45 protein-coding genes are annotated in these 40,409 nt (G+C 70.9%); 18 read left to right on the top strand and 27 right to left on the bottom strand.

The window, feature by feature from the left end; translation table 11 throughout:
* Positions 1–296: 296 nt before the first annotated feature.
* Positions 297–1,109 carry an MBL fold metallo-hydrolase gene (locus tag ABZU43_RS32470; RefSeq protein WP_355010185.1) on the bottom strand — a complete coding sequence of 271 codons (813 nt, stop codon included), beginning with the start codon at positions 1,107–1,109 and terminating at the stop codon, positions 297–299.
* Between the two features lie 137 nt (positions 1,110–1,246).
* Between ABZU43_RS32470 and ABZU43_RS32465 the strand changes: the two genes are divergently transcribed.
* Positions 1,247–2,464, top strand: a complete 1,218-nt coding sequence (locus ABZU43_RS32465) for an NADP-dependent isocitrate dehydrogenase (protein ID WP_355010184.1) — start codon at positions 1,247–1,249, stop codon at positions 2,462–2,464.
* Positions 2,465–2,817: 353 nt separating this feature from the next.
* Here ABZU43_RS32465 and galT read toward each other — a convergent pair whose 3' ends face one another.
* From galT to ABZU43_RS32445, 4 genes are all read right to left on the bottom strand, one after another.
* Positions 2,818–3,894, bottom strand: a complete 1,077-nt coding sequence (gene galT, locus ABZU43_RS32460; protein WP_355010183.1) for a galactose-1-phosphate uridylyltransferase — start codon at positions 3,892–3,894, stop codon at positions 2,818–2,820.
* Positions 3,891–4,715: a DeoR/GlpR family DNA-binding transcription regulator gene (locus ABZU43_RS32455; protein WP_355010182.1), complete on the bottom strand. Its 825-nt coding sequence runs from the start codon at positions 4,713–4,715 to the stop codon at positions 3,891–3,893. The genes galT and ABZU43_RS32455 overlap by 4 nt, the downstream gene beginning before the upstream one ends.
* Positions 4,716–4,827: 112 nt before the next feature.
* Entirely contained in the window at positions 4,828–6,357 is a 1,530-nt protein-coding gene (gene cysC / locus ABZU43_RS32450; RefSeq protein ID WP_355010181.1) for an adenylyl-sulfate kinase, read from the bottom strand.
* Between the two features lie 88 nt (positions 6,358–6,445).
* Entirely contained in the window at positions 6,446–7,960 is a 1,515-nt protein-coding gene (locus ABZU43_RS32445) for a glycosyltransferase (RefSeq protein ID WP_355010180.1), read from the bottom strand.
* 239 nt (positions 7,961–8,199) lie between these two features.
* On the opposite strand from ABZU43_RS32445, the gene ABZU43_RS32440 reads away from it, so the two are divergent.
* The 5 genes from ABZU43_RS32440 (at position 8,200) to ABZU43_RS32420 (ending at position 12,373) form a co-directional block, all read left to right on the top strand.
* Positions 8,200–9,114 carry an ABC transporter ATP-binding protein gene (locus tag ABZU43_RS32440; protein ID WP_238681676.1) on the top strand — a complete coding sequence of 305 codons (915 nt, stop codon included), beginning with the start codon at positions 8,200–8,202 and terminating at the stop codon, positions 9,112–9,114.
* Positions 9,107–10,012, top strand: coding sequence for an ABC transporter permease (locus ABZU43_RS32435; protein ID WP_355010179.1), 906 nt, complete (start codon positions 9,107–9,109; stop codon positions 10,010–10,012). The genes ABZU43_RS32440 and ABZU43_RS32435 overlap by 8 nt, the downstream gene beginning before the upstream one ends.
* Positions 10,012–10,923, top strand: a complete 912-nt coding sequence (locus ABZU43_RS32430; RefSeq protein WP_355010178.1) for an ABC transporter ATP-binding protein — start codon at positions 10,012–10,014, stop codon at positions 10,921–10,923. The genes ABZU43_RS32435 and ABZU43_RS32430 overlap by 1 nt, the downstream gene beginning before the upstream one ends.
* A gap of 1 nt (position 10,924) precedes the next feature.
* Complete coding sequence (locus ABZU43_RS32425) at positions 10,925–11,635, top strand: ABC transporter permease (RefSeq protein WP_355010177.1); 711 nt, start codon at positions 10,925–10,927, stop codon at positions 11,633–11,635.
* A 93-nt stretch (positions 11,636–11,728) separates the two neighbouring features.
* A complete protein-coding gene (locus ABZU43_RS32420; protein WP_355010176.1) occupies positions 11,729–12,373 on the top strand; it encodes a hypothetical protein in 645 nt (214 codons plus the stop codon).
* Positions 12,374–12,419: 46 nt separating this feature from the next.
* On the opposite strand, the gene valS is transcribed toward ABZU43_RS32420, so the two are convergent.
* The 8 genes from valS to ABZU43_RS32380 form a co-directional block, all read right to left on the bottom strand.
* Complete coding sequence (gene valS / locus ABZU43_RS32415) at positions 12,420–14,984, bottom strand: valine--tRNA ligase (protein WP_355010175.1); 2,565 nt, start codon at positions 14,982–14,984, stop codon at positions 12,420–12,422.
* Positions 14,985–15,075: 91 nt separating this feature from the next.
* A complete protein-coding gene (locus tag ABZU43_RS32410; protein ID WP_355010174.1) occupies positions 15,076–16,956 on the bottom strand; it encodes an ABC transporter ATP-binding protein in 1,881 nt (626 codons plus the stop codon).
* The gene (locus ABZU43_RS32405) at positions 16,953–18,809 is read right to left on the bottom strand and encodes an ABC transporter ATP-binding protein (protein WP_355010173.1); all 1,857 of its coding nucleotides are present in this window, start codon (positions 18,807–18,809) and stop codon (positions 16,953–16,955) included. Before ABZU43_RS32405 ends, ABZU43_RS32410 begins: the two co-directional genes overlap by 4 nt.
* 37 nt (positions 18,810–18,846) lie before the next feature.
* Positions 18,847–19,356 (bottom strand): methylated-DNA--[protein]-cysteine S-methyltransferase, encoded by a 510-nt coding sequence (locus tag ABZU43_RS32400; protein ID WP_355010172.1) that lies wholly within the window; start codon positions 19,354–19,356, stop codon positions 18,847–18,849.
* Positions 19,353–20,837: an AlkA N-terminal domain-containing protein gene (locus ABZU43_RS32395; protein WP_355010171.1), complete on the bottom strand. Its 1,485-nt coding sequence runs from the start codon at positions 20,835–20,837 to the stop codon at positions 19,353–19,355. The genes ABZU43_RS32400 and ABZU43_RS32395 overlap by 4 nt, the downstream gene beginning before the upstream one ends.
* Before the next feature lie 78 nt (positions 20,838–20,915).
* Positions 20,916–22,358 (bottom strand): FAD-binding oxidoreductase, encoded by a 1,443-nt coding sequence (locus ABZU43_RS32390; protein WP_355010170.1) that lies wholly within the window; start codon positions 22,356–22,358, stop codon positions 20,916–20,918.
* Between the two features lie 288 nt (positions 22,359–22,646).
* Complete coding sequence (locus tag ABZU43_RS32385; protein WP_355010169.1) at positions 22,647–23,165, bottom strand: hypothetical protein; 519 nt, start codon at positions 23,163–23,165, stop codon at positions 22,647–22,649.
* The gene (locus tag ABZU43_RS32380) at positions 23,162–23,671 is read right to left on the bottom strand and encodes a SigE family RNA polymerase sigma factor (RefSeq protein WP_112583752.1); all 510 of its coding nucleotides are present in this window, start codon (positions 23,669–23,671) and stop codon (positions 23,162–23,164) included. Before ABZU43_RS32380 ends, ABZU43_RS32385 begins: the two co-directional genes overlap by 4 nt.
* 139 nt (positions 23,672–23,810) lie before the next feature.
* Here ABZU43_RS32380 and ABZU43_RS32375 point away from each other — a divergent pair, with 139 nt between their 5' ends.
* Both ABZU43_RS32375 and ABZU43_RS32370 read left to right on the top strand, forming a co-directional pair.
* Complete coding sequence (locus ABZU43_RS32375; protein WP_355010168.1) at positions 23,811–24,314, top strand: hypothetical protein; 504 nt, start codon at positions 23,811–23,813, stop codon at positions 24,312–24,314.
* Positions 24,315–24,428: 114 nt separating this feature from the next.
* On the top strand, positions 24,429–25,163 hold the full coding sequence (locus tag ABZU43_RS32370; RefSeq protein ID WP_355010167.1) for a peptidase E: 735 nt from the start codon (positions 24,429–24,431) through the stop codon (positions 25,161–25,163).
* A 3-nt stretch (positions 25,164–25,166) separates the two neighbouring features.
* Here the strand turns inward: ABZU43_RS32370 and ABZU43_RS32365 are convergent, their stop codons facing one another.
* Positions 25,167–25,736 (bottom strand): exonuclease, encoded by a 570-nt coding sequence (locus ABZU43_RS32365; RefSeq protein WP_355010166.1) that lies wholly within the window; start codon positions 25,734–25,736, stop codon positions 25,167–25,169.
* 143 nt (positions 25,737–25,879) lie between these two features.
* Here ABZU43_RS32365 and ychF point away from each other — a divergent pair, with 143 nt between their 5' ends.
* Complete coding sequence (gene ychF / locus ABZU43_RS32360) at positions 25,880–26,965, top strand: redox-regulated ATPase YchF (RefSeq protein WP_355010165.1); 1,086 nt, start codon at positions 25,880–25,882, stop codon at positions 26,963–26,965.
* A gap of 18 nt (positions 26,966–26,983) precedes the next feature.
* Here the strand turns inward: ychF and ABZU43_RS32355 are convergent, their stop codons facing one another.
* From ABZU43_RS32355 to ABZU43_RS32345, 3 genes are read right to left on the bottom strand one after another with little or no spacing between them, the layout of a single operon-like run.
* Positions 26,984–27,385 carry an arsenate reductase ArsC gene (locus tag ABZU43_RS32355; protein WP_355010164.1) on the bottom strand — a complete coding sequence of 134 codons (402 nt, stop codon included), beginning with the start codon at positions 27,383–27,385 and terminating at the stop codon, positions 26,984–26,986.
* Positions 27,382–28,119 carry an MIP/aquaporin family protein gene (locus ABZU43_RS32350; RefSeq protein ID WP_355010163.1) on the bottom strand — a complete coding sequence of 246 codons (738 nt, stop codon included), beginning with the start codon at positions 28,117–28,119 and terminating at the stop codon, positions 27,382–27,384. The genes ABZU43_RS32355 and ABZU43_RS32350 overlap by 4 nt, the downstream gene beginning before the upstream one ends.
* The gene (locus ABZU43_RS32345) at positions 28,116–28,490 is read right to left on the bottom strand and encodes a metalloregulator ArsR/SmtB family transcription factor (RefSeq protein WP_355010162.1); all 375 of its coding nucleotides are present in this window, start codon (positions 28,488–28,490) and stop codon (positions 28,116–28,118) included. Before ABZU43_RS32345 ends, ABZU43_RS32350 begins: the two co-directional genes overlap by 4 nt.
* Before the next feature lie 77 nt (positions 28,491–28,567).
* Between ABZU43_RS32345 and ABZU43_RS32340 the strand changes: the two genes are divergently transcribed.
* The gene (locus tag ABZU43_RS32340) at positions 28,568–29,026 is read left to right on the top strand and encodes an ArsI/CadI family heavy metal resistance metalloenzyme (RefSeq protein WP_355010161.1); all 459 of its coding nucleotides are present in this window, start codon (positions 28,568–28,570) and stop codon (positions 29,024–29,026) included.
* Between the two features lie 247 nt (positions 29,027–29,273).
* Positions 29,274–29,951 carry a hypothetical protein gene (locus ABZU43_RS32335; RefSeq protein ID WP_355010160.1) on the top strand — a complete coding sequence of 226 codons (678 nt, stop codon included), beginning with the start codon at positions 29,274–29,276 and terminating at the stop codon, positions 29,949–29,951.
* Here the strand turns inward: ABZU43_RS32335 and ABZU43_RS32330 are convergent.
* Positions 29,944–30,510, bottom strand: coding sequence for a DUF3592 domain-containing protein (locus tag ABZU43_RS32330; RefSeq protein WP_355010159.1), 567 nt, complete (start codon positions 30,508–30,510; stop codon positions 29,944–29,946). The two genes, ABZU43_RS32335 and ABZU43_RS32330, sit on opposite strands and share 8 nt — an antisense overlap.
* Before the next feature lie 40 nt (positions 30,511–30,550).
* Here ABZU43_RS32330 and ABZU43_RS32325 point away from each other — a divergent pair, with 40 nt between their 5' ends.
* The gene (locus tag ABZU43_RS32325) at positions 30,551–31,321 is read left to right on the top strand and encodes a class I SAM-dependent methyltransferase (protein ID WP_355010158.1); all 771 of its coding nucleotides are present in this window, start codon (positions 30,551–30,553) and stop codon (positions 31,319–31,321) included.
* A 105-nt stretch (positions 31,322–31,426) separates the two neighbouring features.
* Here the strand turns inward: ABZU43_RS32325 and ABZU43_RS32320 are convergent, their stop codons facing one another.
* The gene (locus ABZU43_RS32320) at positions 31,427–31,792 is read right to left on the bottom strand and encodes a DoxX family protein (protein ID WP_355010157.1); all 366 of its coding nucleotides are present in this window, start codon (positions 31,790–31,792) and stop codon (positions 31,427–31,429) included.
* 100 nt (positions 31,793–31,892) lie between these two features.
* Here ABZU43_RS32320 and ABZU43_RS32315 point away from each other — a divergent pair, with 100 nt between their 5' ends.
* The gene (locus tag ABZU43_RS32315; protein ID WP_355010156.1) at positions 31,893–32,270 is read left to right on the top strand and encodes a helix-turn-helix domain-containing protein; all 378 of its coding nucleotides are present in this window, start codon (positions 31,893–31,895) and stop codon (positions 32,268–32,270) included.
* Positions 32,271–32,444: 174 nt separating this feature from the next.
* On the opposite strand, the gene ABZU43_RS32310 is transcribed toward ABZU43_RS32315, so the two are convergent.
* Positions 32,445–32,819 (bottom strand): VOC family protein, encoded by a 375-nt coding sequence (locus tag ABZU43_RS32310; RefSeq protein WP_355010155.1) that lies wholly within the window; start codon positions 32,817–32,819, stop codon positions 32,445–32,447.
* A gap of 114 nt (positions 32,820–32,933) precedes the next feature.
* On the opposite strand from ABZU43_RS32310, the gene ABZU43_RS32305 reads away from it, so the two are divergent.
* The 3 genes from ABZU43_RS32305 to ABZU43_RS32295 are packed head-to-tail and all read left to right on the top strand — an operon-like array spanning position 32,934 to position 34,185.
* Positions 32,934–33,392, top strand: a complete 459-nt coding sequence (locus tag ABZU43_RS32305) for an SRPBCC domain-containing protein (RefSeq protein WP_355010154.1) — start codon at positions 32,934–32,936, stop codon at positions 33,390–33,392.
* A complete protein-coding gene (locus ABZU43_RS32300) occupies positions 33,389–33,739 on the top strand; it encodes a metalloregulator ArsR/SmtB family transcription factor (protein ID WP_355010153.1) in 351 nt (116 codons plus the stop codon). The genes ABZU43_RS32305 and ABZU43_RS32300 overlap by 4 nt, the downstream gene beginning before the upstream one ends.
* Before the next feature lie 2 nt (positions 33,740–33,741).
* A complete protein-coding gene (locus ABZU43_RS32295; protein ID WP_355010152.1) occupies positions 33,742–34,185 on the top strand; it encodes an SRPBCC domain-containing protein in 444 nt (147 codons plus the stop codon).
* Here ABZU43_RS32295 and ABZU43_RS32290 read toward each other — a convergent pair.
* The 6 genes from ABZU43_RS32290 to ABZU43_RS32265 form a co-directional block, all read right to left on the bottom strand.
* Complete coding sequence (locus ABZU43_RS32290; protein WP_355010151.1) at positions 34,169–35,446, bottom strand: MFS transporter; 1,278 nt, start codon at positions 35,444–35,446, stop codon at positions 34,169–34,171. The genes ABZU43_RS32295 and ABZU43_RS32290 overlap by 17 nt on opposite strands.
* Before the next feature lie 81 nt (positions 35,447–35,527).
* The gene (locus ABZU43_RS32285; protein WP_355010150.1) at positions 35,528–35,728 is read right to left on the bottom strand and encodes a hypothetical protein; all 201 of its coding nucleotides are present in this window, start codon (positions 35,726–35,728) and stop codon (positions 35,528–35,530) included.
* A gap of 98 nt (positions 35,729–35,826) precedes the next feature.
* Entirely contained in the window at positions 35,827–36,558 is a 732-nt protein-coding gene (locus ABZU43_RS32280) for a class I SAM-dependent methyltransferase (RefSeq protein WP_355010149.1), read from the bottom strand.
* A gap of 223 nt (positions 36,559–36,781) precedes the next feature.
* Positions 36,782–37,144, bottom strand: coding sequence for a PH domain-containing protein (locus ABZU43_RS32275; RefSeq protein ID WP_030337500.1), 363 nt, complete (start codon positions 37,142–37,144; stop codon positions 36,782–36,784).
* A 10-nt stretch (positions 37,145–37,154) separates the two neighbouring features.
* Positions 37,155–37,910: a methyltransferase domain-containing protein gene (locus ABZU43_RS32270; RefSeq protein WP_355010148.1), complete on the bottom strand. Its 756-nt coding sequence runs from the start codon at positions 37,908–37,910 to the stop codon at positions 37,155–37,157.
* A complete protein-coding gene (locus ABZU43_RS32265) occupies positions 37,907–38,791 on the bottom strand; it encodes a LysR family transcriptional regulator (protein ID WP_355010147.1) in 885 nt (294 codons plus the stop codon). Before ABZU43_RS32265 ends, ABZU43_RS32270 begins: the two co-directional genes overlap by 4 nt.
* A 114-nt stretch (positions 38,792–38,905) precedes the next feature.
* On the opposite strand from ABZU43_RS32265, the gene ABZU43_RS32260 reads away from it, so the two are divergent.
* On the top strand, positions 38,906–39,355 hold the full coding sequence (locus tag ABZU43_RS32260) for a VOC family protein (protein WP_355010146.1): 450 nt from the start codon (positions 38,906–38,908) through the stop codon (positions 39,353–39,355).
* On the opposite strand, the gene ABZU43_RS32255 is transcribed toward ABZU43_RS32260, so the two are convergent.
* A complete protein-coding gene (locus ABZU43_RS32255) occupies positions 39,342–39,650 on the bottom strand; it encodes a 4a-hydroxytetrahydrobiopterin dehydratase (protein ID WP_112604995.1) in 309 nt (102 codons plus the stop codon). The two genes, ABZU43_RS32260 and ABZU43_RS32255, sit on opposite strands and share 14 nt — an antisense overlap.
* Before the next feature lie 183 nt (positions 39,651–39,833).
* Here ABZU43_RS32255 and ABZU43_RS32250 point away from each other — a divergent pair, with 183 nt between their 5' ends.
* Entirely contained in the window at positions 39,834–40,280 is a 447-nt protein-coding gene (locus tag ABZU43_RS32250) for a (deoxy)nucleoside triphosphate pyrophosphohydrolase (protein WP_355010145.1), read from the top strand.
* Positions 40,281–40,409: the final 129 nt, after the last annotated feature.

Raw genomic sequence — 40,409 nt, 5'->3', positions numbered from 1 at the left:
TCGCCGGAAGCTGCGAGAGCAGGGCCCGGCAGACAGTGGCCGGGCGGGCGGCCAGCGCCCGCCCCCACCCCCGGCCCTGGCCCCCAGTTGATCAAGAAGTTTCGGTGATGTTGCGCGGATCTTCCATCGAGATCGTGCTCGATCCTGGTTGTAGTGGTCTCCCGAGCTCGCGTTACCCCTCTATCCAGGATCGAGGGGCTCGCTCGACCGCTCCGATGGGTGATCCCGCCCCCACACCCCTTCGATCATGAAGTTATTGCCATCCGGATCGGCGTGTCGTGGCAATAACTTCATGATCAACGGGGTGTGGGGAGAGGGCTGGTGAAGGGGGTTCCGAGGTGGGGGGTGGCGAGGACGGTGGGGGAGTGGGTGCGCAGGGCGGTCAGCCGGGAGGTGCGGGCGAGTTCCGGGTCTTCCTCGTGGGCGTACGCCAGCTTGGGGTCGACGAGTTGCACCATGTGCACCAGCAGGTCCCCGGTGAGCAGCATCCGTTCGTCCGCCGAGGTCAGGAGCACCGACTGGTGACCGGGCGTGTGACCGGGGGTGGGCAGCAGACGTACCGCTGGGGTGAGGGCGGTCTCGCCGTCGACCACCCGGAGCTGGCCGGCGGCGCGCAGGGGCGCGATGAGCCCGGCCGGCAGCCCCGGGTTGAGCGTCTCCGCCGCGTCGATCTCGGCGCGCTGGAGCAGGTAGCTCGCGTTCGGGAAGTACGGCCGCCCCGGCGTGCCGGTGACCGCCCAGCCGATGTGGTCGCTGTGTAGGTGGGTCAGGACGACAGTGTCGACATCGGCGGGGTCGATGCCTGCCGCAGCCAACTCGGCGGGCATCCGCCCCGGCACTGGCGCCCAGCTCGCGGCGGGTGCGTCGGCTGGGCCGATCCCGGCGTCGACAAGCGTGACCGGCCCGTCTCCGGTGCGGATCGCGAAGCTGCGGAACGGCAGCCACCATTGCCCGTCGGCGGTCACCGAGCCGGGGTCGCGCCGGTCGGCCTCCGCCCAGTGCGCCGCCGTGGCCTGCGGAAATGCCTCCGCGCGGGGCTGGAAGAAGTCACCCTCACCGTCGGTGAGTGCGGTGACCGTGATAGACCCGAGGGTGCGGCTCAGTGGCATCGGACGATGATTCCAGGGCATTCCTGTTCCGCGCAGCCCGGTTTCGCCGGCCGGTCGAGGCCGGCTGGGGGCTGCCCGCCCAATTGCAGTACGCTCGTACTGCTTGAGCACGTGTCCCCCGAGAGGAGCGCCGGCCGATGGCGAAGATCAAGGTAAACAACCCGGTCGTAGAACTCGACGGCGACGAGATGACCCGGATCATCTGGAAGCAGATCCGGGAGCAGCTGATCCTGCCCTACCTCGACGTCGACCTGCACTACTACGACCTGTCGATCCAGCACCGCGACGAGACCGACGACCAGGTCACGATCGACGCCGCCAACGCCATCAAGGAGCACGGCGTCGGCGTCAAGTGCGCGACCATCACCCCGGACGAGGCCCGGGTCGAGGAGTTCGGCCTGAAGAAGATGTGGCGGTCGCCCAACGGCACCATCCGCAACATCCTCGGCGGCGTCGTCTTCCGTGAGCCGATCATCATGTCCAACGTGCCGCGGCTGGTCCCCGGCTGGACCAAGCCGATCATCATCGGCCGGCACGCCCACGGTGACCAGTACAAGGCCACCGACTTCGTCGTCCCCGGCCCGGGCACGGTGACCATCACCTACACCCCGGCCGACGGCGGCGCGCCGATGGAGATGGAGGTCGCCAACTTCCCCGGCGGCGGCATCGCCATGGGCATGTACAACTACGACGAGTCGATCCGGGACTTCGCCCGGGCGTCGTTCCGGTACGGACTGGACCGCAACTACCCGGTCTACCTGTCCACCAAGAACACCATTCTCAAGGCGTACGACGGTCGGTTCAAGGACCTCTTCGCCGAGGTGTTCGAGGCCGAGTTCAAGGACGAGTTCGCCGCCGCCGGCATCACCTACGAGCACCGGCTGATCGACGACATGGTCGCCGCCGCGCTCAAGTGGGAGGGCGGCTACGTCTGGGCCTGCAAGAACTACGACGGTGACGTGCAGTCCGACACCGTCGCGCAGGGCTTCGGCTCGCTGGGTCTGATGACCTCCGTCCTGCTCTCCCCGGACGGTCGTACCGTCGAGGCCGAGGCCGCCCACGGCACTGTCACCCGGCACTACCGGCAGTACCAGAAGGGTGAGAAGACGTCGACCAACCCGATCGCGTCGATCTACGCCTGGACCCGGGGCCTGGCCCACCGGGGCAAGCTGGACGGCACCCCGGCGGTCACCGAGTTCGCCAACACCCTGGAGCAGGTCATCGTCGACACCGTCGAAGGCGGCCAGATGACCAAGGACCTCTCGCTGCTCATCTCGCGGGACGCCCCGTGGCTGACCACCGACGAGTTCATGAACGCGCTCGACGAGAACCTGGCTCGCAAGATCGCTGCCTGATCCAGGCGTACCGCGTCATCGGAGCCCGCCGGCGTCTCAGCCGGCGGGCTTCGGCGTGTTCGGCGCCGCCGCGCCGGTCGGCGTCACTGCCCCCGGCGCGCCTCGTTGACCAGGATGGACGAGATGCCAGTCGCGTCCAGGAAGGTTGACCACGGTCGACCCGCGGCACCCGTGCGCCGATCAGCCAGCCTTCCCGGCTGTGCCGTGCACAGCCAGCCGTCCCTTCCCTGCGGGGGGCCCTGTCCCGGGCCCCCCGCGCCCTGTTTCCCGCCAAGCCAATGCCGCACAGCGCCGTGCCGTGCCGTGCCGTACCGAGCCGTGCCGTGCTCAGGCGCCGCGCACAGCAGGGCTGCTCAGGCGGCGCGTAGCAGGTCGGCGGCGCGTTCCGGAGCGATGTCGTTGATGAAGACGCCCATCCCGGATTCGGAGCCCGCCAGGTATTTCAGCTTGTCAGTGGCCCGCCGGATGCTGAACAGCTGCAGGTGCAGGTGGCCCAGCTCGCGGTCGACCCGTACGGGAGCCTGGTGCCAGGCCGAGATGTACGGCATTGGCATGTCGAACAGGCCGTCGAAGCGGCGCAGTAGATCCAGGTAGAGCGGCCCGAAGGCTTCCCGCTCGCTGTCGCTGAGCGCCGGGATGTCCGGCACCACGCGGTGCGGCGCGACGTGCACCTCGAACGGCCAGCGGGCGGCCGCCGGGACGAACGCCGTCCAGTGTTCGTTCTCGGTGACCACCCGGTCACCGGTGGCTCGCTCGGCGGCCAGCACGTCCGCGTACAGGTTGCCCCCGCCGGTTCGCTCGGCGTGCCGGCGTGCCGCGGCCAGCAGCGCGCGGGTGCGTGGCGTCACGAAGGGGTACGCGTAGATCTGGCCGTGCGGATGGTGCAGCGTGACACCGATTTCAACGCCCCGGTTCTCGAAGCAGAAGATCTGCTCGACGCCGGGCAGCGCGCCGAGCACCTCGGTGCGGTCGGCGAGGGCGTCCAGCACGGTGCGGACCCGGCGCGGGGGCAGGCTGGCGAAGGAGGCGTTGTGGTCCGACGTGAAGCAGACCACCTCGCACCTGCCGAGGCCCGGCCGGACCGGTGTGAACGGGGTGATCTCGCCGGGCTCCTCGGCCACCCGACCGCTCAGCGACGGGAACCGGTTCTCGAAGACCACCACGTCGTAGTCGGGTGCGGGGATCTCGGTCAGCCGGTCGCCCACCGACGGGTCGAGAGGGCACTCGTTCGCCGGCGGGAGGAAGGTGCGGGTCTGCCGGTGCACGGCGACCGCCACCCACTCGTCGGTCAACGGGTCGTAGCGCAGCTGCGACGCGGGGGGAGGCGGCGGCAGGTCCCGGCGGTCCGGCTGGTCGCGGACCGCGTCGTCGCGCTCGTCGAAGTAGATCAGCTCCCGGCCGTCGGCCAGGTCGATCGCGGTGCGCTTCACGGCGCCGTCCCCTCAGTTGTCGGCGTGCGCGTCACGCGACCCGCCCCTCTCGCCTTGACCATGATCAGTTCGCCCACCTGTTCGCCGAGTACCCGTCGTGCGGGTGGAGGCAACCGGTCGTCGCTGACCAGTACGTGGGCCGCCGTCAACCCGACGATCGAGGAGATGCCGACGGTGCCCCACTTGGTGTGGTCGGCGAGCACCACCAGCTGGTCCGCCGCCGCCACGAGCGCCCGATCGGTCTCCGCCTCCATCAGGTTCGGCGTGGTGAAGCCGGCCCGCTCGGTGATGCCGTGGACGCCCAGGAAGAGCAGATCCAGGTGCAGTGAGCGGACGGCCCCGACCGCGAGCGGACCGACCAGCGCGTCCGACGGTGTGCGTACGCCGCCGGTGAGCACCACCGTCTGGTCCGGGCGGCCACCGGCGTGCATGATCTCGGCCACCGGCAGCGAGTTGGTCACCACTGTCAGCTCGGGCACGTCCAGCAGCCGGCGGGCCAGTTCGGCGGTGGTGGTGCCGGCGGAGAGCGCGACCGCTGCTCCCGGCCGGACCAGTTGAGCCGCCCGGTCGGCGATGGCGGCCTTCTCCGGCAGTTGGCGGACCGACTTGGCGCGGAAGCCCGGCTCGTCGGTCGAGCTTGGCCCGGTCGTGGTGGCGCCGCCGTGCACCTTGGCCAGCAGGCCGCGCTCGTGCAGCGCATCGAGGTCACGCCGGATGGTCATGTCGGAGACGCCGAACTCGCCTGCCAACTCGCTGACCCGGACGCCGCCGATCGTGCGGACCCGCTCCAGGATGGCCGCCTGCCGCTGCTGAGCGAGCATCAGCCGTGCCTCCCCGAGCGTCCACGTACCCTCACGCGGTCAAACGTGTTCCAACAAAGATGAACACTAGCGCGTGCCGCTCAGCGGTGAAAGAAACGGGTACGGCGACGCCTCAGGCGGTGGCGATCTTCAGCTCCACCCAGCCGGTCTCGGTCAGATGGTGCAGCACGGCCTGCACCGCGTCCGCCACGCTCAGGTCGGTGGTGTCGAGCACCAGATCGGCGTCGGTCGGCTCCTCGTACGGGTCGTCGATGCCCGTCATCCCGGTGAGCAGGCCAGCTCGCGCCCGCGCGTACAGGCCCTTGCGGTCCCGCCGCTCGCACACCTCCAGCGGAGTGGCCACGTGCACCAGCACGAAACCCGATCCGGCGGCGAGAGCCATCTCCCGGGCGGTGGCCCGGGCCGCCGCGTACGGGGCGATCGGACAGCAGATGCCCACCCCACGGTGCCGGGCGATCTCGGCGGCCACCCAGCCGATCCGCCGGACGTTGAGATCCCGGTCGGTCTTGCTGAAGCCCAGCCCGGCGGAGAGTTCCCGACGCACCACGTCCCCGTCGAGCAGGGTCACCGTGCGGTCGCCGCTCTCCCGTAACGCGTCCGCCAGCCCTCGGGCGATCGTCGACTTGCCGGAGCCGGAGAGACCGGTCAGGAAGACCACCAGCCCTCGCTGCCGACGCGGCGGCCGGGCCCGGGCCAACTCCCGTGCCACGGCGGGCGGCGTGTGCCACTCCGGTAGCGGGAAACCCCGGTCGAGCAGGTCGTCGATCTCCGGCTGGGTCAGCGCGAGCCGGCGGTTGCGCGGCGGGATGTCCTCCCGCCAACGCCACTGCCCGTCGCGGTTGTCGTAGGCGAGTTCGCGCGGCACCAGCACCCGCAGCCCGGCGCCGGAGAGCATCTCCCCGGTGGAGAGCAGGTGGGTGACCCCGTACGCGGCCGAGACCCGGGCGCGCAGCAACGCGTCGCTGATCTCCTCGCGTCGGTGCGACAGCGGCACCGCGATCAGGGTGGCGGGCGGCATCCGGTCCCGCGCGGCGAAGATCGAACGGACCAGCGCCTCCGGTGGGAGCCCGTCTGCGCCGCCCTCGCCGACCGGGATCATCACGAGCAGATGAGCGGCCAGGGTGCGGGCGGCGTGAGCGATCTGGGCGAGCTGTGGACGATGCAGCGGCCGATCGGCGATCACACCGAGCACCCGGCCCGGGGGCAGCAGCGCACGGACCTCCTCGGGGTTGCGCCGCAGTCGCTGGAACGGGCCGTGCCCGCCGTCGCCCAGCCGCCGGACCTGGCCGCCCACTCCCGCCACGCCGTCGCGGACCGGCCAGACGTCGGCCACGTCCAGGGCGGCCGCCGGGGCGCCCTCCCCGTCGGTCAGCACGAGCGCCCGGCGGGCCGGGTCGCGCGGATCGAAGCTCTGCGCCAGGGCGGCCGGCACCTGGAGAACGACCGCGACCTGCCACGGTGTGCCGTCCGCCAGCCGGGAGCGTCGGCTGACCGAGACCAGGTCGGCGCGGGTCATGAAGCCGGTCAGCGGGGCGTACGCGCCGGTCAGCAGCAGCTCCAGATCCGCGAGCTCACCGGGACGTGGCGTGTACGCCGGTGCGTCACGCAGCACCTCGTCGGGCAGCACCCAGCCGTTGCTCATCCACACCCCCCACTCGCTGACCGGCACACAGTTTCGCAGCCGACCGCCCATCGGTCGAGGGCGCCACTCCAAGACCCACGCGGGCGGATCAGCGCTTGATCCGCCGGCCTACCGCCGACCGCAGCCGGTTCCACATCTTCCGCTGGTCGCGGATCCGGGGTCGCGAGCCGTCGGCCCGGCAGATGAACACCAGCGGCAGTCGTGCGTCCTCGGTCCAGCCCACGTTCGTGATCCGGGCCTTGAGCTGCCAGCTGCCTCTGGTCCGGCCCCCGTTGAGGGCGGCGAAGTCGATCGTGGCGGTGGCCCGGTGCACCAGGTGGACGGTGTCCGCTCCGGTCGTACCGGTGATCCGCTCGGTCTGGAAGGTGTTCGGAAGAAAGATCTCGGCGCCGGTCTCCCGGTGACGGGCCACCAGGTCCAGTCGGGCCTTGCGCACCTGCGCGGTGGCGTCGAGCACCTCGGGGGCGATCTCGTCCATCGGGAGCACCAGCACGTCGCGGCCATCGTCGGTGCGGAAGCCGACCGGCTGGTTCTCCGAGCGCAGCTCGGCGGCGAGGGTCACCGTGACGGCGTGGTCCGCGCGCTGGAGTTCGTCGATCGTGCCGTGCGCGGCGATGCCCGCCTCCCAGCGGGCCAGCTTGCGCAGGTCCGCGACGCGGCCCCGCTCCGCCAGGTATGCCACGGCCCGCAGCAGGGGTGGCAACCCGGCGGCGACACCAGGGGCGAAGCGGTCCTGGATGATCTTCTGGGTCTCCAGCGCGACCTGCTCCAGCCACGCCTCGTCGGCCTCCAGCAGCCGCTTGCCGCGCAGTCGGCTGATCATCTCGTTGCGCAGCCAGCGCCGGTGCAACCGGTCCCGTAGCGGACCGGGCTCGGTGTGCGCGTCGACGATGTCCAGCGCCTCCCGCACGGCCCGGTAGTAGCTCGACGGCTCCAGCCGGCCCGCGGTGACGTTGCGCGCGTCGGTCCGGTGGACGTGGTGGTAGCAGACGTAGTCGGACAGCACCGAGGTGTGCCGGCTCAGGAAGTAGGCCCGCACGACCATCGCGTGGTCCTCCAGCCGACGCTTTCCACCCTCCGGAAACCGCAGGTCGTGCTCGTTGAGGAAGGCGCGCCGGAACAGCTTGTGACAGGTCAGGCTGTCGATCAGGGGCGCGTTCGCCAGGGTGGCGTCGAAGCGGTTCTTGCGGAACAGCTCCCGCGGCACCGGGCGTCCGTACCCGGCCATCTTCCCCACCACGATGTCGGCGTCGTTGGCCTTCGCGCAGGCGTAGAGCCGCTCCAGTGCCTCGTCGGCGAACCAGTCGTCGTCGTCGGCGAAGAAGACGTACTCGCCGCGGGCGTGTTCGACCCCGAGGTTGCGCGGACGCGACGGCCAACCGGAGTTCTCGATGTGCAAAACCCTGACGTGTGGGTGCTCGGCGGCCAGCTGGTCCAGGCGCTCCGCGGTGTCGTCGGTCGAGCCGTCGTCGACGAAGACGGCTTCGAACTCGTCGGCGGGCAGTGACTGGCGCAGCAGCGAGGCAGCGAGCTTCTCGATGTGTCGGCCGCTGTTGTACGCCGGCACCACGACGCTCACCTTGGGGACGCCCACCTCGGCCATCAGGATTCCTCCCGCGTCGTCGGTCGATCACCGGGCGGGTCGATGCCTGGTGAACGGGAGGTGAATGGTGTCACCCGGGACGGGTCTTTCCCAAGGCGGGGTCGCGTCGAACGCGGGACCGGCGCAAACGTCGCGGGAGCCGCGGCGGGGGACCTTAGGGGTCCGGCGGGAAAAGGATCAGGGGAGTGCCGGGGGCGTGCCGGTGTCCCAGCTGGGCATCGACTCCCTACGCTGGGCCCGTGACACTGATCGCGACCCAGTCGCTCACCAAGACGTACGGAGGTCGGGTCACCGCGTTGGCCGACCTCACCGTCGCCGTCGAGCCCGGGATCATCGGCCTGGTGGGCGCGAACGGCGCCGGCAAATCCACGTTGATCAAGATTCTGCTCGGCCTGATCGCACCAACCAGCGGTCAGGTCTCGGTGCTCGGCATCGACCCGACCGCAGATCCGGCGGCTGTCCGCAGCCGCGTCGGCTACATGCCGGAACACGACTGCCTCCCACCGGACCTGTCCGCCGCCGAGCTGGTCACCCACCTCGGTCGGATGAGCGGCCTTCCCCGCACCGCGGCTCGCGAGCGGGCCTCGGAGGCGCTGCGGCACGTCGGGCTCTACGAGGAGCGCTACCGCCCGGTCGGTGGCTACTCGACCGGCATGAAGCAGCGCGTCAAGCTGGCCCAGGCGCTGGTTCACGACCCCGACCTGCTGTTGCTGGACGAACCGACCAACGGCCTGGACCCGGCCGGCCGCGACGCCATGCTGGCCCTGGTGCATCGGATCGGCACCGAGTTCGGCATCTCCGTGCTGGTCTGTTCGCACCTGCTCGGGGAGGTGGAGCGGATCTGCGACACGCTGATCGCCATCGACGGCGGCCGGCTGCTGCGCGCCGACAACATTTCCGCGATGACCACGGCCACCGACGTGCTCGCCGTGGAGGTCAGCGAGGGCACCGAGGAACTCGCCGCCCGACTCGCCGAGCTGAAACTGCCGGTCGCCCGGGACGGGCGACTGCTCCTCGTGCCGCTCGCCGACGACGGCACCTACGACCTGATCCTCGGTGCGGTCGCCGAACTGGACCTGCCACTGCACCGACTGGACCAACGCCGGCACCGGGTGGCCGAACTCTTCGCCACGAGGGAGCTCACACATGCCTGAGCCGTCCACCGCCGCCGTGCGCTCCACGCCGACCGGCGTCATCCACGACATCGGTTACCAACGCTACGAGGGCCCGAGGCTCGGCCGCCGGCAGGTCTTCGGCGCGCTCTACGGGCACGGTCTGCGCACCGCGTTCGGTCTCGGCCGCAGCGCCAAGGCCAAGATCTTCCCCTGGCTGGTGGTCGGCATCGTCTCCCTGGTGGCGGTGGCCCTGGCCGCAATACGCAGCCAGATCGGCGAGCCGGTGGCCACGTACGCCCAGTTCGCCGACGCGATGAGCTGGCTGGTCATCTTCTTCGTCGCTGTCGTCGCTCCGGAGCTGGTCTCCCGGGATCTGCGCAGCGGCGTGCTGCCGCTGTACTTCTCCCGGCCGCTGCCGCGCACCGACTACGCGTTGGCCAAGTTGCTGGCGCTGGTCACCGCCCTCTGGCTGCTGCTCGGCGGGCCGCAGCTGCTGATGTTCCTGGGTGCCGCGTTCACCACCAAGCAGGGCATGCGCGGGGTGTGGAACGAGCTGCTCGACCTGCTCCCCGGGCTGCTCTACGCCGGGCTGTGGGCGGTGGTCTTCGCCTCGGTCGGCCTGCTGGTCGCGTCGCTGACCGGTAAGCGCGCCTTCGCCGCCGGCGGTGTGGTCGCGGTCTTCCTGATGACCACCCCGATCGTGGGCGTGCTGAGCATCCTGCCGTCGCGTGCCGCCAACGAGCTGGCTGGGCTCGCCTCCCCCTCGACCCTGGTCCAGGGGGTGGGCATCTGGTCCCTGGGTGACCTGCTGGTCGAGGGCGATCCGGGCGAGATGATGATCGGCGGGTTCGGCCCGGTCTACGCCCTGGCCGCGGTGCTGCTGGTCGCCGGCGCGACCGCCCTCCTGCTGGCCCGCTACCGGAAGGTCGCCTCCTGATGAGCACGCTGAGCCTGACCGGGGTGTCCCGGTGGTACGGCAACGTGGTCGCTGTCAACGACATCAGCATGGCCCTCGGCCCGGGCGTGACCGGGCTGCTCGGCCCGAACGGCGCTGGCAAGACCACGCTGCTGCACATGATGGCCGGGTTCCTCTCCCCGTCGCGCGGCACCGTCACCCTCGACGACGAGCCGACCTGGCGCAACCCCGACGTCTACCGGCGGCTGGGGTTGGTCAGCGAGCGGGAGGCGGTGCAGGGTTTTCTCACCGCCTACGAGTTCGTGCTGGCCAGCGCGAAGCTGCACCGGCTGCCCGATCCGGCGGCCGCGGCCCGACGGGCGATCGATCTGGTGGAGCTGGAGTCGGCGCAGGACCGCCGGATCGGCACGTACTCCAAGGGCATGCGCCAGCGCGCCCGGGTGGCCGCCGCGTTGGTGCACGACCCGCAGGTGCTGCTGCTCGACGAGCCGTTCAACGGCATGGACCCGCGCCAGCGGCTGCACATGATGCAGCTGCTGCACACCCTTGGTGACGCTGGCCGGACGATCCTGTTCAGCTCGCACATCCTGGAGGAGGTCGAACAGGTCTCCGGGACGGTGCAGGTGATGGTGGCCGGCCGGTTGGCCGCCTCCGGCGACTTCCGGACCATCCGCCGGTTGATGACCAACCGCCCGCACGTCTTCGCGGTGCGCTCCACCGACGACCGGGCGCTGGCCGTCGCGCTGATCGCCGAGGCGTCGGTGAGTGGGGTCGAGTTGGACCCGACCGGGTTGACCGTGCGGGCCGGTGACTACGGCGCGTTCACCCGGGCGCTGCCCCGGATCGCGCTGAACAAGGGCATCCGGGTACGTCAGCTGGTGCCGTCCGACGAGTCCCTGGAGAGCGTCTTCTCCTACCTGGTGGAGGCCTGACATGTCGACAGTTACCTGGATCACCGCGCGCGGGTTGTTCGGCCGACGGCGGTTCCTGCTGCTGCTGCCGCTGCCGTTGGTGCTGCTCGGGCTGGCCGTGCTCTGCCGGTCGCTGGGGGTGGACCCGGGCCAGTGGGGGCCGCCGGTGCTGGTCGGCCTCGGGCTGGCCGTGGTGCTGCCGGTGGTTGCGCTGATCATCGGCACGGGCGTGCTGGGCGCCGAGATCGACGACGGCACTGTGGTGCACATCCTGACCAAGCCGCTGCCGCGCTGGCAGATCGTGCTGCCGAAGCTCGCGGTGGCCGCCGGGGTCACCGCGGTCACCGTGGCGGTGCCGCTCTACGTCGCAGGCGTGCTCGCCGACTCGGTACGCCTCGGACTGGCGCTGGCGGTCTCGGCGGCGCTCGGCGCGCTGGCGTACTCGGCGTTGTTCCTCGCGCTCAGCCTGGTCACCAGGCGGCCGGTGCTGCTCGGGCTGGTCTACGTGCTGATCTGGGAGGGGCTGCTGGGCAACTTCGTCAGCGGCACCAAGGTGCTCTCCATCCAGCAGTACGTGATCGCCCTCGCTGATCGCATCGCTCCCACCGGGCTGCTGGAGACCAGCGTGTCGGTGCCGGTGGCGTCGGTGATGACCGCGCTGGTCAGCGTCGGCTTCACAGTGCTCGCCATCGACCGCCTGCGCTCGTTCAGCGTGGCCGGCGAGACGAGCTGACAACGGTGGGAGCCGCTGTTCCGGCCAGCCCCCGCGCGGCGGTAGGGCTGGCCGGATGGACCGGTCGGGCCACCTCGGGCCAGGCTGGTGGGCGTGAGCGTCGAAGCGGAGCGGACGTCGTTGGCTGAGCCGTACTCCCGGAGCAGCCGCCCGTGGCTGACCAGCCTGGCCGTCGCCGGGCTGGCCTGTGCCACAGTCGCCACGGCGGCTCAGGGCAGCGGCCAGTTCCACTGGTGGGCGGTCTTCATCCTGATCCCGGCCGCGTTGATCGCGGCCAGCGGTGGGCCGTTGCTGGTTCGCGGCGGCGGCCGGGCCTTCGCCGGGTACATGCTCGCCTGCGTCGGCACGATCGTCTTCGCGGTCGGCGCGCTGCTGATGTTCGGCGTGATGGGGCGAGGCTGGCCGCTCCTGGTGGTGCTGCCCTGCCTGGCGGTGGCCGGCACCTACTGGTGGCGGGCGGCCCACCCGCTCGCCCGCGGCCTGCACCGGGCGGTGGCCCTGCTCGCGCTGACCGGCGCGCTGCTCGGCCTGACCCTGCAACTGATCCGGGTGGATCTGATCCACCTGAAGACCGGTTGGTGGGGCGCTTTCCTGATGTTGGCCGGGGCCATCGTGCTGGGCAACGCGGGGGAGCTGACCCGGCACCGGATGCCGTACCGCCTCCAGGCGATCACCCTGCTGGTGGGGCCCGCCGTGATCGCGTTCCTGCTCGGGCTGCGCTTCCTGCGCGGCTGGTGACGCACCGGTCCGCCGCTGCCCGAGCGGGCGGCGGCGGACCGGCAGGTCAGAAGGCGCAGGCGATGACCAACTCCGGGGTACGGTCCGGGAGCAGGTCGAGTTTGCCGATCCGGCCCGCCGCCCGTAGGTCGTCGGCGACCAGCGTGAGCTGCTCCAGCAGCGCCGCCGGGCCGAGCGCCTCCGCCAACGGCACCTCCGCCTTCATCGACAGCTTCCGCTCGGATTTGGCCCGTCGCACCTGGCTCAACGCGTCACCGGCGAGCCGCAGCAGCGCCGGGTCACCCGAGCCCTCGATCGTCCGGGCCACCTCGTAGGTGGTGGGCCACGGCGCCTGGTGCACCGAGCCGTACCGCCACCACGACCAGACCTCCTCGGTCACGTACGGCAGCACCGGGGCGAACAACCGCAACTGCACCGACAGCGCCGAGGCCAGCGCCGCCCGTGCGGAGTCCGCCGCCGGGCCGGTGCCGTAGGCCCGCTCCTTGACCAGCTCGATGTAGTCGTCGCAGAACCGCCAGAAGAACGCCTCGGTGACCTGCAGGGCCGCCGTGTGGTCGTACGAGTCGAAGGCGGTGCCGGCAGCGGTGACCACGGTGGCCAGTTCGGCGAGCATGGCCCGGTCCAGTGGTGCGGTCGTCGGGGCGCGCAACGCGTCAGCGGCGCCCAGCCCGAGCGCGAACTTGGACGCGTTGAGCAGTTTGGTAGCCAGTCGCCGGCCGACCTTGATCTGCGCCGGGTCGAAGGCCAGGTCCATGCCGGGCTTGCCGCTGGCCGCCCAGTAACGCACCGCGTCGGAGCCGTGCTGCTCCAGCAGCGCCAGCGGGGTGACCACGTTGCCCTTGGACTTGGCCATCTTCTTGTGGTCCGGGTCGAGGATCCAGCCCGAGAGCACGGTGTCCCGCCAGGGCAGCACCCCGTGCTCGAAGTGCGAGCGGACCACCGTGTCGAAGAGCCAGGTCCGGATGATCTCCTGTCCCTGCGGGCGGAGGTCCATCGGGAAGACCCGGGCGAACAGGTCCGGGTCGGTCTCCCAGCCACCGATGATCTGTGGCGTCACCGAGGACGTGGCCCAGGTGTCCAGAACGTCCGGGTCGCCGATGAAGCCGCCCGGTCGGCCGCGTTGCGACTCGTCGTAACCGGGCGCCGGATCGCTCGACGGGTCGACTGGCAGCGCGGACTCGTCCGGCGTGAGAGGGTGGGTCCAGTCCGGCTCGCCAGTGTCGTCGAGCCGGTACCACACCGGCACCGGCACGCCGAAGAAGCGTTGACGGCTGACCAGCCAGTCCCCGTTGAGGCCGCCCACCCAGTTGTCGTAGCGGTGTTTCATGTGCGTCGGCACCCAGTGCAGCTGCTCGCCCCTGCCCAGCAGCGTGGCTCGCAGCGCCGCGTCCCGGCCGCCGTTGCGCAGATACCACTGTCGAGTCGACACGATCTCCAGTGGCCGGTCGCCGCGTTCGTAGAACTTGACCGGGTGGGTGATCGGACGCGGCTCGCCGATCAGGTCACCGGCGTCGGCAAGCATCCCGACGATCTCCCGACGGGCGGCGTTGACGGTCTGCCCGGCCAGCGCCGCGTACGGCTGGGCCGGCACCCCGTGCGGCGGCTCGGGGAGCAACCGACCGTCCCGGCCGATGACCACCCGGGTGTCCAGCCCCAGCTCACGCCACCAGGTCACGTCGGTCAGGTCACCGAACGTGCAGACCATCGCGACACCGGTGCCCTTGCCGGGTTCGGCGAGGGGATGGGCGTACACCGGCACGTCGACGTCGAACAGCGGACTGCGCACGGTGGTGCCCACCAGGTCGGCGTACCGCTCGTCGTCGGGGTGGCAGACCAGCGCCACGCAGGCCGGTAGCAGCTCCGGCCGGGTGGTGTCGATGAGCACCTCCCGCCCGTCGGCCGCGGTGAACCGCAGCCGGTGGTAGGCGCCGGGGCGCTCCCGGTCCTCCAACTCCGCCTGGGCGACAGCGGTGGCGAAGCCGACATCCCACAGGGTCGGCGCCTCCGACTGGTACGCCTCGCCGCGGCGCAGGTTGCGAACGAACGCCCGTTGGCTGGTGGTCCGGGCGATCCGGCCGATGGTCGTGTACGTCAGGGACCAGTCCACCGACAGCCCGAGCCGTCGCCACAGCGCCTCGAAGGCCTGCTCGTCGGTGACCGTCAACCGTTCGCACAGCTCGATGAAGTTGCGCCGGGAGATCGGGGTGGGGTCGCGGCGGGCCGCGTCGTCGACCGGAGCCGCCGGTGGCCGCCACACCGGGTCGTACGGCAGCGCCGGATCGCAGCGCACCCCGTAGACGTTCTGCGCCCGACGCTCGGTGGGCAGGCCGTTGTCGTCCCAGCCCATCGGGTAGAAGACGGCCTTGCCGCGCATCCGCTGGTACCGCGCCGTGGTGTCGGTGTGCGTGTACGAGAAGACGTGCCCCATGTGCAACTCGCCCGATACGGTCGGCGGTGGGGTGTCGATCGAGAACACGTCGCTCCGCTGCTTCGAGCGGTCGAACGCGTACGTGCCTTCCTCCTGCCAGCGGCGTGCCCAGCTCTCCTCGAGCCCGTCCAGGGTCGGACGCTCGGGAACGCCGGCGCGGGCCGTCCTCGCCGTATCGGTCATCCTGCGATCGTAGGCACCTACCGGCTGCGGAGCGACGGAGTTGCGACCGAACACACCGGCCGGCGGTCGTGGCCTCGCTGGGGCGGCCCGGTCAGATCAGCGAGTCACGCCACTGGCGGTGCAGGGCGGCGTACCGGCCGTCGGCCTCGGCGAGCACTGCCGGCGGGCCGTCCTCGACGACAGTTCCGCCGTCGAGGACGAGCACCCGGTCGGCGGTTTCCACAGTGGACAGACGATGTGCGATCACCAGCGCGGTGCGGTCGCGCAGGATGGTGCCGAGTGCCCGCTGCACCAGACGTTCCGTCGGCACGTCCAGCGACGACGTCGCCTCGTCCAGGATCAGCACTGTCGGGTCGGCCAGGAATGCGCGGGCGAACGCGACCAGCTGCCGCTGGCCGGCGGAGAGCCGGCCGCCGCGCCGGTGCACCTGAGTGGCGTACCCCTCGGGTAGTGCGGCGATGAAGTCGTGCGCGCCGATCGCCCGCGCGGCGGCCTGGACGGCGGCGTCGTCGGCCCCCGGGCGACCGAACCTGATGTTCTCCGCGACGGTCCCGCTGAACAGGTGGTTCTCCTGCGTCACCAGCACCACCGCGCGGCGCAGGTCGGCGTCGTGTACGTCACGCAGGTCGACCCCGTCCAGCCGGACCGTGCCGGTGTCGGGGTCGTGGAACCGGGCGACCAGCTTGGCGATCGTCGACTTGCCCGCCCCGGTGGGGCCGATCAGCGCCACGGTCTGCCCGGCCGGCACTGTCAGCTCCAGCCGGCAGAGAATCGGGGTGTCGGCCCGGTAGCCGAAGCCGACCGAGCAGAAGATCAACTCACCGCGGCCGGGACCGGTCGGCAGCGGTGTGGGCCGGGCCGGTTCGGCGACGGCCGGTCGTTCGTCGAGCACCCCGGCCAGCTTCTCCAGTGCGGCGGTGGCCGACTGCAACGAGTTGTAGAACTGGCTCAGCTCCTGCATCGGCTCGAAGAAGCGGCGTAGGTAGAGCAGGAACGCGGCGAGCACTCCGATCTCGGTCTGCCCGCCGAGCACCCGCCAACCGCCGTAGCAGAGCACCGCCGCCACTGTGACGTTGCCGATCAGCTTGATCGCTGGCGAGTATGTGGCGATCAGCCGGAACGCGTGCAGGCTGCTCCGCCGGTAGTCGTCGCCGAGCGCCACGAAGATCCGTTGGTTGCGAGGCTCTCGGCGGAACGCCTGCACCGCCCGGATGCCCCGCATCGACTCGACGAAGTGCACGATGACCAGCGCGACCGCGTCCCGGGTCCGTCGGTACGCGCTGGCCGACGACCGGGCGAACCAGCGGGAGAGCCAGAACAGGAAAGGGAAGGCGAGCAGCGTCACGGCCGCCAGCGGCAGGTCCAGCCAGAGCAGGATGGCGGCCACCGACAGGATGGAGAGCCCGGCCAGCACCAGGCTGTCGATCCCACCGTCGACCAGCTCGGCGATCGAGTCCAGATCACTGGTGAGCCGGGAGACCATCCGGCCGGACGTGTACCGCTCGTGGAAGCCCACCGACAGCCGCAGGAAGTGCCCGAACACCCGCTGCCGCAGGTCGAGCAGAACGGCCTGGCCGATCCGGGCGGAGAGGGTGAGGAAGCCGCGGCGGGCCGCGTACTCGGTCACCGCGGCCACCGCGAACGCCCCGGCGACGGTGACCAGCGGGCTGGCGTCGCCGGCGCGCAACGGCGGGATGGCCCGGTCGATGCCGATCATGACCAGGTACGGGCCGGCCATCGCGGCGGCGTTCTGGGCCAGCAGCAGGGCGACCGCCGTGGCGAGACGCCGCCGATGCGGGCGGAGCAGGTCGCCCAGCAGGGTTCGGCTGAGCCGGCGTAGCCGGGCCACCGCCTCGGGGCTGGTGTCCTCAGCTCGACTGCGGTCGGCCTCCGGGTCGGTGGCGGTTCCGCGCCAGCGGTTGAGCTCGGGCTCCTCCTCGGGAGGGGGGTCGGCCTGCTCCGGCACCCTCACGAGCGCACCAGCCCCCACCCGTCCGAAGGCGACGAACTCGGGCCGCTGGCCCCGGCCGGAGGTGGCTGCCCGGCGGGCGGCTCGGCGGCGAGCAGCGCCCGGTACGCCGGGACGGTGGCCAGCAGGTCGGAGTGCCGGCCGGTCGCCGTGATCCGTCCGTCCTCCAGCAGGGCGACCCGGTCGGCCAGCGCGATCGTCGACGGCCGGTGCACCACCAGCAGCGCGGTGCTGTCGCGCAGGACCCGCCGCAGCGCCGCTTCGACCAGGGCCTCGGTGTGCACGTCGAGAGCGGAGAGCGGATCGTCCAGCACCAGCACCGCCGGTCGTCCGAGCACGGCCCGTGCCAACGCGAGCCGTTGCCGTTGCCCGCCGGAGAGGGACAACCCCTGCTCGCCAACCCGGGTCGCCAACCCCCAGGGCAGGTCGTACGCGAAGTCGGCCTGGGCCAGCGCGAGGGCCGCCCGGATCTCGTCGTCGCCGGCGTCCGGACGACCCAGGGTGAGGTTCTCCCGCACCGACATGGAGAAGAGCGTCGGCTCCTCGAACGCCACCCCGACCAGCCGACGCAGCGAGGCCAGCCGCAGCTCGCGCAGGTCGTGCCCGTCCAGGGTGATCCGGCCGGTGGTCACGTCGTGCAGCCGGGGCACCAGGGAGAGCAGCGTGCTCTTGCCGGAGCCGGTGGCGCCGACCAGCGCCAGCGTCTCGCCCGGCTCGATGGTCAGGTCGATCTCGCGGAGCACCCCGGTGGTGGCACCCGGATAGCTGAACGCGACCCGCTCGAAGCGCAGCCGACCGTGCACCGCGCTGCGCGGCAACGCGACAGCGCCGGCGGAATCCACTATCTCCGGTGGAGTGTCCAGCACCTCCTGGATGCGGTCGGCGGCGGTGGCCGCCTCCTGGCCGTTGGCGATGATCCAACCCAGTGACTGCACCGGCCAGATGAGCATCAGTTGGAGGCTGACGAACGCGACCAGCTCGCCGATGGTGAGCGCGCCGTGCGCGGCGGCGGCCGCCCCGGCCGCCAGCACCACCCCCAGGGTCACGTTGGGTACCAGGTCGAGCAGCGCCGAGGTGTTCGCCAGCAGCCGCCCCTTGCCGACGCCCGTGTCGTGCAGCCGCCGGGCAACACCGGCGAAGCGAGCGGCCAGCTCGGGCCCCCGCCCGTACGCCTTCATGGTGCGCAGGCCCTGCGCGGTCTCCTCGACCAGCGTCGCCACGTCGCCCTGCTGATCCTGCATCCGGCGGGACGCGGCGTGGTAGTGCCGGCCGAATCGGCGGCTGATCAGCAGCAGCGGCACCGCGCTGGCCGCGACCAGCACCCCGAGCGCCGCGTGCAGGTTGATCAGCAGCACCACCACGACCACGTACGTGGTCAGGTTGAGCACCAGGAAGAAGACGCCGAAGGAGAGGAACCGGCGGATCACCGACAGGTCGCTGGTGATCCGGGAGAGCAACTGGCCGGACTGCCAGCGGTCGTGGAAGCTGGTCGGCAGCCGTTGCAGGTGGGCGTAGACGTCGGCGCGCAGCGCCGCCTCCATGCCCACCGCCGAGGACGACTGGACCCACCGGCGGATGAAGGTGAGCACCGCCTCGACCACGCCGAGCAGCAGCGCCAAGCCGCCGAGCTGGAGCAGCCCGGCCGGTTCGTGTCGGGCCACCGGCCCGTCCACGACCCGCTGCACGACCAGCGGTACGGCGATCCCGGCCGCGGTGCCGGCGAGGCCCGCGACGAGCAGCCAGGCGAACTCGGCGGCGTACGGGCGCAGGTAGGGGCGAAGCCGCCAGAGGTTGTGCACGGGGTGGGTGCCCGCGGCAGCCCGGGCGGCCGGGTCGCCGTCGCTCTCCACAGGCACTACCAGACGGTAGCGTCAATGAGTGTCGGTGCTCCTGTCAGCTTGTTGTCAAGCGTCGCTCATGACCGAGAAGCCACTTCTTCACGTCCAGCCCCCAGCGGTAGCCGCCGAGCGTGCCGTCGGTGCGAAGAACCCGGTGGCAGGGCACGAAGAGGGCTGCCGCGTTCCGGGCGCAGGCAGCCGCAGCGGCTCGGACCGCCGGTGGTCGACCGGCCAGCGCGGCGTACCCGGTGTAGGTGACCGGGGTGCCCGGCGGGACCTCGCGCAGCACCTGCCAGGCGTGCGCCATGAACTCGCCACCGGTGCGTTGACGCACCGGCACCGTGTCGATGGCGGCGAGGTCACCGTCCAGGTAGGAGTGGACCGCCGCACTGACCGGGCCGAGGTCGGCCCGCTCCCGTAGCGGTGCCCGCAGGGCCGGATGGACCAGGGGCAGCAGCACCGCCGGATCCGGGGTGAAGCCGGCCGCACGTACGTCACCGTCGGGGCCGGCGAGGATGCTCAGTGGGCCGGCCGGTGTGCTCAGAACGGTGCTGTCGATGTTCATGCCGCTCTCCAGAGTCTGATCGTGGCGTAGGACCGCCAGGGACGCCAACGCTCGGCGTACCTGTCGAGGGTTTGTGGGGTGTCGGGCAGGCCGAGCGCCGCGGCGCCGCGCCGGACCGCGAGGTCGGAGCTGAGCAGGACGTCCGGGTCGCCGAAGGCGCGCATGGCCAGGTAGTTGGCGGTCCACGGGCCGATGCCGGGCAGCGCGAGCAGCCGCCGAACGGCCTCCTCCCGATCCACCCCCGCGGCGAGGTCGACGGATCCGTCCAGCACGGCCCGAGCCAACCCCCGCAGAGCCTCCCGCCGCCCGACCGGCATCCCGAACCCCGGGTCCGGCAGGGCCAACAGCTCCTCCGCGCCCAAGAACCCCCGCAGCTCACCTCGTTGATCATGAGGTTGACCTGGGGTTCGATCTTCTTCGACCTCGTCAACCTCATGATCAACGCGAGCGTGGGCGGCGAGGAGGCGGGTGAGGGTTGTTCTTGCCGACGTCACCGAGACCTGCTGGCCGATGATGGCGCGGACGGCCTGCTCGAAGCCGTCGACGGCACGGGGGACGCGGATGCCGGGTTCGGCGGTGATCGCCGGGGCCAGCGCCGGGTCGGCGGCCAGCGTGCCGTCGATGGCCGCCGGGTCCGCGTCCAGGTCGAGCAACCGGCGGCAGCGGGCCACCGCCGGCGCCAGGTCGCGCAGGTCGGCCAGCCGCAACGTCGCCGCCACGTGCCCGTCCGTCGGGGTCAGCGCCACCTGGCCGGTGCCGTGCGGCAACCGCAGACCCCGGTGGTACGTCCCGTCGCGGACCGCCTCCACGCCGGGCAACGCCCGCACCGCGAGGAAGTCCAGCAGCGCCCGGGCGTGCAGCGGCGGGCGGTACGCCAGCCGGAGCGAGATGGTCCCCGCCCCGGCCGGCGCCTGTTGGCGACCACGGGCAGTGCGCAGGTCCGACGGTGCGCTCGCGTACACCTCGCGAAGCGTGTCGTTGAACTGCCGCACGCTGCCGAAGCCGGCGGCGAACGCGATCTCGGCCATCGCCAGGTCGGTCGTCTCGATCAGGATCCGGGCGGTCTGGGCGCGTTGGGCCCGGGCCAGCGCGAGCGGCCCGGCACCCATCTCGGCGCGCAGCATCCGGTGCAGGTGCCGCTCGGTGTAGCCCAGCCGGGAGGCCAACCCCGGTACGCCGTCGCGGTCGACAACCCCGTCGGCGATCAGCCGCATCGCCCGACCGACCACGTCCGCGCGGACGTCCCAGAGCGGTGAGCCGGGCGCGGCGTCCGGCCGGCAGCGGCGGCAGGCGCGCAGCCCGGCGCCCTGCGCGGCGGCGGCGGACGGGAAGAACCGGACGTTCTGCCGCTTGGGCGTGATCGCCGGGCAGGACGGCCGGCAGTAGATCCCGGTGGACGTCACACCGGTGTAGAACCAGCCGTCGAACCGCTGGTCACGGCTGTCGACGGCCCGGTAACACCGCTCGAAGTCCATCTCCATGTCACCGATGATGCCCCGCTCGGCCGGTCGTCGGCTGGCGGGAATCGGACCTGGGCGTGCCGGTGCGCGGAGAGCCGGTCAACGGGGGCGTCGACGCCGCCGGTGCGGCTGGCCGGCTCGGCTCGCCTGGCCGGATGGGCTCGGCTGTGCGGCTCGGCTGGGCTGGCTCGGCTGTGCGGCTCGGCTCGGCTGGGTGGCGCGGTGCGGCTGGCCGGTCAGCAGGGCCGATCGGAACACGCCGTCCGGGTCGTACCGCTTCCACAGCCGTCGGACCCGGGCCCCGGTCTCGCCCGGGTAGATCCGGGCGAACGCGGCCGGGTCCGGCCGGCTCTCGAAGTTGACGTACGCGCCGTCGGCGCGGGCCCCGGCGGCCCGCCAGGCGGCGTTCAACGCGGCGTCGGCCTGCGGCGGAAACACCGAGGCCACGATCAGCGTGTCCTGGTGGCGATGCGGGTACGCGGTCGCGTCGGAGGCGACGTCGTTGACCGCGCCGCCCAACGAGCGGAGCTGGATCACCGCCCGCCCCGGCCCGGTCACCGCCCGAGTCACGGCCCGCGCCCCGGCGTCGTCCAGCGAGGTGAACAGACCGTTCGTGGTCGTGCCACGCTGCTGCCCGACGTTGGGGTTGAGGTGCGCGGTCGGTACCAGCGTCGGGTAGGGCAGCAGGTCGGTCCGGTGTTCGAGCACCTTGCCGATGGCCAGCAGCGGTTCCACCGCCGGCCGGGCCCGGCGCAGGCTCTCGGCGGCGACCACCGCGGTGATGGACATGAGGACCGATCGACCCTCGGCGAACACCACGGCGGCCGCCGACAGCTCCCGTGGCGCCTGGGCGAGGTAGCTCGTCCACTCGCGGACGGTGCGGCCGTCCGGATGCGCCTCGACGACCAGCTGCGCGACGCCGACGTTGCGCTGCTCGACCGCCTCGATCTCGAAGGCCACCACGATGCCCGCGCCGGCCCCGGCGCCGCGGACCAACCAGAACAGCTCCGGCTCGTGGTCGGCGTCCGCGCGTACCAGCGTCCCGTCCGCCAGCACCACCTCCACGGCGCGGACCCGGTCGATGGTGAGACCGTGGGCGCGGACCAGCCAGCCGACACCACCGCCGGTGGCCAGGCCGCCGACGCCGACGCCGCCGTAGTCACCCGAGCTGATCACCAGTCCGTACGGGGCCAGCGCCTTCGCCACGTTCGCCCAGCGGGCACCGGCCTCGACCCGGACCAGCCCAGCCCGCTCGTCGATCACCTGAACCCGGTTGAGCATGGACAGGTCGATGACGACCCCACCGTTGTTGGACGAGGCTCCGGAGAGGCCGTGCCCGCCGCTGCGGACTGCGATGGGCAGCCGTTGCTCCCGGGCGTAGCGCAGCGCGTCGACGACCTGCGCTGTGGTCTTCGGCAGCAGGACCGCAGCCGGTGACGCCGACCGGGTGTACGTCGAGCGCAGTTGCGCGTACCGACGGTCGCCGGGCGTGACGATCTGCCCCCGGAGGGAGTCGGGCACCCGGGCCATGGCGGTGCTCATCGTCGCCGCCGCAGTTGGCGCCTCGGGTGTCCGGGATCGGTCATGGCCCAAGGATGAGCGGGCCTGCCGGCCTCGACAAATTCGGTGGACCGGTGCCCGCTGGTCACCGCGGGGCGTGACGCTCGCCGGGACCGGGGAGTGGCGCGAGAGGGTGACCGGAATCTCGGACCGGTTCCCCGCCCCCGGCTCGGGAGGCCAGTGGCGTGCCCGGCACCACCGTGACCGGCGATGACAGTGGGACTGCCGGTCCGGCCGGCGCGAGGAAACCACCGGCCGGACCGGTCCTGGTCAGCGCAACGGGGTCGGCGACACCGTCGGTCGGCCCGGCACACCGGGCGGGCCCGGCGGATTCGACGGGCTTGGTGAGGCGGTCGGTCCGGCCGGCGCACCCGGTGCCCCCGGCTTGCCTGGCACGCCCGGCGGAGCCGACGGGGTCGGCGAGACCGTCGGCTGTTCCGGTACGCCGGGCGGGCCAGACGGATTCGCGACCGCCCCACCGGGGCTCGGCTCGACCGTCGGCACAGCGGTGGGCGCGGACGGGGTTGGCACGGGTGGGCTGGGCACGGCTGCCGGACCGGCCGGACTGGGCACGGCCGGGGGAGGCCCGTCCGAGCCGGTCGCGGCGAGGGCGAGCGGAGTCGCGATCAGGATCGCCGCCAGGGTGCTCACCGCCCCCACTGCCACAGTGGCGCGACGTCTGTGGCGCACCCGCCGTTCCGCTCGGCTCAACTGGTCATGCACGATCGGTGCCTCCTCGGCCAGGTCGGTGAGGGTGGAGCGGATGAGGTGCTCGAAGGGTTCGGTCATCGCCGTACCTCCAGCATGTCGACGTCCGGCAGCAGGTCGCGCAGTCGTTTCACCGCTCGATGGGTACGGCTGCGCACGGTGCCCACCGAGCAGCCCAGCAACTCGGCCACCCGGGCTTCGGGGAGGTCCTCGTAGTAGCGCAGGACCACCACCGCCCGCTGCGTCGGTGGCAGGTGGCGCAGCGCGGCCCGCATCGCCAACCGCACGTCGGAGCCGCCGCTCGGGTCGCCGCCGACCGGTTCGTCCGCCGGGTTGAGCGGTGTCTCCCGCCACCGGCGAAGTCGCCGCCACCAGCTGATCTGCTCGCGGTACATCACCACGCGCAGGTAGCCCTCGGGGTCGGCGTGCCGAATGGTTCCCCACTTCGGGATGGTCCGCGCCAACGCCGACTGGAACAGGTCCTCGGCGGCGTTGCGGTCCCCGGTCAGCAGGTACGCGACCCGCATCAGCGCCGGAGTCCGGCTGCCGACGAACTCGGCCAGCCGCGCGCGCTCGTCCTCGTCCACCCACCACCCCCGTTTCGTTGTCACAGATACAGACGTCCCAGGTCATCGTCGCTATCCACGATCGGTGGGGTTTTTCGGCCCGAAAGTGTCGGTCGTGCCGGGTAGCGTCCGGCCACCAACTGAAGAAGGGGTGCGGCGGATGACGAGCGTGGCGGGTTGGGCGGCGGCGTCGACACCGGGTGCGTTTCCGCCGCTGCCCCGCGCGGTGGCGCAGTCCTTCTACCGCCGGATGCGGGCCGTCGCGCCGGCCGCCGTGGGCGCCATCGAACGGGACCGGGCGGGCGACCGCGAGCAGAGCTTCCCCGACACGGCCTGCGGCCGGTTGGCCGGCTCACTCGACGACGCGGGCCTGCGGGCCCTCGGGATGTGGACGCACCACTGGTGCATGCGCTTCTACGACGACGACACGAGCGTTGGCCGGCGGTTGATCCGCGAGATCGCCGCGCGGCCTGGGCTGGGCTGGATGGCCGACGAGGTGCGTTGGATGTTGCGGGAGTCGGTCTCGGCCGGGCCGGCCGCCGCCGACCGGTTCACACTGCCCCGCGCCGCCGCCGGGCAACTGTCCCTGGCCGACCGTCGGGCCCTGGGTCACTGGCCCGAGGCCGAGGTGCCCCGCCAGCGGCGGCCCGACCAGTCTAGTTGATCATGGCGAGGTCCGACCGCCACCCGCGGCTGGCGGTCGGCCCCACACCCAGCGCGCCGGAGACCGGCTACGGCAGGATGGACGCCGCACCGCCCTCGACGGAAGGACGCTCCGATGCCCGCCAGCGAACCGACCATCATCGCCACCAGCATGGGCTTCTTCCGGGGCGACCGCGGGCCGTACGACCTGCGCCCCAGCCCGGTCTTCGAGCTGGCGGCCGAGTTGGCCGAAGCCGGTCCGCAACCGCGGGTCTGCTACCTCGGGCAGGCCGTCGGCGACCAGCCCCCCTCGCTGACCGCCGTCTACGGCGCGTTCGCCGACACCCGGTTCCGGCTGTCACACCTCGCCCTGTTCCCGATGCCGAACGTCGAGGACATCCGCGCCCACCTGCTCGCCCAGGACGTGATCTGGGTCGGCGGAGGCAGCGTCGCCAACCTGGTCGCCGTGTGGCGGGTGCACGGGCTCGACGAGATCCTGCACGAGTGCTGGCAGGCCGGCGTGGTGCTGGCCGGCGTCTCCGCCGGCTCGATCTGCTGGCATGTCGGCGGTGCCACCGACAGCTTCGGCCCCAAGCTGCGCGGCTTCACCGAGGGCCTGGCCTGGCTGCCGTACGGCAACGGGGTGCACTACGACAGCGAGGGCCAGCGCCGCCCGCTGATGCACGAGCTGGTCGGTGACGGCACGCTTCCCACCAGCCACTGCACCGACGACGGCGTCGGCCTGGTCTACCAGGGCACCCGGCTGGTCGAGGCAATCGCGGACCGCGAGGGCGTTTCGGCGTACGAGGTCAGCCGCGGCGCGGACGGCAGCGTCCGGGAGGCGGTCATCGCCCCCCGCCGGCTCGGCTGAGCGTCACGCCTCCTCGGCCGGCTGTCGGCTGCGCAACACCGCGTCGAAGACCTGGGCCAGCTCGGCGGCGTCCTCCCCGGCGTGGTGCGTGTGCGGCATGTCGTGCAGGCCCAACTCTTGCCTTATCGTGTCCTGATGGGTCTTGGCCCAGTCGCTGCCGGTCAGCCCCATCCAGTAGCTGCGGAGATCAACACCGGAGCCGGTCGCACCGAACGGGTTGTGCCCGACGAAGCGGACGAAGTACCAGTGCACGAACATGCCGTCCCAGACGGCCGGGGCGGCGAGGAAGACCGGACGGCCGACCCGGCGCAGCCCGTCGACCCAGGCCGCCGCGGCGGACATCGCCTCCTGCGCGGTGGGTGCCTCCCGCAGCAGCCGGTCCCGGTCCAGGCCGGAGACGGCCAACGCCGCCGGGACGAACTCGTCGGAGATGGGACGCAGCTCGGTGTAGAAGGTGAGGTCCGGGCGGCCGGCCACTGCCATGCCCAGCGAGATCATGCTGTACGGCCCGGGGATCGGCCCGTCCGCCTCCACATCGACGGCGATGAAAAGCTCGGGCAACGTCGAGGTCATCCCACCTCCAGCAGCGGAACGTCGAACCGGCAGATTAGCAACGCCTGACGGGGCGCGGTGGGAGCGACGATCGACCAGCGGCGCGGCGACGAATCGGAGCCGCGTGGACCGGCCCGGCCGGGACCGGCGTAAGCTGGCCCGTCGTGAGTCTCACCATCGGCATCGTCGGCCTGCCCAACGTCGGCAAGAGCACGCTGTTCAACGCGTTGACCAAGAACGACGTGCTGGCGGCGAACTACCCGTTCGCCACCATCGAGCCCAACGTCGGCGTGGTCGGGCTTCCCGACGAGCGGCTGGGCAAGCTGGCCGAGATCTTCTCCTCGCAGAAGGTGCTGCCGGCGCCGGTGTCGTTCGTCGACATCGCCGGCCTGGTCCGCGGCGCGTCGAAGGGGCAGGGCCGGGGCAACGCCTTCCTGGCCAACATCCGGGACGCATCGGCGATCTGCCAGGTCGTCCGGGCCTTCTCCGACCCGAACGTGGTGCACGTCGACGGCAAGGTCTCCCCGGCCGACGACATCGAGACGATCAACACCGAGCTGATCCTCGCCGACCTGCAGACCCTGGACAAGGCGCTGCCCCGGTTGGAGAAGGAGGCCAAGCTCCGCAAGGACCGGGCCGCCGCTGTCGCCGCCGCGAAGGCCGCGATCGAGGTGCTCGACGGTGGCACCACGCTCTACTCCGGGGCCGCCGCCGCCAAGATCGAGCTGGAGCACCTGCGCGAGCTGCACCTGCTCACCACCAAGCCCTTCCTGTACGTCTTCAACGTCGACGAGGCCGAGCTGGCCAACGAGACGTTCCTCGACGAGCTGCGCGCCCTGGTCGCCCCCGCCGAGGCCATCTTCATGGACGCCAAGATCGAATCTGAGCTGGTGGACCTGCCCGAGGACGAGGCCCGCGAGCTGCTGGAGTCGATCGGGCAGAACGAGCCCGGCCTCAACCAGCTCGTCCGGGTCGGCTTCCGCACCCTCGGCCTCCAGACGTACCTCACGGCCGGCCCCAAGGAAGCGCGCGCCTGGACCGTCCCGGTCGGCGCCACCGCCCCGGAGGCCGCGGGTGTGATCCACAGCGACTTCCAGCGCGGCTTCATCAAGGCCGAGGTGGTCTCCTACCACGACCTGGTCGAGCACGGTTCGATGGCGTCGGCCAAGGCGGCGGGCAAGGTCCGCATCGAGGGCAAGGAGTACGTCATGCAGGACGGCGACGTGGTGGAGTTCCGCTTCAACGTCTGAGTCCGAGACGTTCCAGCGCTAGGTGCGGAGCGTGTCGACGAGCTTCTGAACCCGGGCGCGGATGTCGTCGCGTACCTGGCGGACGACGGCGAGAGGCCGGCCGGCCGGGTCGGTGAGCTTCCAGTCTTCGTAGCGTTTGCCGGGAAAGATGGGACAGGCGTCGCCGCAGCCCATGGTGATGATGACGTCGCTGGCTTCGGCCGTGTCCCAGGTGAGCTTGGCAGGGATCTGGCCGGTGATGTCGATGCCGACCTCGCGCATGGCTTCGACTGCGACGGGGTTGATCTCGTTGGCGGGTTCACTGCCTGCGGAGCGGACCTCAACGGTGTCGCCGGCGAGGTGGCGCAACCAGCCGGCGGCCATCTGGGACCGGCCGGCGTTGTGGACGCAGACGAACAGGACGGTGGGCTTGCTGCTCATCGAGCTTCGGTCTCCCGGGTGAGGTGGGGCACGACGACGGCGTCGGCCGTGTCGGCGGCGTGGGGGTACCAGGCGGCGAGGGCTGCGACGGCGACCAGGCCGCCGACGAGCTGGGCGGCGATGAAACCGGGTAGCGAGGTTGGAGCGATACCGGCGAAGGTGTCGGTGAAGGCCCGGCCGATGGTGACGGCGGGATTCGCGAACGACGTCGACGAGGTGAACCAGTAGGCCGCGCCGATATAGGCGCCCACAGCGGCCGGAGCGGCTGTGGTGCGGCCGGAGCGGGCGAGGGCGAAGACCAGGACGACCAGTCCGGCGGTGGCGACCACCTCGGCCAGCCACAGGTTCCCCCCGGTCCGTTCGGTGCGGGACCAGGCCACCGCCGGCAGGCCGAACATCACGTCAGCCAGGACCGCGCCGGTGATCGCGCCGCCGGACTGGGCGGCGGCGTAGGCGGCGAGGTCCCGCCCGGTCAGGCCGGTGCCGGAGCGGCGGCCGAGCCACCAGTCGACGGCTGAGACGACCGGGTTGAAGTGTGCGCCGGACACCGGGCCGAAGGTCAGGATCAGCGCGCCCAGGGCCAGGGCGGTGGCGATCGCGTTTTCCAGGAGTTGGAGACCGACGTCGGTGGGGGAGAGCCGGGCGGCGGCGATCCCGGAGCCGACCACGGCGGCGACCAGCAGCGCGGTGCCGGCGAACTCCGCCGAGGCTCGCCGTGGCAGGGCAAGGCTCACGCGGTGCTGCTGGCGGCCGGGGCGGCCGAGATGTCCAGGAGCGCCTCAAGTTGCCGGAACGCCTCCGGTTTCACCCGGTACCAGACCCAGGTGCCGCGCCGCTCCGAGTCGACCAGGCCCGCCTCACGCAGCACCTTGAGGTGGTGGGAGATGGTCGGCCCGGACAGGTCGAACGCCGGGGTCAGGTCGCAGACGCACATCTCCGGCACCGAGGCGATCATCGACATCAGCCGCAGCCGGATCGGATCCCCCAGGGCCTTGAACAGCGGTGCGACCATCGCGGCCTGCTCGGCGTCCATGGGGCGGACCGCGAGCGGGGGGCAGCAGGCCACGGCGTTGAGGTCCACCACCGGCAGCTCTTGTTTCGACATGCTTCTACCTTGACAGACTTCGAAACAGGGTGCAACGTAGGTCTTGCTTCGATAAACATCTAGACAAGGAGATGGCCGTGTCCCGTGTCCAGCTCGCCCTGCGCGTGTCCGACCTCGAAGGCTCCGTGGCCTTCTACTCGAAACTGTTCGGCGTCGAGCCAGCCAAGCGTTGCCCCGGCTACGCGAACTTCGCAGTCGAGAACCCGCCGCTCAAGCTCGTCCTCCTGAAGGGCGAGGCCGACCAGCCCACCGTCATGGACCACCTCGGCGTTGAGGTCGCCAGCACCGACGATGTCAACGCCGCCACCAAGCGCCTCACCGACTCCGGCCTGATCACGCTGGAAGAGAACAACACCGAGTGCTGCTACGCCCTCCAGGACAAGGTGTGGGTGCACGGCCCCGGCAATGAGCCGTGGGAGGTCTACACAGTCAAGGCCGACTCCCCGCAGTTGGACAAGGCCACCGACAGCACGTGCTGCACCCCAGCCGCCGAGACGGAGCCGGCCAGCAACGGGGCCGCTTCAAGCTGCTGCTGACCTTTGCGCCCTCGCGCGCCCGTCGTCGGTTTAGGAGGCGGGCGCGCAGTGCTGGGGCACAGGACAGCGTGGAACGTCGTCAACCAGCGCGCCACGACGAGGACCCGAACGATGCCCCCAGCAGCACCCGGTCAGCGTTGCCGGAGGTCTCGGAGATGCCCCTCCAAGTTCCGCGTCAACGTCTGAATCCGGCCTGTCAACGGCGGGGCGCGCTGTTACGGCTGCATCGAGGCTGGATACTCTCGGCATGAACCAGATCTGGCCGGTTCTTCTCGTCGCCGCGCTTGGTGTTACCGGGACCCTTGGGGCCGCTATTTCGACCCAGTTCCTTACCACTCGCCGCGAGGACCGCCGGTGGAACCTGGAGCGCGAACGAGAGCAGGAACGCTGGGAGCGGGAGCGCCAGGACCGAGCGGCGCAGTGGCAGCGAGAGGATGAGCTTCGGCATCGCGAGTCCCGCGAAGAGACCTACAAACAGTTCATGCAGACCATCTGGAACTGGGGTCGAAGGGCGGCCGACATCAGGCAGATGATCGAAGACCGAATGGGTCATCTGTTCATTATCGACACCCAGGAAATCTACGATGCCAGCGTCAAAGCCGTGGGCATCATGGCGGAACTGGAGCTTTCGGCCTCCGCGCCGGTCCGAGACTCTGCCCGTGAATGCTGCGACCTCATGTCGAGGTTCGTCTCCGAAGTGGACGCCGTACTTCCCATCTCGGAAGGAGCGGATGGACTCGACGTGCCTGTCAGGCTTCACGACAGCTACAAGGTTGTTGCCAGAAAGACCGTCGAACTGATGCGCGCCGATCGTGGCCTCATGTCTCTGGACGCAACCAATCAGCACATGCTGCCCAATGTGAGCCAACGGCTGGTGCCCAGGACGATCAGCGACAGCTGCCGACCGGCGATGTCGATCACTTGAACGGCGTTCGTGGCCCACTCGGCTTGCGTTTTCTCCCGGCCCTGACGTTCGCGAACTGTCGTTGGCGCTGGTCTCGTTGCTGCCGCTGCCAGTCCTGTCGCCGGTGGCCGCGTCGTTGCTGATAGAGGTGGGCGATCACGGCCAGCGCCATCCACCCGGACAGAACCAGGCCTGCCGCCCCGACCACCCCTTGCAGCCGGCCTCGATGCCCGCTGAGGATGCCGAAGTCGGTCACGAAGTCATCCGGGTCGTTGGGGTTGACCCAGATCCGCACCGCGCTGCCGGCCGCCAGGCAGACCTCCCAGCAGCCAACCTCGGCCTGACGCTGAGCACCGGCGAATTCGTAGCTCAGGTGCATCGTCTCTCGCCGCTTGTGCACTAGTTCATCGACGACTGCCTGGGCTGGCACACCATGGACCCGCAGTCGGCTCTCCCAGGCGTCGTTGTCCTGAAAGGTCTTGAAGGGCAGCCACATCATGACCATCCCGATCACGAGGCCGAGCGCGTAGAAGGGGTAGCGGACGCGCCACCAGCTTCGCAGGATCTGCACGGTGGCCATGGTGGCAGTCGATGTCGACGAGCGGCGGTATGTTGATCGGATGACGGAACAGATGCTCCGGTCGTCGTTCGGTGCGGCGGCGACCGCGTACGCGGAACACCGCCCGGATTACGCGCAGGCCGCGCTGCGGTGGGCGGTGGAGCCCGCCCCCGGCCTACGCGTGCTCGACCTGGGCGCTGGCACCGGCAAGCTGTCCGCGACGCTGGCGGCGGTGGGCGCGGACGTCGTGGCTGTCGAACCCGACCCGGCGATGCTCGCCGAGCTGCGCCGTGCGGTGCCGACCGTCCGTGCCCTGCCGGGAAGCGCCGAGGCCATCCCGCTGCCGGACGCATCCGTCGATGCCGTGCTCGCCGGAAACGCCCTGCACTGGTTCGACATGACCGTCGCGGGGGCGGAGATCGCCCGGGTCCTCGCGCCCGGCGGTGTCCTGGCCGGTCTGTGGAACATCATGGACGACCGGGTCGACTGGGTTGCCGGGCTCGAACGGGTCAGCGGGAGTGCGGCGATCGGCCCGCGTGACACGTTGAGCAGTTGGCGCGCCGCGACGGCGGGCATGCTCGTTCCGAGTGCTGGCCAGGTCGCCCGGTTCGGGTCGGCGGAGCAGGTCGAGTTCCCGCACGGTCAGCGGCGTACCGCCGACTCGCTCGTCGCAACGCTCGCGACGCGGGCCGGGATGCTGGTCATGCCGGAAGACGAGCGAGAGGCCACCCTCGGCCGGATCCGTCGCTTCCTCGGGAGCCGACCCGAAACCGCCCACGGCGAGTTCACGCTGCCGATGCTGACCGGCGTGCTGCGCGCCCGCCGGAGCTGACGGCCGGGCGGGGCATTGGAAGCTGTGCTGGCAGGCGCCGAGGTGGCTCTGGTGGGTCTGTTATCGGCGAAGGACAAGGAGTTCGACAGCAAACTCGGTGGGCGCTCAGAGGGCGGCCGCGATCCAGGTGACGATCGCGCCGACGACGACCAGAACCAGGTTCAGCCAGACGTCCTTCCGTTCGCCTCGGAAGAGGTGGAACCCGGCCGCGAGGACCTGCAGGATCGTCAGCCCGGCGGCTGCCGCGACGGCGAGGACGGGTGCGATTCCCGTGAGCGGCGGCAGGATGAGGCCGACGCCTCCGAGCACCTCCAACAGGCCGATGGCGCGTACGCCGGCCATCGGGACCGCGGTGCCTGCCCACGCCATCATCGGTGCGAGCTGCGCCCGGCTCCGGACCACCTTCATACCGCCTGAGTACAGGTAGAACAGCGCGAGCAGCCCGCCGACGATCCAGTACGCGATCTCCATCAGTCCCCCGTGGTCGCGAGTAGTAAGTAACCAGATCCTGGGGCATGATCGAGGGCTCTACAAAAGGCACATCGCTGTGCCCTACCCACATCGAGGGGTCATGTCGAAGTACGGGAAGTCGTGTCTGATCCGTGGCGACGGCGGCCGTGCCATTCGCGGCATCCTCAACCGGATCGGCGACAAGTGGAGCCTGCTGGTCGTGGCTACCCTCGACGGCGAACGCATGCGCTTCAGCGAGCTGCAGCAGCGCATCCCGGAGGTTTCTCAGCGCATGCTGACCCGGACCCTTCGGCACCTGGAACGCGACGGCCTCGTCTCCCGGCACGTCTTCGCCGAGGTGCCTCCGCGCGTCGAGTACCAGCTCACCGACACCGGCCGCACGCTGATCGGGCCCGCAGTGACCCTCGCCGAGTGGGCTGTCGAACACAACCCGGACATCGAGCGCAATCAGCACACCTACGACCTGCGCGAGCGCTGACCTGCGGGTGGTTGCGGCGCTCCAAGGGCCGGGGCAAAAACCGCCCGTCACGGCGCGCCACGGGTCCGCGCGGATCTCCTGTGTCCCTCGGACGGACGGTGAGGTCGCTTGTCCAGAGTGGGCACATAAGCCGGGAGGCGATCGGCCAGGTCGTCGCCCTCGCCGGATCTCGCCCTACTGCTCGGCCCAGGCACCCAGCTCGTTGCCGCTGGGGTCGGTGAAGTGGAACCGCCGGCCACCGGGGAACTCGTACGGCCCGTTCACCACCTGGCCGCCGGCCTCCTTGACGGCCTGCACCGACCGGTCCAGGTCGCTTGAGTAGAGCAGCACGAGCGGGCCGCCCGCCCGAACTTCCCGGTCCAGACGGAGACCGCCGACCTCGGGCGCGGCGTCGCCATGTGGGCTGCGGATGCCGGCGTACTCCGGCCCGTAGTCGTTGAACTGCCAACCGAACGCGTCGGCGTAGAAGCGCTTGGCCGCGGCGAGGTCGGTCACCGTGAGCTCGACGTAGTCGATGGCGTGGTGTCGGTGTGGCGATGGCTCAGACATGCGCCGATCGTGCACCCCGGGTACGACGAAACCCCGAAGCGCAACGAAAGGTTGCGTGATGGGTGCCGGCTGTCGTAGGTTAAGTGCAACCAAAGGTTGCGAAAGGTTGTGGGCATGGAACAGGGAACGATCGAACGCGACATCCACGTCGACGCGTCCCCCGAGGTCGTCTTCGAGGTGGTCAGCCAACCCCAGCACATGCGGGAGTGGTGGCCCGACGATGCGCGGTTCGAATCCGTCGCCGGTGCGCCCGGCGAGCTGATCTGGCGCGACGCCGACACCGGCGAGACGAAGACCGTCGCGCTCGCCGTCGTCGAGGTCGACCCGCCGAAGCGGTTCTCCTTCCGGTGGTGCTTCACCGAGCCGGACCGGAGCGGGCAGGCGCTGTTCGTCACCTTCGACCTGGTGCCCAGCGGCACCGGGACGCTGATCCGGATGACCGAGACCGGATTCCGCGAGCTGGGTTGGGAGATCGCTGTCCTGGAAGAGCAGTACCGCGACCACGAGAACGGATGGAATCACTACATGCCCCGGCTGGGGGAGTACGTCGCGCGGCTGGTCGCGACCCCATGAGCGCGGTGGTCGACGACGAGCTGTGGTCGGCGATCGGCGACCCGATCCGTCGTACGATGATCGATCTTCTTCTCGCCGACGGGCCCGGCACGGCCACCTCGTTGAGCAGGCGGCTACCCGTCACCCGTCAGGCCGTCTCGAAGCACCTTGCGGTCCTCGACCGGGTTGGGCTGATCCACGCCGAACCGGCCGGTCGCGAGCGCCATTACCAGGTGGACGAGGCGCAACTCTCCCGCGCGGTCGCCCAGCTGTCGGCGGTCGGCTCCACCTGGGACGCCCGACTCCGCCGGATCAAGCGGATCGCCGAGGCGATCGAACGCACCCGCACCAACGACGAAGGAGTATGAGAATGGTCGACATCCTGCACCGGGTCGGCGTCGTCGCTCCGCTCGACGACGTCTACCGAGCGGTGGCCACGCCGGAGGGCCTCGCCGCCTGGTGGACCACCGACACGGTGGGCAAGAGCGAGGTCGGTGGACAGTTGGCGTTCCGGTTCGGCGATGCCGGCGGCTTCGACATGGAGGTCCTGGAGTTGAACCCCGCAGGGCGGGTGCGGTGGCGCGTCGTCGACGGCCCAGAGGAGTGGGTCGGCACCGAGGTCGACTGGCGTCTCGACCAGCGCGGCGAGTACACGATCGTCCAGTTCGCACATCGGGGCTGGCGCGAGCCGGTCGAGTTCATGCACCACTGCAGCACCAAGTGGGCGCTGTTCCTGATCAGCCTCAAGGAGCAGGTGGAGACCGGCCACGGCCGACCGGCCCCGGACGACGTGCGGATCAGCGACTGGCACTGACCTCGGTGACGGCTGCATCGCCGGGCAATCGCGAACCCCGCCTGGAGATCGCGATTGCTCCGGCGACCAGGCCGAGGGCCACGATCGCCACTGCGCAGAGCAGCAGCGTCGGGCGGGGGCCGATGGCACCCACCAGCGGCCCGCCCAGCATGGTGCCCAGCGGCACCGCCAGCACGAGGATGGCACCGTTCGCGGCGAGCACCGCGGGCAGTCGGGCGGTCGACGTGCTGCGCTGGAACAGCGCCATCGACGTGGACATGTACGGCGCCCAGATGAAGCCCGCCAGGGCGAACGCCGGCAACGACACGCCGACCGGTACGCCCAGGCCGAGCGGCAGCATGGCAACGCCGAACGCGACGACGATGCCGATGGTGGTGGCTCGCAGTGGCCAGCGGCGGAGGTAACCGGCGACCAGACCCCCGGCGAGACCGCCGACGCCGAACGCGGTGTAGTAGGCGCCGAGCAGCGTCGCGGAGGCGTGCAGGTCGTCGGTGATGTGAATGGGCATCGCCACGTACACCGGTCCGAAGAGGAAGAAGAACCCGAGGCTCAGCACCAGCAGGCCCAGCAGGGCCGGGTTCTGGCGGATGACCGCGAAGCCGGCCGCTCGCGAAGCGCCGCTCTCGGAGCGTGCGGGTCCGTCGTTGGTGGGAAGGGCGAGACGGTACGTGAGGGCCAGCGCGGCGAAGGTTGCGGCGTCGATGGCGATGACCCAGACCGGCCCCACCCAGCCGATCAGGATGCCCGCCAGTGGCGGGCCGACGATTATGGCGAACCCTCCGATGGTGCTGAGCACGGCATTGGCCGGCAAATGGTGTCGCTGCGGCAGCAGTTCGGCGATCAGGGTGAATCGGCCAGCGGAACCCCACGAGTGCAGCAGCGCCGACGCGGCCAGCAGAACCACGTACAGCCCGATGGTGAGCACGCCGGCGAGGTGGGCGAGGAAGATCGCCGCGAGCGCGCTGGCCCGCAGGATGGCGTCCCACCCGGCGAGTTGCGCGCCGCTTCGCCCGCGCAGCAGCCGACCGAAGACGACGGTCCCGGCCGCGCTGGGCAGTGTGTACGCCGCCATGGCCAGCGCGATCCAGGTGCCCCGCTGACCGTGCGGGGCGAGTTGGATGGCGAGCCAGGTCACCGCGACCACCGCCAGGCCGTCGCCCAACGCGGAGACGGCCAGCCCGGGTAGAACGCGTCGGAGTTGAGGGTGACTGACCACCGGCCAGTACGGAGAGGAGCGCGGGAATCGGGAGGCGTCCGGCATGCAGTCAGCACACCCGGCGAACGACCTGCGGATCAATACCTGGCTGCTGGCAGCAGAATCAGCCGAGGGTGAAAGGCCGGGTCACCGCTTCGGGCCGTCGTTTCGGCGGGCAGCGCGGAAGGACGAGCCGATGCTCGCCACGATCGAACCCACCGAGGCGAGCGACACCGCCACAGTGCCGGCCGTGTCGGCCGCGCCGTCCCCGGTCACCCTGAGGACGATGCCGGAGACCATGAGGACGACCGACAGGGCCAGGACCACCTGGATGGCTCGTCTGCTCATGACGGCATCTCACTCTCGGTCGGCGGGAGATCGGCTCGGGTTCCGTGACGTCGGGGCGATGACTGCTCGACTATCCGGAACCCGAGCCGATCAAACCGCTACTCCGTGCGGTAGACCGAGATGTGCGACGGGCTGTCGGCCTGGAACGGTCGCCTGTGCCAGTCGGCGTACCGCTCGGTGAGCCGGAGCCCGGCCCGCTGCGCCATCTCGTCGATCTGGTGCGGCCACGCGTACCGCATGGCGAACGGCTTCAGGTGCACACCGTCCGCGTCGAACGTGATCGTCTGCCGGATGAACCGCTGCGCCGGCCGGTCGTACTTGTGCAGTCGGATCGTCGCGGAGTCCTCGGTCACGGCACGTACCTGCACCTGCTCGTCCTGGTCGAAGTCGCGCGGGTCGGGCACGAACGTCTCGATGACGAACGCGCCGCCGGGCGACAGCACCCGGGCGACGTTGCGGAAGCAGTCCGCCTGCCGCTCGGCGTCCACCAGGTTGAACAGGGTGTTGAACACCAGGTACGCGAGCCGGAACTCACCGGCCACCGGCACGTCCGCCATGTCGGCGACGACCACCGGGATCTGGTCGCCCCCGGGTTTCGCCCGCAGCTGCGCGACCATCTCCTCGGACGCCTCGACGCCCTGCACGGCGAGGCCGCGTTCGGCCAGCGGCAGCGCGACCCGGCCGGTGCCGATCGCCATTTCGAGAACCGGACCCCCGTCGGCCAGGTCGGCCAGGAAGTCCACCGCTGGCGCGGGGTCGGGGTTGCCCGGGCCGTCGTAGTCGGCAGCCCAGAGACGGCCGAAGAGGCCGGGATCGTCGAAGACCGACATCAGCGGCCTCCGGGGTTGAAGTCAGCGGCGCTCAGCAGCGCCGGGGAAACAGTCCTGCTCACGAAGTCTCGATTCGTCGGGTCGGATGACGGTTGGTTCGGGGGACTTCGTCGTGTTGGGCATGGTGGCTGCTCCCTTCGCGTGACTGTCGACCGAGGACACCAGACACGTCGTGGGCCCGGCAAGGCAATTACGCCAGCCGGGCCCACGACGGGACGTGCGGTCAGGAGATGTGGTGAAGGATCACGTTGTGCACGTGGTGGCTCTTCTGCGCCCCACGGAACTCCACCTCGTAGGTGTGGGTGCCGACGTGGATGGCGATGGCGCCGGTGGAGAAGAACGAACCACCCCACGACTTGTTGCTGACCACGCTCACGCTGGTGATCTTCGAGTACGGGATGCTCGTGATCGCGAACCGCTTGCCGACGAACGAGCGGTCCTGGATGATCACGCGCCGGTCGGTCAGCCCGATGAACCCGGTACCGGTGCCGACGGCGTCGTAGACGGCGATGATCTGCTCGCCTTCGAGGAGGCCACTCTCGATCTGCTGGACCTGCTCTTTGCGGTCGTACGCGATGTTCGCCATGTGCCCCAGGTTAGGAAACCGGCGCCAACGCGCCCACCCGGGCGACGACCACGAACTCGCCGTCACCGAGGCCGACGGGCTCGCCGTGCCAGCCCCCGTGAATACGGTCCACGACAAAGCCCGCCCTGGTCAGCGAGGTGCGCAGCTCGGCCTCGGTGCGGAAGCGCAGGCTCGCCGAGCTGAGCAGTTCTTCCCCGTCATCGAAGTGGTAGTGGTGCGTGAAGTCGACCACTCCGCCGCGTACCCCGGTGACAGTGGTCCACGCGCGGACCTCGCCGCCGTCGGGCAGCGTGACCACACGGTGCGAATCCACCGGGTTCCACCGCTCCCAGCGACGGTCCGCCGGGTCGCGGGCGTCGAACACCAGCCGGCCGCCGGGCACGAGCGCCCGGGCCAGGTCGGCGAGGGTACGCGCCCACTCCGCATCGTTCACGAAGAACTGCGCGACGTGGCTGGTCAGCACCGCCACGTCGAACGCCCGCTCCGGCAGTAGCGCCGAGGTGCCCTCGATCCAGGTCACCTGATCACCACCCGGTCTGGCGCGGGCGGCGGCCACTGACGCGCCGGCCGGGTCCACCCCGGTGACGGTGTGGCCGGCAATGGCGAGGGCAACGGTCAGCCGGCCGGTGCCGCAGCCGAGGTCGAGCACCCGGGCGGCCGGGGTCTCGTCGACCACCGCCTGGAAGAAGTCGTCGTCCGGCCCCCACCGGCACTCCGCGTCGTACACCGGGACCAGCCGGTGGTGGCGGAACTCGGCGTGCCTCACCGGGGGTTCGCGTCGGTCGCGGCGCGGACGAACTCGCGTACCCGGGTGGTGGTGTTGCTGGGCAGCCAGACCGGCCCTCGTTCGATCGGTGGCGCGTCGTGGATGGGCACGTACGCCACGTCGGGGCGCGGGTAGTAGCGCCGCGTGTGCTCGCCCACCGGCAGGACTCCCCGGCCCAGCGCGACCAGGGACAGCATCTCGGAGAAGGTGTTCCCGGCGGGCCCCCTCGGCACCGTCCGGCCGGACGGGGTGCGCTCCGGGGTGCGGTCCCGCTTGAACTCCACCGAGGTCACTGTCGGGTACTGCACCACGGGGTGGTCGGCGAGCACCTCCAACGACACCGACCGTTCCCGGGTGAGCGGGTGACCCGCCGCCACCGCCAGCACGCGGTCCTCGCAGAGCAGCGCCGGGCCGGTGGCCATGCCGTCGAACGGGTACGAGGCGATCAACACGTCGGTCGAGCCGTCGAGCAGCCCGGACCGGGTGGTGGACAACTGCGCCTCGTGCACCTCCACCCGACAGTCGGGGTGCCGTTCACCGAACAGGGCCACCGCCCGGAGCAGCACCGGCGCGGTCCACTCGCCGAGGAACGCCACCCGCAGCGTCCCGGTCACGCCCCGGGCGGCGTCGGTCGCGCGGCGGACGGCCTCGTCCATGCCTGCCACCAGCGGGGCCAACTCGTCGGCGAGCCTTCGGCCGATCGGGGTGAGCCGGACGACCCGACTGGTGCGGGCGAACAGCGGTGCGCCGATCTGGCGCTCCAGCTTCTTCACGATGTGGCTCACCCGGCCGGTGCTGAGAGTCAAACGCTCGGCGGTCCGGCCGAAGTGCAGTTCGTCCGCGAGGGTCAGGAACGTCTCGACCTCGTACCGCTCCAGCACACCAATCCCATCGTTGACCTGTGGGCAACGATCGTAGCGGCATCAGGTCTTGGTCGGCGCACCTCGTCCGGGGATCGTGAACGCGGCAGGGAAGACCGAGCGAAAGGCTCCGACATGAGCATTGACGACTACCTGGCCGGCGTGAGCGCGGTGCGGGTAACCGGTTTCGACCACCTGGTGCTGACCGTCGCCGACGTGGAACGCTCCCTGAGCTTCTACTGCGACCGGCTCGGGCTGGCACCGGTACGGGTCGACGAGTGGCGTGCGGGCACCGTCCCGTTCCCGTCGGTGCGGATCAGCCCCGACAGCATCATCGACCTCGTCCGCGGTGAGCCGCAGGGCGCGAACGTCGACCACTTCTGCCTCGTGGTGGCTCCACTGGAATGGGCGCAGGTGATCGAGTCGGGGGTCTTCACGGTGCTGACCGGGCCGGTCAGCCGGTTCGGCGCCCGCGGTTCGGCGACCTCGATCTACGTACGGGACCCGGACGGCAACTCGGTGGAGCTGCGCTGGTACCCCCAGGACGCCGGGTCGGATGCGGAGACGGTCGTCAGGCCTCGGTGACCGCCCGGTAGGCGTCCTCGATGCGCGCGGCCAACAGCACCTCGCCCTCGGTCAGCGGCTCGCCGCTGCCGTGCCCGACCCGGATCTGGGTGCTGTCGGCCCGGCGGCTGATCTCGGGTCGCAGATGCAGCGCATCCGCGACGACCTTGACCCGTTCAGTTAGTGCGGCGTGTTGGGTATCGTCGATCACGAGCGTCCGTCGGATCTGCTCGCCCTCGCGCGTCCAACCAGATAGCAAGGTCAACGCGTCGGAAAGGTAGTCGTGCTTGGCCCTGCTGTTGAACAGCACGCGCATCACCGCACCCCCCAAGCGCCGTTGCCGGCTTGTGGCCAAATCGTCGCCATCCCGTGTCTTGTCGGTGCCCCCTAGTCTCCCGCTGCTCGGAGGGGGTGTCCACGCCCACACTTCCGTGTCTTGCTGGCCTAGCGGACGGCTACGGTACCCAAACCGCCGATTGATCTGGCACCCTGGACGCCCGTGCGGACCGAACGGGCGAATGATGGCGGGCAGGCCGAACGACGGGACCTGAAGGTGATCGTCGGTGCGGCGATCATCCGGGATGGGCGGGTGCTCGCCTGTGCGCGTTCCGCCCCACCCGAAGTAGCGGGCATGTGGGAGTTTCCGGGCGGAAAGGTCGAGCCGGGGGAGGCCGAGACCGACGCGTTGATCCGGGAGTGCGCCGAGGAGTTGGCCGTACGCGTCGAGATCGGCGCACGGGTCGGCCGCAACGTACGGATGGCGCACGGCCGCTCGGTGCTCAAGGTGTACGCGGCCCGCCTGCTCGGCGGCGACCAGCCACAGGCGCTGGAGCACGAGGCGCTCCGCTGGCTCACGGCCGACGAACTGGACTCGGTCACCTGGCTCCCCGCCGACGCCCCCATCGTGGCCGCCCTCCGCCCCCTCCTCCTGCGCAACCCTCGTTGATCATGAAGTTATTGCCATGACACGCCGCGCCGGAGGGCAATAACTTCATGATCAACGGCGACGGGGCGGGAGAGGGTGGGGTCAGGACTGGGTCAGGGCTTGGTCTACCAGGTTCTTGGCTTCTTCCTG

This window comes from Micromonospora sp. NPDC005205, assembly GCF_040608275.1.
Lineage (GTDB): Bacteria > Actinomycetota > Actinomycetes > Mycobacteriales > Micromonosporaceae > Micromonospora.
The sequence above is the reverse complement of the archived record's forward strand: the minus strand, read 5'-3'. Positions and strand labels throughout refer to the sequence as shown.

Coding starts and splice junctions, on each gene's coding strand:
- ABZU43_RS32470 (WP_355010185.1), bottom strand. CDS start 1,109: ATGCCACTGAGCCGCACCCTCGGGTCTATCACGGTCACCGCACTCACC.
- ABZU43_RS32465 (WP_355010184.1), top strand. CDS start 1,247: ATGGCGAAGATCAAGGTAAACAACCCGGTCGTAGAACTCGACGGCGAC.
- ABZU43_RS32455 (WP_355010182.1), bottom strand. CDS start 4,715: ATGCTCGCTCAGCAGCGGCAGGCGGCCATCCTGGAGCGGGTCCGCACG.
- cysC (WP_355010181.1), bottom strand. CDS start 6,357: ATGAGCAACGGCTGGGTGCTGCCCGACGAGGTGCTGCGTGACGCACCG.
- ABZU43_RS32445 (WP_355010180.1), bottom strand. CDS start 7,960: ATGGCCGAGGTGGGCGTCCCCAAGGTGAGCGTCGTGGTGCCGGCGTAC.
- ABZU43_RS32435 (WP_355010179.1), top strand. CDS start 9,107: ATGCCTGAGCCGTCCACCGCCGCCGTGCGCTCCACGCCGACCGGCGTC.
- ABZU43_RS32430 (WP_355010178.1), top strand. CDS start 10,012: ATGAGCACGCTGAGCCTGACCGGGGTGTCCCGGTGGTACGGCAACGTG.
- ABZU43_RS32425 (WP_355010177.1), top strand. CDS start 10,925: ATGTCGACAGTTACCTGGATCACCGCGCGCGGGTTGTTCGGCCGACGG.
- valS (WP_355010175.1), bottom strand. CDS start 14,984: ATGACCGATACGGCGAGGACGGCCCGCGCCGGCGTTCCCGAGCGTCCG.
- ABZU43_RS32400 (WP_355010172.1), bottom strand. CDS start 19,356: ATGAACATCGACAGCACCGTTCTGAGCACACCGGCCGGCCCACTGAGC.
- ABZU43_RS32395 (WP_355010171.1), bottom strand. CDS start 20,837: ATGGAGATGGACTTCGAGCGGTGTTACCGGGCCGTCGACAGCCGTGAC.
- ABZU43_RS32390 (WP_355010170.1), bottom strand. CDS start 22,358: ATGAGCACCGCCATGGCCCGGGTGCCCGACTCCCTCCGGGGGCAGATC.
- ABZU43_RS32385 (WP_355010169.1), bottom strand. CDS start 23,165: ATGACCGAACCCTTCGAGCACCTCATCCGCTCCACCCTCACCGACCTG.
- ABZU43_RS32375 (WP_355010168.1), top strand. CDS start 23,811: ATGACGAGCGTGGCGGGTTGGGCGGCGGCGTCGACACCGGGTGCGTTT.
- ABZU43_RS32370 (WP_355010167.1), top strand. CDS start 24,429: ATGCCCGCCAGCGAACCGACCATCATCGCCACCAGCATGGGCTTCTTC.
- ABZU43_RS32365 (WP_355010166.1), bottom strand. CDS start 25,736: ATGACCTCGACGTTGCCCGAGCTTTTCATCGCCGTCGATGTGGAGGCG.
- ABZU43_RS32355 (WP_355010164.1), bottom strand. CDS start 27,385: ATGAGCAGCAAGCCCACCGTCCTGTTCGTCTGCGTCCACAACGCCGGC.
- ABZU43_RS32345 (WP_355010162.1), bottom strand. CDS start 28,490: ATGTCGAAACAAGAGCTGCCGGTGGTGGACCTCAACGCCGTGGCCTGC.
- ABZU43_RS32335 (WP_355010160.1), top strand. CDS start 29,274: ATGAACCAGATCTGGCCGGTTCTTCTCGTCGCCGCGCTTGGTGTTACC.
- ABZU43_RS32330 (WP_355010159.1), bottom strand. CDS start 30,510: ATGGCCACCGTGCAGATCCTGCGAAGCTGGTGGCGCGTCCGCTACCCC.
- ABZU43_RS32325 (WP_355010158.1), top strand. CDS start 30,551: ATGACGGAACAGATGCTCCGGTCGTCGTTCGGTGCGGCGGCGACCGCG.
- ABZU43_RS32320 (WP_355010157.1), bottom strand. CDS start 31,792: ATGGAGATCGCGTACTGGATCGTCGGCGGGCTGCTCGCGCTGTTCTAC.
- ABZU43_RS32315 (WP_355010156.1), top strand. CDS start 31,893: ATGTCGAAGTACGGGAAGTCGTGTCTGATCCGTGGCGACGGCGGCCGT.
- ABZU43_RS32310 (WP_355010155.1), bottom strand. CDS start 32,819: ATGTCTGAGCCATCGCCACACCGACACCACGCCATCGACTACGTCGAG.
- ABZU43_RS32305 (WP_355010154.1), top strand. CDS start 32,934: ATGGAACAGGGAACGATCGAACGCGACATCCACGTCGACGCGTCCCCC.
- ABZU43_RS32300 (WP_355010153.1), top strand. CDS start 33,389: ATGAGCGCGGTGGTCGACGACGAGCTGTGGTCGGCGATCGGCGACCCG.
- ABZU43_RS32295 (WP_355010152.1), top strand. CDS start 33,742: ATGGTCGACATCCTGCACCGGGTCGGCGTCGTCGCTCCGCTCGACGAC.
- ABZU43_RS32290 (WP_355010151.1), bottom strand. CDS start 35,446: ATGCCGGACGCCTCCCGATTCCCGCGCTCCTCTCCGTACTGGCCGGTG.
- ABZU43_RS32285 (WP_355010150.1), bottom strand. CDS start 35,728: ATGAGCAGACGAGCCATCCAGGTGGTCCTGGCCCTGTCGGTCGTCCTC.
- ABZU43_RS32280 (WP_355010149.1), bottom strand. CDS start 36,558: ATGTCGGTCTTCGACGATCCCGGCCTCTTCGGCCGTCTCTGGGCTGCC.
- ABZU43_RS32275 (WP_030337500.1), bottom strand. CDS start 37,144: ATGGCGAACATCGCGTACGACCGCAAAGAGCAGGTCCAGCAGATCGAG.
- ABZU43_RS32260 (WP_355010146.1), top strand. CDS start 38,906: ATGAGCATTGACGACTACCTGGCCGGCGTGAGCGCGGTGCGGGTAACC.
- ABZU43_RS32255 (WP_112604995.1), bottom strand. CDS start 39,650: ATGCGCGTGCTGTTCAACAGCAGGGCCAAGCACGACTACCTTTCCGAC.